Source organism: Aquabacterium sp. (assembly GCF_014378415.1).
In the GTDB taxonomy this organism is placed as follows: Bacteria; Pseudomonadota; Gammaproteobacteria; order Burkholderiales; family Burkholderiaceae_C; genus Aquabacterium.
The window spans coordinates 1-57671 of record NZ_JACMNS010000095.1 but is presented as its reverse complement, the minus strand read 5'-3'; the positions used below and the strand labels follow the sequence as shown (position 1 = coordinate 57671).

Below are 57671 nucleotides of genomic sequence, written 5' to 3'. Positions count from 1 at the left end.
AAGGCCGCCACCGACTTGCCCGACACGTTCATGTAGGTTTGCGGTTGCAGCAGCCACACCGGCCCGTCGGGCAAATTGGCGCGCGCCACGAAGCCGTGGTAACTGCGGTCGGCCACCAGATTGACGTTCAAGCGGCGCGCCAACGAGTCGATCCACCAGAACCCGGCGTTGTGGCGGGTGTCTTCGTATTCAGGGCCGGGGTTGCCCAGGCCAACAAACAGTCGAATCATGATGGGTTGCGATGATGAATGGTGCTGGTCCAAAAGAAAAGCCCCGCCAAAGCGGGGCTTGACGGGGCTGTTCGCTCAAGAAATCAAGAAGATTACTTCTTGCCCTTCTTGCCCTTGACGGGTTCAGCCGCGGCCACAGGGGCGACGATGACTTCTTCCGCGACGGGTTCGACCACGGTGGCGATCGCAGGGTTCTTGCGGCCATGGGTCAGCACCTTGATGCCAGCGCCGAAGTCGACGTCGTCCAGGTGCAGCGTTTGACCCTTGACCATGGCGGCCAGGTCGATGGTCAAGTGCTCAGGCAATTGCTCGGCCAGGCATTCCACTTCAAGCTCGCTCACCACGTGCGTGATGGTGCACTTGTCAATCTTGACCGCAGGTGCATCAGCTTCGTTGATGAAGTGCAGGGGGATCTTTTTGTGGATGCGCGTGGTGGCATCAACACGTTGGAAGTCCACGTGCAGCACTTGTTGCTTGTAGGGGTGCAGCTGGTAATCACGCAGCAAAACCTTTTGCACGTTGCCAGCCAGTTCCATCTCGAGGATGGACGAGTGGAAGGCTTCCTTGCGCATGGCGTGGTACAGCGCGTTGTGATCGACTTCGATCGTGGTGGCTTCGCCAGCACCGTAAACGATGCCAGGAACTTTGCCGACGAGACGCAGGCGGCGGCTCGCTCCGGTCCCCTGCAGACTGCGCTCAAAAGCGGTGAATTTCATGGATAACTCCAGTTTGGAATAAAGCGCCCGCGACCAGGCGCTTTTGGAAAAGACCGCCTCCGAGCTTGCGCCCTCAACGGTCAGGAAAATCGGATCAGAAGTTGTTGTTCTGCTCCGAGAAGAGCGAGGTGACGGAGTCACCGTCGGAGATGCGACGAATCGTTTCGGCGAACAGGAAGGCGGCCGACAGCTGGCGGATCTTCTTGCACTCCTTGCCGGCATCATTCAAAGGAATGGTGTTGGCAATGACGACTTCGTCGAGCTGCGAATTCTTGATGCGTTCGATGGCCTGGCCCGAGAACACGGGGTGCGTACAATACGCGTAGACGTTTTTGGCGCCGCGTTCTTTCAGCACTTCAGCCGCTTTGACCAGGGTGCCGGCGGTGTCGATCATGTCGTCCATGATCACGCAGTTGCGGCCATCGATTTCGCCGATGACATGCATCACTTCGGACACATTGGCCTTGGGACGGCGCTTGTCGATGATGGCCAGGTCGCAACCCAGTTGCTTGGCCAGCGCGCGGGCGCGGACCACGCCGCCCACGTCGGGCGACACCACGACCAGGTCTTCGTAACCCTTGGACTGCAGGTCGGACAGCAGCACAGGCGACGCGTAGATGTTGTCGACCGGGATGTTGAAGAAGCCCTGGATCTGGTCGGCGTGCAGGTCCATGGTCAACAGGCGGTTGACGCCGACGGCTTCCAGCATGTTGGCCACGACGCGGGCCGAGATGGCCACGCGGGTTGAGCGCGGGCGGCGGTCCTGGCGGGCGTAGCCGTAGTAAGGAATGACGGCGGTGATGCGCTGGGCCGAGGCGCGCTTGAGCGCGTCAACCATGATGCACAACTCCATCAGGTGGTCGTTGGTCGGGGCGCAGGTGGATTGCACCACGAAGACTTCGCGGCCACGCACATTTTGCTGGATCTCGACCGTGGTTTCACCATCCGAAAAACTGCCAACGGCGGCCTTGCCAAGTTCGGCACCGAGGTGCGAGGCGATTTCTTGGGCAAGCGCCGGATTAGAGTTGCCAGTGAACAGTACGGTGTCGGATAGCATGGGCGGCAGATGGCGGTGTAATTGCATCTTGCCCATACGCCTTGCCCTTGATCGGCGCCCCTGAACTGGTCAGTGGCAGGCGGCGGTGGCGGGCAATGTGCGTGCGTTACTGAGAACGTGCTTGAAAAACTTTGGCAGGGGAAGAAGGATTCGAACCTTCGCATGTCGGAATCAAAATCCGATGCCTTAACCAACTTGGCGACTCCCCTACACGGGATCCGGTGCTCAATGAGAACCGAAACCGGTAGCTTGTTCTCTCATTCGAGAAGCCTCAAATTATAGCCGGTTTTTTGCCACTGCTGCAAGTTCCTGGGTTCTTTTTCGCTGTTTGTGCATGACGTTGAAAAAATCAGGTCAAAACATCAAACAGCGGGTGACGACCCAGAACGCGACAGAGGCGTCCGGCCCATTTGGGATCATCCAAAGCGACATCGGCGGGTGCGAATGACTGGTTTGCGTCGGGCGCCTCCAACCAGGAGAACACCGCGCTGCCGGAACCCGTCATTCGGCTGTTGCCGAAGCGGCCTTGCATGATCTCAAGTGCTTGGCTGATCTGACTGCTGTAGTGCTCTGCGGGAGCTTGCAAGTCGTTGCGGCCAAAGCACTTAGGCGCTGCAAGAAAGAGCGGTATTGTAGCAGCTGCGGTGTGGCGGGAAAGGTGAGGGCTGGCAAAAATGGCCTGTGTTGGCACGGCCACAGGGGGTTTCAGGACCGCCAAAGGCGTATTGACCACCTCAGAGGGCAGGGCGATGGGCATGATCTGCTCGCCGATGCCTTCAACCCAGGCGTTGTGGCCGTGGATGAAAAAAGGCACGTCGGCGCCCAGTTGAACCGCCAGCTTGGCCAGGCGATCGCGGCTCCAGTTCAGGCCCCACAGTTGGTTCAATGCCAGCAGCACGGTGGCCGCGTCGGAGCTGCCGCCGCCCATGCCGGCGCCCCAGGGCACCTGCTTGTCGATGCGGATGTCGGCGCCTTGCGAGGTGCCGCTTTCCTTTCGGAGCAGGCGTGCGGCACGCAAGCAGAGGTCATCGGCAGGCAGGGCCGGGCCCAGGTCGTGCCGGTGCAATTGGCCATCGTCACGTGCATCGATGTGCAGGGTGTCGGCCCAGTCAATCAACACAAACACCGACTGCAGCAGGTGGTAGCCATCGTCACGCCGGCCCGTGATGTGCAGGAACAGGTTGAGTTTGGCGGGGGCGGCCAAGTTGTGCAGGCTGGGCATGGTGTGGTGTCAGCGGTCGAGCCTGATGCGAACCGTGATGCCGCGCAAGGCGATGCTGGCGGGGCGCTGGGCGACGAGCCGTCCGATGCCGATGTCGGTGGTGTCGATTTGCCAGCCGCTTTGTTCGAACGACTGGGGCAGGGTGTTGGTGGGGGCGGGCAGGTCGGGGGCCGGCTGGCCTTGCACCCATTGCATCAAGGCGGCCAAAGGCAGGGGTTCCCCCAGCACCTCCTGGCTGAGTTCGCCCAGGGTGTCGAAGTGCCGGTTGCCCTGGTCGGTCTGCAGCCAGGCTTCCGCGTCGGTCCAGTGCACGCGGGCCACCTGGCTGCCCAGGGGGGTCATCAGGTCCAGTTGGCCGCCTTGCGGTCCACCATTGAAGAAGAAGCCCATGCTGAGGCCTTTGGCGGCCTGGCCTTGAAATGCCTGCAGCTTGACGCTGAGTTGGCCTTGCAAGGCCAATTGGCCCGCTGCCGCCGTCTGTGGCTCGGCGTTGGACGGATGCCCTGGGAACTGTGAGCAAGCGCTCAGGCAGGCCAGCAGCGCAGCAGCGATCCAAGCGCGTGTTGGGATCACAGCTGAACTTGCAGGCGCCTGATGGTGTCGAGCAAGGATTCGTTCTTGACGTCGCGTGCCTGGGCCTTGCGCCAGACTTTGATGGCTTCGTCGCGTTCACCCTGCGCCCACATCACCTCGCCCAGGTGGGCGGCGATTTCAGCGTCGGGGCGCGCTTGATAGGCTTGGCGCAGCAGTATCAGGGCCTCGGCGATCCGGCCGCTGCGGAACTCCAGCCAGCCCAGGCTGTCGGTGATGAAGGGGTCGCCAGGGCGCAGTTCAAGTGCCTTGGTGATCAGGGCTCGGGCTTCATCCAGGCGCAGATTGCGGTCGGCCAGGCTGTAGCCCAGGGCGTTGTACGAGTTGGCATTGTCGGGTTTGAGCTCGATGGCGCGCCGCAACATTTTTTCCATCTCGTCGTACTTTTGCAGGTGCTCGGCCAGCATGGCCTGCTCGTAGATCAGGTCGGCATCGTCCGGGAAGCGCTGATTGGCTTCGGCCATCACGCTGTAAGCGGCGTCCCATTCATTGAGGTCGCGCAGCAGTTGCGTTTCGGCTTGCAATTTGGCCAGGGCATCGCGCGGTTCGCTTTCAGGCATGGCGCGGATCAAGGCGCGGCCCTCGGCCAATTTGCCTTGCCGGGCCATCAACTTGGCACGTTGGCTCTGGATGAGCAGGCTGTCTTCGGATTTTTCAACGCGTTGCAGCCATTCCAGGGCGGCTTGCCAGTTGCCGCGCTGCTCTTCAACCTGGGCCAGCAGGGTGAAGGCCTGCTCTTCGCTGGTGTCGGCGTCCACGGCCATCTGAACCTGGTCAAGCGCACCGATTTTGGACTCCACATTGGCCGGCTTGTCGGGCGCTTGTTTCTTCAGTGCCAGGAAATGCTGCAGGGCCACCTCGGCCTGGTCAGGCTGGCGTAGCTCCAGGCGCACCGCTGCCAGGGTCAACCAGGCACTGATCTGATCAGGCTGGGCCTGGACCACGGTGTCCAGTTGCTCGGCGGCCTCGTTCATGCGCTGCAATCCGGCCAACTTGCGAGCGTAGGCCAAGCGCAGCAGCTTGGGGGCATCGCTGCGCTCGAGTTGCTGGCGGATCAGGTCTTCGGCGCCAGGGGCTTCTTCCATCAGGTTGATGGCCAGCAAGCCGGCTCCCAGGCTTTGAGGCTGCAGCGCCTTGGCTTTTTTGGCGGCTTCCAGCGCTTTGGTGGTGTCCTTGGCGGCCAGCCAGCCTTCGCCACTGGCCACCCAGGCTTCGGCCAGCGCGGGCTGGCGCTGGCGCCATGGTTGGGTGACCTCGTCAATGACTTGCGCGGCTGCCTGGCGGTCGGGCAATCGGGCCAGCGAGCGGGGCAGCGAGGCAATCATCACTGGTTGCTGCGGGGTGGGGCTGAGCTGGATGAGTGATTTGAGCGGATCGACCAGCTCTTTGCTTCGGCCCAGCGCCAGCAAAATCTGCACGTTGAACTCGGCCGCCTCTTTGGATTGTGGTGAGGCCTGACGCCAGGCTTTGGCCGCGGTCAGGGCCTCTTCACCCGCGCGGGCTTGAAGGGCGATCTCGACCGCGCGTTTGAAGAGCTCCGGATTACGGTGTTTGCGCGCCAGTTCCAGGTAGATCTGATAGGCCGCCCCGACGTTGCCGCTGCGTGCCTGGACCTCGCTCACCAGCGTTTGGTAGAACAAGGCCCCGTCCATGCGCGAGTTCTGAAATGCGGGCGCGGGCTCGGCTTCTGCGGCGGCGGCGGCATCTGCCGCCCAGACTAGATTATGCCCGCCCAGCAACACCCCGCTCAAGGCCAGGGCCTGGCTGAGGGCTTTCAAAGAATGGGGGCGCTTGGGGGCAGTCAGTGCAGGCATGAACTCTCCGTGTTGGTGGCCATTCTATTGATACGGCACCGATAATGCGGCCCATGCCTGAATTGCCCGAGGTTGAAGTCACCCGCCAGAGTTTTGCGTCTCGAATTCTGGGTGCCCAGGTTTTGTCCTTGCGCATGGGCAAACCACTGCGTTGGCCCCTGGGCTGTGATCCCGGTCGATTGGACGGGGCCACTGTTGGGCCCGTGTTGCGCCGAGGTAAATATTTGTGGGTGCCGTTGAGCCTGGCCGGCGCTCCTGCCGAAAGCCCGCCCGAAGGCTTGCTGGTGCACCTGGGCATGTCGGGCGCCTTGACTTTTGCCAAGTCGCTGGCGCCATCGGGCCCCCATGATCACTTCGAGTTGGATACCACGGAGGGTTTGCTGCGGCTGACCGATCCGCGTCGGTTTGGGGCGGTGGTGTGGGGCGCTTCCATGAGCTCAGGGTTGCCTGCACGTCTGCTGGCCGGTCTGGGGCTGGAGCCTTTTGACGCGGCCATGACGGGGGCCTACCTGCACGAGCGCCTGAAAGGTCGCAAGGTGTCGATCAAGCAGGCTTTGCTGGCGGGCGACATCGTGGTGGGGGCGGGCAATATCTACGCTTGCGAGGCATTGTTCATGGCGGGCATTGCCCCTCAACTGGCGGCTGGTCGGCTCAGTCGGCCCCGCTGTGATCGGTTGGTGCTGGCAGTGCAGGAGGTGTTGCGTCAGGCGCTGGCGATGGGTGGCTCCAGCCTGCGCGACTTCAAGGATGCCTATGGCAGCCAAGGGCACTTTCAGCTTAGCACCCGTGTTTATGGCCGAGAAGGCGAGCCCTGCCGGACCTGTGCAACGCTGGTGCGCCGTCTGGTCCAGGGACAACGCTCCACGTTCTTTTGCCCGGTTTGCCAGAAAAAATAGTAAGGCGCGGTTACAGGCGTCCTTTTCACCACTTTACATTGCTGGCCTTGCGCTAGGATATCTTCCCATGATGCCTACCTTCGCCAGTAACCTGGATGCCCTGGGGCAGTGGCGCGTTGCCACTGACGCCAAGCTTGCTGACTTGGCGCGCTTTGCGCGTGAGCAGGATTTGCTCAATGAGGCGTCGGCGGAATGGTTCGAGGCCATGCGGCATCGCCTGTCCGGCGAGAAACTCATGGTGGCCTTCGTGGCCGAGTTCTCGCGCGGCAAATCCGAGCTGATCAACGCCATCTTCTTCTCTGACAAGGGGCGGCGCATGATGCCGGCTTCGGCTGGCCGCACCACCATGTGCCCGGTAGAACTGGGCTACGACGCGGCCGACCCGGTGGGCTTGTCCCTGCTGCCGATCGACACCCGCCTGCAAGCTGCTTCGCTGGCCGAGTTCCGGCTTCAGCCGCAAGCCTGGACCCACATCGCGCTGGATTTGAGCAACCCCGATGGCATGGCGCATGCCCTGGGCGAGGTTGTGCGCACGCGCCTGGTGAGCAAGGAAGAAGCCAGGCTGCTGGGCTTCTGGGACGACGAGCGCGTTGAAGACAATCCCCCTTTGCAAGACGGCGACAAGGTCGAGGTGCCGGTGTGGCGCCATGCCCGCATCAATTTGCCGCACCCTTTGCTCAAACGCGGGCTGGTGGTGCTGGACACGCCTGGCCTGAACGCCATCGGCACTGAACCTGAATTGACGCTGGGGCTGCTGCCGCAGGCGCATGCCACGGTCTTCATATTGGGTGCGGACACGGGAGTCACCAAATCCGACCTGAGCATCTGGCGCGACCACCTGTGTGGCCCGGCGCTGGCCCGCTTCGTGGCGCTGAACAAGATCGACTCGCTGTCTGATCCGCTGAGCACGCCTCAGCAGGTGGAAGACGTGATCACCCGCCAATGCGCCAGCGTGGCCCAGACGCTGGAAATCCCGCCCGAGCACGTGTTCCCGATTTCGGCCCGTCAAGCCTTGGCGGCCCGACTGGGTGGTGATGCCGCCGGCCTGCGCGCCAGCCGCCTGGAGTCGTTCGAGACCGCTTTGTCAGAAGGCCTGTTGCCCAAGCGCCGTCAGATGCTGGCCGATTCGGCCATCGATGGTGCGCGCCAGTTCCAATCGCAATTGGGGCGGCGGTTTGGCGAATTGCGCCGCCAGCATGCCGAGCAGTTGTTGGAGCTGCGCGGCCTGCGCGGCAAGAGCACCGGCAAGGTTCAGTTGATGCTGCAGCGAGTGCAGGCCGAAGCCACCGAATTTGAGCAATGCACCGCCCGTTTGTCGGCCATGCGCAGCGTGCATTCGCGCATGCTGAAGGCCGCCTTGCATGATTTGTCGTCCGACCGTTTGCGCAAGGAAGTCGATGTGCTGGGGCAGGTGCTGGGTGGCTCATGGCTGCCCTTGGGCGCCAAAAAGGCTTTTGTGGATTTGTGCGGGCGCTTGCGTTTGCTGATCGAGCAGGCCCAGCAGCGCAACGACGAAACCCATTCGATGCTGGTGGCCTCGTTCGCCAAGCTCAATGCCGAATTCGGCTTCAGCTTGCTGGCCGAACAACAGCTGGATGTTCGCAAGTACACCGACGACCTGACCCTGATCGAGCGCAATTACGTGCAGTACCTGGGTTTGAGTCAGGCCTTCCGCCTGGCCCAGCCGGGCTTCCAGGAGCAGTTCCGCCGCATGCTGATCTCGCGCCTGCGCGTGGTGTTCGAAACCGTCAGCAACGACATCGAACTGTGGAACAAGACGGCGTCGGCCCAGGTCGATAGCCAACTGCGCGAGCGCCGCCGCAATTTCAAGCGCCGCTATGAATCGCTCGACCGCATCCAGTCGGCGTCCAATGAGCTGGACACCCGCCTGCAAGAGGTGCAGGCGCAAGACGAGCGCGTGCTGCAGTTGCAGACGCGCCTGAACACGCTGATCGAGGAGCTGGTGGCGCAAGCGCAATCAGAGGTGCTGCTGGCTGGCCACGAGGGGCATGCCTCCGTGTCCGAGTATTTGAAAGCCGCGCACATCGAGCCTATTTCGCTGAATTTGTCTGGCGCTGACGAGGTCTCGCAAGGCGCATGACGCGGCAGGTTGCCCAAGCCGCCGCCTTGTTGATGGCCGATTCTTCACACGAGTTGCAGCAACGGGCCCAAGCGCTCACACCTGATCTGGCTGACCGCCTCGTGGCGTGGCAACGGCTTGAGGGGCGGCACCATCTGCCATGGCAGGGCGTGCGCGATCCCTACCGCGTCTGGCTCTCGGAGATCATGCTGCAGCAGACCCAGGTCAGCACCGTGCTGGTGTACTTTGACCGATTCCTGACGCGCTTTGCGGATGTGGCCGCGTTGGCCGCTGCACCTTTGGACGATGTGCTGACGCTGTGGGCTGGACTGGGTTACTACACCCGAGCCCGCAATCTGCACAAATGCGCGCAAGCCGTGATGAGCAAGCACGGCGGACAGTTTCCTGCCACGGCCGAGCTGCTGGAGACCTTGCCGGGCATTGGCCGCTCCACGGCGGCGGCCATCGCGTCGTTCTGTTTTGACGAGCGCGCCACCATCCTGGATGGCAACGTGAAGCGAGTGCTGACGCGGGTCATGGCCTGGGGGCAGGATCTGGCCATGTCGGTCCACGAAAAAGCGTTGTGGCAGGCGGCTGAGGTGGTCTTGCCGCTGCAGGGCAAGGACATGCCTTCGTACACCCAAGGGCTGATGGATTTGGGCGCGACGGTGTGCACACAGCGCAAGCCATCCTGCCTGATGTGTCCCTGGGTCGACCTGTGCCGGGCCCGCGTGCTGGGCGAACCGGAGGCCTATCCGGTCAAGACGCGCAAGCTCAAGCGCAGCAAGCGCGAGAGTTGGTGCCTGTGGGTGGAGCACCGTGGCGCGGTGTGGTTGGTGCAGCGCCCGGGCAAGGGCGTGTGGGCCAGCTTGTGGACCTTGCCTTTGTTTGACAGCGAGGCCGATTTGCTGGCGGCGGCTTTGGCTTTGGGCCTGCCCCCACCCGAAGCCCAACCCGTCGTCAACCATGTGCTGACCCACCTGGACTGGCGTTTGCACCCGCTGCGGTCGGTCAGCGCCAAGGCTTTGAAAGAGGCTGTGATGCCTCACGGCAGCGATGCTGACATCGACATCGCGGGCCGCTGGGTGCCCCTGACCGAATTGGCCTCGATCGGCTTGCCGACCCCCTTCAGGCGGATGCTGGAAGGCTGATCAGGCGAGCGTGACGATCACCGGTGCGTGGTCACTGGGGCGTTCGTTCTTGCGCGGTACCTTGTCGATCACGCAAGCGGTGACGCGTGACTTGAGCGCATCGCTGACCAGGATGTGGTCAATGCGCAAGCCTTGATTTTTTCGGAAGGCCAAGTTGCGGTAGTCCCACCAGCTCCAGGGCTTGGGCGCTTGGTCGAACAGCCTGAAAGCGTCAATCATGCCCAGGCCCACCAACCTTTGGAAGTGCTCGCGTTCTTGCGGCGTGCAATGGATCTGGCCGGCCCAGGCCACAGGGTCGTAGACATCGGCGTCGGTGGGCGCGATGTTGAAGTCGCCCATGAGGACCAAATGGGGGTGCTTGACCAGCTCCTGTTTGAGCCATTGGTTGAGCGCTTCCAGCCAGCGCATTTTGTAGACGAACTTGTCGCTGTCGGGCGCTTGGCCGTTGGGGAAGTAACCGCCCACCACGCGGACCGATCCCAAGGTGGCGTGGGCCACGGTGCCGACGATCACGCGGGCCTGTTCGTCATCGAAGCCGGGGATGTTCTTGAGCACCGTGGTGCTGTCGACGCTGTCGCGGGTCAACAGGGCCACGCCGTTGTAGGTTTTCTGGCCAAAGCAGTGGGCTTGGTAGCCGGCGGCTGCCAGTTCCGCCAAAGGGAACTTGTCATCGGTCTGCTTGGTCTCTTGCAGGACGATGACGTCCACGGGGTTGGCGGCCAGCCAGTCCAGCAATTGCGGCAGGCGCACGGTCAGGGAGTTGACGTTCCAGGTGGCGAGTTTCATGATTTCTTTAGCACGTTGAATTCATTGATGTTTTTGTATGAGTTTTGCTGATTTGTGCATCTGGCCACCCACTTGGCTACCCCAATAACCCGTGCTTCACGAAGTGCGCGTCTGGTCCCAACGCTGCATTATCTCGTCAGGACGTGCCGAATCAACTGGATGGCCCATGGCTGACCTGACAACTGAGTCAGTAGGCGCATGGCTGCGATCTTGAGCCGCCGAAATCTGCTCATTGGGCGCGTCATCAGCGCCTCGCGCGCCACGCCAAAAGAGTGTGTTCAGGACCAGGACGGATGGGTGCTCCTGGTTCAAGGCGAAGCCTGGATGGCGGTGGCCGAAAAATCCGTGACACTCAGGGCGGTTGATCGGTGCGCCCCTCGGAAGGTGCCCTGTGGTTGGCGGTGCACCTTTCGGCAGAGAATCCCGCTTGATTGGGCCGCGTGTCGATTTCGGGTGCGCTCATTCGTTGTGATTTCAGAGGGCCGTCCTCTGTTTTTAGGAAGGATCTTCAGCATGAGCACCACCCATACCGTGCGCCTCCATCGCGTCATCCGCACCACCCCGGAGCGCCTCTACCGTGCTTTCCTCAATGCCGACGCCATGGCCAAATGGCTGCCCCCACACGGCTTCACCGGCCATGTCCACCAGATGGACGCCAAGGTGGGGGGCAGCTACAAGATGTCGTTCACCAATTTCAGCACGGGCCACAGCCATTCATTTGGTGGCCAATACCTGGAGCTGGTGCCCCACGAACGCCTTCGCTACACGGCCGTGTTCGACGACCCGAACCTGCCCGGCGAAATGCAGACCACGGTCACTTTGAAACAAGTGTCTTGCGGCACCGAGTTGAGCGTGGTGCAGGAAGGCATCCCGGCGATCATCCCCACCGAAGGTTGCTACCTGGGCTGGCAAGAGTCGCTGACCTTGCTGATCCAATTGGTCGAGCCGGAGATTCCCGGTTGAGGACACTGATCGGAGAATCGATCCATGAAAACCGTGCAACTTGGTGAGCTACCCCCAGCGGCATTGCTCAACCAATACAAAGAGCAGGGCGTGTACACGGACTGCTATTTCGTGGATGTGCCAGGCCACGTCTCGCAGGCCGAGTTTGTCGAGACCTTCTACACCACCGGGTTGTTCAAGGTCGAGCGTTTCATATTGGCATCGCTCGTGTCAAAGCCCTCCACGGACCAGCAGGCCAGGCAGCTGGCGGCCGGGGACGTTGAAGCGTTCGCGGCCTGGCGCGTGGAGGCACGAAGCGCGAACCAATTGCTGCTCTGCGATTTCATGGGTCGCACCAGGTCATGGTTGATGAGCGTGGCGGACGAGGGCGGCAACCCTGGCAGCACACGCTTGTATTTCGGCTCGGCCTTCCTTCCCAAGGTAGACCGCGGTTCCGGGCAAGCCACTTATGGTTTGGAGTTCCAAGCCCTCAAAGGCTTCCACCGCCTGTACTCACGAGCCCTCTTGCGGTCGGCGCAATCGCGCTTGCTGCTCAAAAAGCATAGCTGAGGCAAAGCCATGGCCACCAGCCAAAGCTTCGTCGACTACCTCTGCGAGCAGTCCATCCTGGGCGGCCGCATTTCGCGCAAGAAGGTGGCCGTGCTGGGCACCGTGTCCGAGCACCCGCCTTACCCTGGCGCCAAGCTGTACTTCCGCATTGGCGACGAGATCGACGATCCACAGCTTTTGCAGCGCGTGTTCCAGGCCACCGCCGATGCCTTGCCGTTGCCCAAGTCCAAAGCCGTCAAGCGCAAACCCCCCAAAGCCAAGGCCCCATGAAAAAAGCCCGAGGGGCGAGGCGCACTCGGGCTTTTTGGGGGTGACTTGCGAAAGTCAACCGGGCGTCATCAATTCAATCAGATGCGCTCAATGATCATCGCAATGCCTTGGCCGCCGCCAATGCACATCGTGATCAGGGCATAGCGGCCCTTGATGCGTTGCAGCTCGTACAAAGCCTTGGTCACCAGGATGGCACCCGTGGCGCCCACCGGATGGCCCAGCGAGATGCCCGAGCCATTGGGGTTGGTCTTCTCGTTGGGGAAGCCCATTTCCTTGGACACGGCGCAGGCCTGGGCGGCAAAGGCTTCGTTGGACTCGATCACGTCCATGTCGGCCACGGTCAGGCCGGCCCGGGCCAGCGCAGCCTTGGACGCGGGCACAGGGCCAATGCCCATGTACTCGGGCTCGACACCTGCATGGCCGTAGGACACCAGGCGCGCCAGGGGCTTGAGGCCCAGTTCCTTGGCCTTCTCGGCGCTGGCCATGACCACGGCGGCGGCGCCATCGTTCAGGCCGGAGGCGTTGCCAGCGGTCACGGTGCCTTCTTCCTTCTTGAAGGCGGGCTTCATCTTGCCCAGGGTCTCAAGGGTGGTGTCGCCCTTCACGTGCTCGTCGGTGTCGAACAGCGTGGTGCCCTTGCGGGTTTGCAACTCAACCGCAACGATTTGTTCCTTGAAGTAGCCGGCTTCAATCGCGGCAGCAGCGCGCTGTTGGCTCTGGACGGAATAGGCGTCTTGCTGTTCGCGGGTGATGTCGTAGCGGGCGGCCACGTTCTCGGCGGTGATGCCCATGTGCATGTGCTTGCGCGGGTCGTGCAGGGCGCCGAGCACGAAGTCCAGCATCTTGACATCGCCCATGCGCGCGCCCCAGCGGTTGCTGGTGACCAGGTAGGCGCCGCGGCTCATCGATTCAGCACCGGCGCCGATGGCCACCTCGCAGTCCCCAAGCAGGATGGATTGGGCGGCGGATATCACGGCCTGCAAGCCCGATCCGCACAGGCGGTTCACGTTGAAGGCGGGGGTCTCTTGAGGCACGCCGGCGTTCAGCGCGGCCACGCGGCTGATGTAGGCGTCTTGCGGCACGGAGGGGATCACATTGCCCAGGACCACGTGGCCCACATCTTTGGGCTGCACGCCAGCGCGTTCCAGCGCGGTCTTGATGACCAAGGCGCCCAGGTCGGCCGGAGGCACTTCCTTGAGTGAACCGCCGAAGGTGCCGATGGCGGTGCGGGCGGCGCCCACAAAAACGACTTCACGAGTCATGGTTTTTCCTTCAAGAGAGGGGAGGGATGTGGCCGGAATGGTTGTCAGATTATGCCGCTTTGGTGCCCCAGCAAAGTCGAATCCTGCGCGCCCATGATGTTTTCCGCATGCTCCAGCACAAAGTAGCGGAACGCCTCGGCGGCCGGTGACAGCACCTTGGACACCTCGTGCACGATGTTCCAGGTGCGCATCAAGGGGGTGTCTTCAAAATCAACGATGTGCAGCAAGCCATTGCGCAGTTCGGGCGCCACCGCGTGCAGCGATAAGAAGCCGATGCCCAACCCCGCTGTGACGGCCGCCTTGATGGTCTCGTTGCTGGCGATTTCCATGCCGATGCGGGGCGCCATCTGGTGGTGCTTGAGGTAGTTGTCCAGCACCTCGCGGACCTCGGACCCGACCTCGCGCGCGATCAGCGAATGGTTCATCAGGGCATTGAGTGGCGGGTGGCCTACGCCGAGCAAGGGGTGGCCTGGTGGGCACACGAACACCATGGCATGCCCGGCGAAAGGTTCGGCGCGCATGGCGTATTCCTTGGGCGGGCGGCCCATCACAGCCAGGTCGATTTCGTTGCTGTGCATGCGCGCCATCAGCTTGGTGATGTCGCGGGTCACGTCCAGTTTCACGTCTACGCCCGGATGTTCTGCGTGAAATCGCGCCAGCAGTTGCGGCAGGAAATAACCCGCTGTACTGATCAGACCAATGGTTAACACCCCCGTCTGGACCCCCTTGAATCGGGCCATGACGTTGTTGGCATCCTTCAAAGTTGAAAGCAAACGTTTGGCGTAGACCAGGAAGTACTCGCCCCCCATGGTCAGTTGGATATGGCGGCCATGGCGCTCGAACAGGGGCATGCCGACATGGCCTTCCAGCTCCTTGACCTGCATGGTCACCGCAGGGGGCGAGAGGTGCAAAACCTCGGCCGCGCGGCTGAAGCTGAGCTGCCGGGCGACCTCGGTGAAGACCCTTAATTGCCTAAAAGTCACGCTTCTCATTAAGCAATGCCTTAAGTGAATATAAATATTAACTGAATTTACCTTATCTGTGGTGGGTCCTACATTGGGTTGGAACCCTTCGCTTCTTTCGCTTTTTCTCCATTCCCACAGAGGATTCAACATGAACAAACCAGTGGAAGCCGGCGTCGTGAACGCCGATCAGATCACCGACCAGAAAAAGCGCTACAGCGCCGGCGTGCTCAAGTACCGCCAGATGGGTTATTGGGATTCCGACTACCAGCCCAAGGACACCGACGTCCTCTGTCTGTTCCGCATCACCCCGCAAGACGGCGTTGACGCCATCGAAGCCGCTGCTGCCGTTGCTGGTGAGTCATCCACCGCCACCTGGACGGTGGTGTGGACCGACCGCCTGACCGCTTGCGACAGCTACCGCGCCAAGGCCTATAAGGTTGAGCCCGTGCCCAACAACCCGGGCCAGTACTTCGCCTACGTGGCCTACGACCTGATCTTGTTTGAAGAAGGCTCGATCGCCAATCTGACGGCCAGCCTGATCGGCAATGTGTTCAGCTTCAAGCCATTGAAGGCCGCGCGCTTGGAAGACATCCGCTTGCCGGTCGCCTACGTGAAGACCTTCAAGGGCCCGCCGACCGGCCTGGTGGTCGAGCGCGAGCGCCTGGACAAGTTCGGTCGCCCCTTGTTGGGCGCCACCACCAAGCCCAAGCTGGGCCTGTCTGGCCGCAACTATGGCCGCGTGGTGTACGAGGGCCTGAAGGGCGGCCTGGACTTCATGAAGGACGACGAGAACATCAACTCGCAACCCTTCATGCACTGGCGTGACCGCTTCCTCTTCGTGATGGACGCGGTCAACAAGGCCAGTGCCGCCACCGGCGAGGTCAAAGGCAGTTACCTGAACGTGACCGCTGGCACGATGGAAGACATGTACGAGCGCGCCGAGTTCGCCAAGAATCTGGGCTCGGTCATCGTCATGGTCGATCTGGTGATTGGCTACACGGCCATCCAGTCCATGTCGAACTGGTGCCGCAAGAACGACATGATCCTGCACATGCACCGCGCAGGGCATGGCACCTACACACGCCAAAAGAACCACGGCGTGAGCTTCCGCGTGATCGCCAAGTGGCTGCGCTTGGCCGGTTGCGACCACCTGCACACCGGCACCGCCGTGGGCAAGCTGGAAGGCGATCCGATGACCGTGCAGGGCTACTACAACGTCTGCCGCGACAGTTACACCCACACCGACCTGCCGCGCGGCCTGTTCTTTGACCAGGACTGGGCCGACCTGAAGAAGGTGATGCCTGTGGCCTCGGGCGGCATCCACGCTGGCCAGATGCACCAGTTGATTCACCTGTTCGGCGATGACGTGGTGCTGCAGTTCGGCGGCGGCACCATCGGCCACCCGGCCGGCATCCAGGCTGGCGCCGTGGCCAACCGCGTGGCGCTGGAATGCATGGTCAAAGCGCGCAACGAGGGCCGCGACATCCTCAACGAGGGCCCGGACATCTTGCGCAAGGCCGCTCAGTTCTGCACGCCCTTGAAGCAGGCGCTCGACACCTGGGGTGACATCACCTTCAACTACGCCTCGACCGACACGTCCGACTACGCCGTGACGCCTGGCGTCTCTAACTAAAGCAGGGCAAGGAGAACACCACCATGATGACCAACCCCACCGGCCGCCTCACGCAAGGCCAGTTCAGCTTTCTGCCCGACCTGAGCGACGAAGAGATCGCGCTGCAGATCGAATACGGCCTGCGCAAAGGCTACGCCTGGAGCGTGGAATACACCGACGACCCACACCCGCGCAACACCTATTGGGAGATGTATGGCAACCCCATGTTTGACCTGAAAGATGCCGCTGGTGTCATGACCGAATTGAAGGCCTGCCGCGATACCTTTGGCCGTGGCCACTACATCCGCCTGATGGCATTTGATTCCACCCGTGGCGTCGAAACCATCGTGATGTCCTTCATGGTCAACCGCCCCAAGAAGGAGCCTGGCTTCCGGCTGGAGCGGCATGAGGTGGATGGCCGTTCGGTGCGCTACACCATGAGCGCCTATGCTTTGGGCGAGCCCGAAGGCGAGCGCTACACAGCGCAAGGCGACTGACGTCTGACCAAGCCCATGAACGCGCCGCTCTACAACATCCCCGGCAGTACCGCCCACCGCGCCCAGGCCGATGCGCCTGTGGTGACCACGCCCGTGGCTGCAACGGCGCAGCCCGCCGAGGCGGCGTCCGTGCCGCGCACCGTGGCCGAGGTGCTTGCCCAAAGCCGCATCGACGATGTGATGGACGAGCTGGACCGCGACCTCGTGGGCCTGGCCCCGGTCAAGACCCGCATCCGCGACATCGCGGCCTTGCTGGTGATCGACAAGCTGCGTTCGGGCTTTGGCCTGACGGCGCAGAGCCCCTCGCTGCACATGTGCTTCACCGGCAACCCCGGTACCGGCAAGACCACGGTGGCCTTGCGCATGGCCGAGATCCTGCACCGCCTGGGCTATGTGCGCAAAGGCCACCTCGTGGCCGTGACGCGCGATGACTTGGTCGGCCAGTACATCGGCCACACGGCCCCCAAGACGAAGGAAGTGCTCAAGAAGGCGATGGGCGGCGTGCTCTTCATCGACGAGGCCTATTACCTCTACAAGCCCGAGAACGAGCGCGACTACGGGCAGGAGGCCATCGAGATCCTGCTGCAGGTGATGGAAAACCAGCGCGACGACCTGGTCGTGATCCTGGCGGGCTACAAGGACCGCATGGATCACTTCTTCCAGAGCAACCCGGGCATGTCATCGCGCATTGCGCACCACCTGGATTTTCCCGACTACGCCACGCCCGAGTTGCTCAGCATCGCCGACAAGATGCTCGGCCAGCAGCATTACACCTTTGGTGCTGGCGCCCGCGAAGCTTTCGACGATTACCTGGGGCGCCGCCTGGAGCAACCTCATTTTGCCAACGCGCGCAGCGTTCGCAATGCCCTGGACCGAGCCCGCTTGCGCCAGGCCAGCCGCCTGTTCGAAGACCGGCACCGCGTGCTGACCCGTGATGACTTGACCACCATCGAAGTGGCCGACATCCGATCCAGCCGCCTGTTCGCCGTGCCGACGACTTGATCGAACGATTCATCGTTCGAGCACCAACATAACAACTCAAAGAGGACCACCACCATGAACACCACGTCCACTGTGGAACTGACCGAAGCCTTGGCCTTGAACCTGTCGGGCATGCCTGCCGACGTGGCCCAGGCTTTGAGCGAAACCTTGCTGACCATCGCGCAAGCTTGTGCGGCCATCAGCGAGGTCGCGGCCCAAGGTGCATTGGCGGGGGCGCATGGCCTGGCGTCGTCCAGCAACTCGCAAGGCGAAGACCAGAAGAAGTTGGACGTGATGGCCGACGACGTGCTGTCGGCGGCCTTGGCCGCTTGCCCACACGTGGCTGGTTGGGCCAGTGAAGAGCACGAGATGCCTTTCGTGTCCGACGAGCATGGCAATCAAGGCCGCTACCTGGTGGTGTTTGATCCGCTTGACGGCTCGTCCAACATCGAAGCCAACATCTCGGTGGGCACGATCTTCTCGGTGTTGCCGCACCCTTACCGTGGCACCACCCCGGGCGAGATGGGGTTTTTGCAGCCCGGACAACAGCAGGTGGCGGCCGGTTATGTGCTGTACGGCCCCTGCACGGTGATGGTGCTGACCTGTCGCCAGGGCGTGCAGATGTTCACCCTGGACCGCACCACCTTGCACGGCGATGGCCCGGCCCGTTGGGTGCTGACCCAATCCGAGGTGCGCATCCCCGTGGCCACGCGCGAGTTCGCCATCAACGCGTCCAACCAGCGCTTCTGGGAAAAGCCCGTGCAGCGCTACGTGGCCGAATGCATCGCCGGTGAATCCGGCCCCCGCCACAAAGATTTCAACATGCGTTGGGTGGCCAGCATGGTGGCCGAAGTGCACCGCATCATGACGCGCGGCGGCGTGTTCATGTACCCGCGCGATGAGCGCGAGCCGCGCAAGGCGGGCCGCCTGCGCCACATGTACGAAGCTGCCCCGATGGCCTTGCTGGTGGAGCAGGCCGGTGGCCGCGCCGTCAACGGCACGCACGATCTGCTGGCGGTGGTGCCCGACACCTTGCACCAACGCGTGCCCGTCATCTTGGGTTCGAAGGAAGAAGTCGATCGCATCGTCAGCTACCACGCCGACCCGCACGAAAACGTGTCGTGGCAGTTGTTCAAGACGCGCTCACTGTTCGTTCAACCGCAAGCCTGATCGGGATCGACGCGCATGTCTCGCAAACACCCCATCATCGTGGTGACCGGCTCCAGCGGCGCTGGCACCAGCACGGTCAAGAGCACCTTTGACGCGATCTTTCGACGCGAAGGCATCACCCCGGCCGTGATTGAAGGCGATGCCTTTCACCGCTACTCGCGCACTGAAATGAAGGTGCGGGTGGCCGAGTACGAGCGCGAAGGCATCGCCCTGAGCCACTTCGGCCCCAAGGCCAACGAGTGGGAGATGCTGGGCAAGCAGTACGAGGCCTATGGCGAAACCGGCCGCTGCAAAACCCGCTACTACCTGCACAACGAAGCCGAGGCTTTGCCTTACCAGCAAGAGCCCGGCACCTTCACGCCCTGGTCGGACACCTCCGTGGACGCCGACGTGCTGTTCTACGAAGGCCTGCACGGCTGCGTCAAGACCGACGAGGTTGACCTGGTGCGTCACGTTGACCTGAAGATCGGTGTGGTACCCATCATCAACCTGGAGTGGATTCAAAAAATCCACCGCGACACCAAGTTCCGGGGCTACAGCAAAGACGCGGTGTCCGACACCATCCTGCGCCGCATGCACGATTACGTGCATTACGTGTGCCCGCAGTTTGGCGAGACCGACATCAACTTCCAGCGGGTGCCGGTGGTGGACACGTCCAACCCCTTCATCGCCCGCGACGTGCCCACGGCCGGTGAGAGCATGACGGTGATCCGCTTCCGCAATCCGCGTGGCATCGACTTCCCCTATCTGCTGTCGATGATGCCAGACTCGTTCATGTCGCGCGCCAACACCATTGTGGTGCCTGGCGGCAAGATGGACCTGGCCATGCAACTCATCCTCACCCCCATGATCCTGCGCCTGATGGAAATCCGCCGCGCACAGATGCGCTGACAGCGCCCCAACCATGACCATTCAACTCATCACCTTCGACCTGGACGGCACCATGGTCGATACCGCCTTTGAGATCGCCGAGGCCGCCAACCGCACGCTCGCTGAAATCGGCTTGCCACGGCGCCCGCTGGGCGATGTCACCAAGCTGATCGGCCACGGCACGCGCGAGCTGATGAAAGGCTTGCTCAAGCAAGCCAAGGAAGCGGGCGAGGCCAAGGTGGACACCCTCGACGTCGAAGCCGTCATGCATTGTTTTGAGGGCCATTACAACGACACCACGGGCACCAACAGCCAGCTGTACCCGGGTTGCCTGGACGGCCTGGAGCGGCTTCGCACCGCCGGGGTGCGCCTGGCCTGCGTCACCAACAAGGAACTGCGTTTTGCCCAGCGTGTGCTGGAGGTGACCGGCCTGGCGCCTTTCTTCCCCATCGTCCTGGGCGGGGACAGCCTGGCAGAAAAAAAACCCCATCCTTTGGTGATTGAGTATTGCCTTGCGGCGCTGAATGTGGATAAATCACGCTCAGCGCATGTGGGCGACTCCTCAATTGATGTTGAGACCGCTCAGCGTGCTGGCGTGGCTGCCTGGGCTGTTCCCTATGGCTACAACGGCGGACAACCCATTGAAGATTCCCACCCCGACGGCGTGTTTACCGACATCGCCCGAATCGCTGACCATGTGCTCAACCTGCGCATGGTCGCTTAATTGTCAACCGACGAGTTAAGGAGATATTCATGGCCGTGACAACCCCCATCGCTGACCTTGGCTGGCACGCTGCACCATTCCGCCTCAAGGGCGTGGACGGCAAGATGCACACGCTCAAGGAGTTGTCTGGCCGGCATGGCACGCTGGTCATCTTCATCTGCAACCACTGCCCTTATGTGAAGGCCGTGTTGCCACGCATCATCCGCGATGCCCGCGAGTTGCTGCCCCTGGGCGTGAACACCATTGCCATCAACTCGAACGACGACTCTACCTACCCGGAGGACAGCTTCGATAACATGCAGCGCCTTGCTGCCGAGATGGATTTCCCTTTCCACTACCTGCACGACGAAACGCAAGAAGTGGCGCGCGCCTATGGTGCCGTTTGCACCCCTGATTTTTACGCCTTCGACGCTGGGGGTTGCCTGCACTACCGTGGGCGCCTGGACGCTTCGGGGCGCGAACCCGCACCTGAAGACGCCCCTCGCGAATTGTTCGATGCCATGCGCCTGATTGCCTATTACGGCTATGGGCCCGGCGATCAATACCCCAGCATCGGGTGCTCGATCAAGTGGCGCGACACCGAACTGGCCGAAGCGCCTTCGGGCCAGAAGGCCCTGGCCGCCTGACCCTGCCTGGTCACTCCTCGACTGAGACGCCGCGCATGAAGGCAACCCGGCCTTTGATTTCTTGCGCGGCTTCTTTCGGCTCAGGGTAGTACCAGACCGCGTCCTGGTTGGCATCGCCATCCACGAACAAGGTGTAGTAACTGGCCTCGCCTTTCCACGAGCACATGGTACGTCGATTGCTGGACAGCACGTATTCGCGCTTGAGCGCGCTCTCGGGGAAGTAATGGTTGCCTTCAACCACCACGATGTCGTCACTTTCGGCGATGATCACGCCGTTCCAGATGGCTTTCATGTTGTCCTCCTGATGACCCCTGTCATCGACAATGCAACTGTACTTCGGTTATCGTGGGCGCCATCTGATTTTGCCCATGTGTCATGAACCGCGAAGAACTGATTGCCCTTGATCGTCCTGACGTTCGGCCGAAGCTTCTGGCGCGTTGGCACGAAGCCCGGTCCATTACCGATGCTTTATTCGACAGCCTCTCGCCCGACGTCTTGTACCAGCGGCCGATTGCCGAGCGGCACCGCGTCGTTTTTTACCTGGGGCACCTGGAAGCCTTTGACTGGAACCTGTTGACCACCAGGCGGGCGATCACGGCGTCTGTCAATGCCGGCTTCAACCAGTTGTTCGCCTTTGGCATTGACCCGGTGGGCAGTGGTTTTCCGCAAGATGTGCCGGGCGACTGGCCAAATCTGCAGGATATCCATGCTTACAGGCTCTCGGTTCGCGAAGCGCTGGACGAACTCATGGGCACCCTGCCGGTGAGCTGGCAAGGGCCGTGGGCCGGTGGCAGTGGACGGCATTTCGATGTCGCCTGCTTGCTCAACGTGGCCATCGAGCACCGTTTGATGCACGCCGAAACGCTGACCTACATGCTGCACCGCTTGCCGGTGGGCTCACCGCGAGACGCAGCAGAAGCGCCTTTGGCCGCCCAGGTGGCACCTGCCCGGTCAGCAATGCCAACAGCCATGGTTAGCATTCCGCCCGGGCGCGTGATGCTGGGTGAATCTCGCAGCAATGCGCAGGCGTTTGGCTGGGACAACGAGTTCCCCGCGCATGAGGTCGCGGTGCCGACCTTTGCCATCGACCAGTACATGGTCACCAATGGCCAGTACCTGGCCTTCATGACCGATGGCGGCTACGAGCGCTCTGAATTCTGGCAACCACAAGATTGGGCCTGGCGAGAAAGCCAAGGCATCAGGCAACCTGCGTTCTGGCGCTGTGAGCGCGACGGCTGGTGGCTGCGTGCCATGCACCAGGAGCTGCCTTTGCCCTTGGATTGGCCGGTGTACGTCAGTCATGCCGAAGCCAGTGCCTACGCGCGTTGGGCTGGCAAGGCCTTGCCCACGGAGGCGCAATGGATGCGGGCGGCCTTGGGGGCTCAGCCTGTGCAAGAAGGGCAGTGCAACGCCAACTTTCGCCGTTGGGATCCCGAGCCCGTTCAGGCCTGCCAACAGGTCAGCGCCTTTGGCGTGGTGGGCATGTTCGGCAATGGTTGGGAGTGGACCCGAAGTGCTTTCCAGCCCGCCGATGGCTTTGAAGCATTTCCGTTTTACCCCGGGTATTCCAAGGATTTTTTTGATGGACAGCACTTTGTCTTGAAGGGCGGATCGCCCAGGACCGCGGCCTGCATGCTCAGGCCCTCGTTTCGCAACTGGTTTCAGGCGCACTACCAGCACGTCTACGCAGGTTTGCGTTGCGTCAGTGCGGACTGATCTGACAACAGAAAGACAGGCATGACCCACCCCACCGCACCCACCGCTGCTCAGGCCGATGCGTTTGCCACCGATGTCTATGGTGGTTTGACGCAATCACCCCAGAAGACCCTGCCATCCAAATACCTGTACGACGCGGTTGGATCGGCCTTGTTTGAGGTCATCACGCATTTGCCAGAATACGGCCTGACCCGCGCTGACGAACGCCTGATCAAGGCGCATGCCCAAGACGTGTTGATCCGCTTGGGCCCCGTGAGCACGTTGGTGGAGTTGGGCAGCGGCAGTGGTCGCAAGACCCGTTGGGTCTTGGAGGCTTGCGCACTGCGCCAACCATGCACCTACTACCCCATCGAGATCTCGGCAACGGCCTTGGCGCATTGCAGCCGCGAGCTGAGCGACATCGTCGGGGTGAAGGTGTTGGGCATCGAGCGCGAATACCTGCCAGGCCTGCAAGAGGTCGCGGCCATGCGCCAGGGTGAATCGCCGATGCTGGTGCTGTTTCTGGGCAGCACCATTGGCAATTTTGCGCGGCCCGATGCGCAGCGATTTCTGTGTGAGGTGCGCAAGTTGATGCGCCCTGGTGATGCGCTACTGCTGGGCACTGACCTGGTCAAACCCCTGCAGCCATTGATCAAGGCTTACGACGATGCTTTAGGCGTCACGGCAGCATTCAACTTGAACCTGCTGGTGCGCATCAACCATGACCTGGGGGCCAATTTCGACATCAGCCAGTTCCAGCACGAGGCGCGCTTCAATCCAGAGACCAGCGCCATCGAGATGCACATCAGGTCTCGCATCAGGCAATCGGTGGACATCCCTGGTGCGGGCCTAACGATTGGCTTCGAGGCGGGCGAAACCATCTGGACCGAGATCAGCCGCAAGTACCTGGCGCCCGATGTGCTGGCCATGAGCGCGCAGGCCGGATTCACTTCGGCCGACCAATGGATTGACGAGGACTGGCCCTTTGCCGAGACCTTGCTGGTGGCGGCTTGATATCGCGGCCTAGCAGGTGAGTCGGCCCAGCCCGCTGGATGCGTGCGCCAGCACCTCGATGGCCGACCAGTCGCCCGCTGCCACCAATAACGCCGGGGCCAGCCACGAGCCGCCCACGCAGGCCACGTTGGGCAAGGCCAGAAAATGGGGTGCAGTCTCGACCGTGATGCCGCCGGTGGGGCAAAACAGCGCGTCGGCAAAAGGGCCGCCCAGGGCTTTGAGCATGGCGACGCCACCGGCTTGCTGAGCCGGGAAGAACTTGAAGCACTCAAAGCCCGCGTCCATTGCGGTCATCAACTCGCTGGCCGTGGCCACCCCTGGCAGCAGCGGAATGGCCGCTTTGTGGGCGAACTGGGCCAATGCCGGGGTCAGCCCCGGCGAGACCGCGAACTGGGCCCCCGCGCGCGCGACGTCATCCCATTGCTTGATGGTGGTCACGGTGCCTGCGGCGATCACCGCTTCAGGCACTTCTCTGGCCAGGGTTTCGATCACTTCCAGCGCGTTGGGGGTGCGCAAGGTGATCTCCAGCACCTTCAAGCCGCCCGCCAGCAAGGCGCGGGCGATGGGCACGGCGTCGGCGGTGCGGTTGATCACCAGCACGGGGATCACGGGACTCAGGCGCATCACGGCCGCCAGCATGTGGTTTTTGTTGCTCATGGATTGTCGGGGGGGAAGCCAAAAGACATGGCGCCTTGCTCGGCACCGGTGACGGCATGGCGGAAGGTGCCGAACAGCTCGCGGCCACTGCCGTGAGTGTTGGCGGACAGGTCAGCCGTGGGGGTTTCACGCAGTGCCCATTCCGCCTCGTCGACCAAGGCGGTCAGGGTGCCGGCTTCGGCATCCAGTCGGATGATGTCGCCATCGCGCACCTTGCCCAGCGGGCCACCGGCCAGCACTTCGGGCGTGATGTGGATGGCCGAAGGCACCTTGCCCGAGGCACCCGACATGCGGCCGTCGGTGACCAGGGCCACGTTGAAGCCCTTGTCCTGCAGATTGGCCAGGGTGGGCGTGAGCGAATGAAGCTCGGGCATGCCATTGGCGCGCGGCCCCTGAAAGCGCACCACGGCCACGAAGCTGCGCTCCAGCTCGCCGCGCTTGTAGGCTTCGATCAGGTCTTCCTGCTGGTCAAAGACCACGGCGGGGGCTTCGATCAAGCGGTGCTCTGGCTTGACGGCGGACACCTTGATCACCGATCGGCCCAGGTTGCCATTCAGCACCTTGAGCCCGCCGTCTCGCGAGAAGGGCGTGGAGAAGGGCACCAGCACGGTGGCATTGCCGCTGTCGGGTGGCACGGCCTGCCAATGAACCAGCTCGTTGTGCAGCATGGGCGTCTGCGTGTAGTGGTGCAGGCCCCGGCCCATGGCGGTCAGCACCTGAGAGTGCAGCAGCCCGGCGTCCAGCAATTCGCGGATCAGGAAGGCCATGCCGCCAGCGGTGTGGAACTCGTTGACGTCGGCGTTGCCGTTGGGGTAGATGCGGGCCAGCAGCGGCACCACGGACGACAGGCGGTCGAAGTCATCCCAATCGATGATGATGCCTGCCGCCCGCGCAATGGCCACCAGGTGCAAGGTGTGGTTGGTGGAGCCGCCCGTGGACAGCAGGCCGACGATGCCGTTGACGATGGCTTCTTCGTCGATGACCTTGCCCAGCGGGATGTGGTTGCCACCCAGGTGCGTGATGCTGGCGACGCGGCGCGCGGCCTCGCGCGTCAGGGCTTCGCGCAGCGGTGTGTTGGGCGAGACAAAGGCGGCACCGGGCAGGTGCAGTCCCATCACTTCCATCAACATTTGATTGCTGTTGGCTGTGCCGTAAAAAGTGCAGGTGCCCGCCGAGTGGTAGGACTTTTCCTCGGCCTCCAGCAAGGCCTCTTTGCCGATCTCGCCCGCCGCAAATTTCTGGCGGACTTTGGCTTTTTCGGCATTGGGCAAACCCGTGCCCATGGGGCCAGCGGGCACGAAGATGGTGGGCAGGTGGCCAAAGCTCAAGGCGCCGATCAACAGGCCTGGCACGATCTTGTCGCACACGCCCAGGCACAACACGGCATCGAACATGTTGTGCGACAAGGCCACGGCCGTGGACAGGGCGATCACGTCGCGCGAAAAAAGCGACAGCTCCATGCCGGGCCGGCCTTGCGTGACGCCATCGCACATGGCGGGCACGCCGCCGGCAAACTGTGCGGTGGCGCCGGCTTCGCGCGCGGCCTGCTTGATCCATTCAGGAAAGGCCTGTAGTGGTTGGTGGGCCGACAACATGTCGTTGTAGGACGAGACGATGGCGATGTTGGGCTTGCGCTGTTCGCGCAGCCAGATCTTGTCGGCGGGCTCGGCGGCGGCATAGCCATGGGCCAGGTTGGTACAGCCCAGCTGGGCTCGACCCGATTGATTGGACCTGCCGGCGTCTTCAATGCCCTGCAGATAACGCTGACGCGTGGCCGTGCTGCGCAGTCGGATGCGATCAGTGATGGCCAGAAGCTGAGGATGGGTGTTCACGGCTGGATCAGAGGGGTTATGGGGGCGAATGGCATGACTTAAGATGCCTTGTGCCTGATTCTGGCACCACATCCTCCACTGGAGAAATCTGCATCATGAATCCGGTCAAGGTCGTTGGCATTGTGTTGATCGTGGCGGGCACGCTGGGTTTGGTGTATGGCGGCGTCAGCTACACCAAAGAGCATCAGGCCGCCAAAATCGGCCCCATTGAGCTGTCCATGAGCCAGAAAGAAACCGTGGCCATTCCCACTTGGTTGAGCGTGGGCGCCATCGTGGTGGGCGCGGCTTCGCTGCTCTTGTCCAGCAAGCGGTGAGCCTGCGCCTGGGGGGATCTGGATTGGGCATGACGGGATCGCCTTCAAAAGCCATGGATGCCGCGCGCATCCTGTCTGCACGCCGTTTGTCCGGTGAGCAAGGGGCTCGCCTGCCAGAGGGTTGCCGCCCTCAATCCCTGGATGAGGCCTTTGACGTTCAGGCAGCGGTCACGCAACAACTTTCGGCGCGCATCGGCGCCTGGAAGTGCGCGTTGCCCCTGGAGGGCCGCTTGACGGCCGCCCCCATCTACGCCAACAAGGTTCACACGGGCAGCCCCTGCGCTGTCTTTGCCCAAGATGGTTGCGTGCGGGTGGAGCCCGAGTTGGCCTTCATCCTGCGCCAAGACTTGCCAGCACGCGCCTCGCCCTACAGCCAAGCAGAAGTGGACGACGCGATCGCGCGCACGCACATCGCCCTTGAATTGATCGATGGCCGCTACACACCTGCCGAGGCGGCCCAGGCCAGCTTTGCCGAGAAGCTGGCCGATGGTCTGGTCAACCAGGGCTTGTTCCTTGGCCCTGAGGTCGATGCCGTCTGGTCCAGCGCTGCCACTGACCTGGCGATCCGCGTGCGCCAGGCATCCGGCGCTGAGCGCCTGCACAAGGGGCGCCATCCCAACGTCCTGCCTCGGTCACCGCTGTACTGGTTGGTCGAATTTTTGCGCAGCCGCGGGCAGGGCTTGCATGCGGGCCAGGCCGTGATCACTGGTTCTTACGCGGGCAGTTTCACGCTGCCCTTGAACGAAGACATCGCCATCCAGTATGGCGATCTGGGCGGGTTGACCGTGCATTTCACGCGCCTGACCATGGGCCAGTTCAGTGAGCCGTCCTCGCAGCAGTGAGGCCGTGCGCGCCTGGGTAGACGCATTGCGCCGCCAGGCCGACAAGGCCACCTTGATGCAACTGCCGCCTTTGCTGGGTGAAGACGCTGCCCGCGTGATGGCCTTGCTGCGTGCCAGCGCCGACGAGCCGATTCCAGATGGTTTTCTTGACTCGGTCCAGGCTGCCGGCGGCGAAGTTCAAGGGCACTTTCGCCCCCGGCTGACCTTGCAGACTCTGAGCCGGGGTGATGGCCTGTTGGGCATGAAGCCCTCAGGCCTGTTTGGACCTCGCGGCGGCACGGTGACCGTGGCGCACATCGACTGGGCCTACGCCACCGACGAAGGCCTGCGCTGGGAAACGCACGCCCCCACCGCCTTGTTGAACAGCCGGCCCAAGGCCATGCAGCCCATGCTGGACGCGGGGGGCCAGTCGGTGACGTTGCGGCGCGATCTGGGCGCCGAGGCCGATGCGCTGGACACCATCCGCGCCTTGGGCTTTCACCCTTTGCCGCCCGATGCCTTGCAATGGCGCATGGCCAACGCGGAGGGTGAGCACGATCACCTGTGGTCCTTGCTGCAGGAGGAATTTTTTGGCGACTTCTGGGCCGACCAGGCACCGGGCCTGCAGGCCCAGGGTTGGACGGTCGTCGTGCGCCCCGGTTTTGCGCATGAAAGCGTGCCGGTCGAGGCCTGGCGTTTGATCGTCGATTCTGAAACCGGCGAGGTGCTGGGTAAGGAGGTGGCCTCGCGTCTTCGTGGGCGCGGTGCGCTGCCCGATGGTTTGGGCCTGGCTCGGCGCGAAGGCTCCTGGCTCTTGTCCCTGGGCGTTGAGATCGATGGGCAGACCCTGGACCTGTCGCCCTTGCTGGCCGACTTGTTGCGCCGCGATGCGCGCTGGCTGGATGCCGACAAGGTGGCCGCCATCGACGATCTGGCGCTGATCTCTCTGCGCGCGCCAGGCGGCAAGCGCATCCACGCTTTGGCCGCACCGCTCAAGGTCATTGTGGGCGCCATGCTGGATTTGTTGACCGATCCAAGGCGCGTCGATGGACCACTGCGCCTGTCGCCCTGGGATGCTCACCGCATCGATGATCTGCGCTTGAGTCTGCTCGACACGCAGGCCGAGCGCGCGGGTGTGCATGGCGCCTGGCAACTGCAGGGTGCCGCTGGCTTGCAGGCTTTGGCCCGGCGCTTGGAGGGTGCAGGCGAGCCGCGCCCGGTGGCGGCCCCATTGGGCTTGAACATCACCCTGCGGCCCTACCAGTTGCATGGCGTGGCCTGGCTGCAATACCTGCGCGAACACCACCTGGCGGGCATCCTGGCCGACGACATGGGCCTGGGCAAGACGGCGCAGGCCCTTGCCCACATCCTCATCGAGCAGCATGCCGGGCGGCTTGATCGGCCGGTGCTGGTGGTGCTGCCGACGTCGCTGGTGTTCAACTGGCAGGCTGAGATCAAACGAATGGCGCCCGGTTTGCGCGTGCTGACCTTGCAAGGCCCACAGCGTGCCGATGACTTTGCCCTGATGGCCGAGCACGACATCGTGCTGACCACCTACCCCCTGCTGTGGCGGGACATCCGGGTGCTGGAAGCCCAGCCCTTCCACCTGGTGATCCTGGATGAAGCGCAAATGGTGAAGAACGCGTCCAGCCACAGCGCGCGGGCCGTGCGGCGCCTGCACACCCGCCACCGCTTGTGCATGACTGGCACGCCGCTTGAAAATCACCTGGGCGAGTTGTGGGCGCAGTTCGATTTCCTGATGCCGGGCTTTCTGGGTGATTCGCGCAGCTTCCACCGCCTGTGGCGCAAGCCCATCGAAGTCGGCGGAGAAACCTTGCGGGCCGAGTTGTTGGCCAAGCGCGTGCGGCCGTTCATCCTGCGCCGACGCAAGCAGGACGTGGCCACCGAGCTGCCGCCCAAGACCGAAGTGATCAAGCGCTTGCAGTTGCAAGGCCGCCAGCGCGATCTGTATGAAAGCGTGCGCCTGGCGGCCGACGAGCAGGTGCGCCGCGTCCTGCTGCGCAAGGGCTTCGCGGGCGCACAGATCACCATCCTGGATGCCTTGCTCAAGCTGCGGCAGGTGTGTTGCGACCCCTACCTGCTCAAAGGCGAGCAAACACCCAAGACCATGGAGCGCGCCAAGCTGGAAGTTCTGTTGGACATGCTGCCCGAGTTGGTCGATGAGGGCCGGCGCGTGCTGGTGTTTTCGCAGTTCACCGAGATGCTGGGCCTGATCGAGCAGCAACTGGACATCTTGCAACTGCCCTGGCTGGCCTTGACCGGCCAGACGCCGCCCTCCAAGCGTGGCGAGGTGGTGGCGCGCTTTCAGAACAAGGAGGTGCCCATCCTCCTGGTCAGCCTGAAGGCTGGTGGTGTGGGCCTGAACCTCACCGCCGCCGACACCGTCATCCACGTTGACCCCTGGTGGAATCCGGCCGTGGAAGATCAGGCCACGGCCCGAGCACACCGCATCGGTCAGGACCAGCCCGTGTTTGTCTACAAGCTGGTGGTGGCGGGCAGCATCGAGGAGCGCATCCTTGAGCTGCAATCACGCAAGGCCGCTTTGGCCGAGGGCGTGCTGGGCAGCGATGGTGCCGCCACGCCCAAGTTCAGCGCCGCAGACCTGGACGCCTTGCTGGCGCCCTTGGGCCCGCCGCAGTGAACCGTGCGTGCAACACCAAGGCCGCCGCCACGGTCGCCAGCAGGTGCTTGAGCGTGTGCCCGCCCACCCCCAGGTGCTCGCGCCAGATGGCCGACAGCAGCCCGGCGAAGGCCAGTGCGATGGGCAAGCGGTCCCACACCAGCCGGGCGTTGTCCGGGGCCAGGTGATTTCAGCCCGCCGGTATCGACCGGCGATACCGCTGCGCTCATTTGTAAAAACGCATCGATTTCTGGCAGAGTCCGCAGCAGATCAACACAGGGGTGGGTATGCGCTTCATTTCCAGGCCAGCGATGGCTGTCATTGCTGGCTTTTTGAGCAGCGTGGCGATCGCGGCGCCTTTGGGCAAAAACGAAGTACCCGCCAGTCTGAAAGACTGGTTACCTTGGGCCATGCATGGCCATGAGGCCTTGCTGTGTCCGCCGCCGTACAACGGCGACCAGGCCAAGGCCTGTGTCTGGCCATCATCGTTGGTGCTGCGTGCGGGCGCGCAGGCCGCGAGCTTCCGCTTCGAAGTCCAGGTATATGGCTTGGCATCGCAGGTCGTGTTGCCAGGCGAGGCCACACGTTGGCCCAAGGACGTCAAGGCGAACGGGCGCGCTTTGCCGGTGTCCGAGGCGGATGGGCACCCGGTGACCTTGCTGGCGCCCGGCCGCCATGTGGTCGAAGGCAACATCCCCTGGAAAGACATGCCGCAAGACCTGCAGTTGCCCAAGGGCGTGGGCAGCGTCGTGTTGTGGGTGGATAGGGCGCAGGTCGCCCGTGCGCCTGACGCCGAAGGCCGCGTCTGGTTGAAGCAAGCCCCGCAAGTGGCCCAAAGCACCGATGCCCACACCGTGCACACCACGCGCCTGGTGGACGACCAAGTGCCCTTGCGCGTCACCACGCATTACGACATCGCCATCTCGGGCAGGGCCCGCGAGATCGAGCTGCCCCTGGCCTTGCTGCCGGGCCTGGTCGCCGAATCCATCGACAGCCCTTTGCCGGTGCGCCTGCACGACAACGGCAAGCTGGTGGTGCAAGGGCGCCCTGGCAACTGGTCGATCGAATTGCGGGCGCGGCTGATGTCGCCAGTGCAGGCTTTGACCTTGCCCAAAGGCGCGGCATCAGAGGATGAGATCTGGTCGTTTGCCGCGCACAACGATGTTCGGCTGGTGAGCGTGGAAGGCGTGGTGTCGGTGGACCCCAAACAGGTGGCCATGCCCGAGCCCTGGCGTGCCTACCCCGCCTACCGCCTGCGGCCCGGCGACACCTTGAAGCTGGTGCAGACGCGCCGTGGCAACCCCGTGCCCAACCCCGACAGCTTGCGCATCGCGCGCGAGCTCTGGCTTGATTTTGATGGACAGGGCTACACCTTCCACGACGAAATCACCGGCACCTTGTCGCGTTCGTCTCGCCTTGAGTTGGCCGCGCCTGGCGTGCTGGGCCGGGCCTCCTTGAACGACGATGACCAATCGATCACCCGCTTGAAGAACCCTGGGCCAGATGGCCTGGAAGTGCGCACCGGCGCCGCCCGTTTGAGTGCCGACAGCCGGGTGGTGGGCGGTGTGCGCACCTTGCCGGCATCAGGCTGGGCCGTTGATTTCAACAAGGCCTCGGCGATGCTGAACTTGCCGCCCGGTTGGCGTTTGCTGCACGCTGGCGGGGTGGACACTGCCGACGGTTCGTGGGTGTCACGCTGGACCTTGTGGGACTTTTTCTTCGTGCTCTTGAGCGCTTTGGCCGCTGGCAAACTGTTCGGCTGGAAGCGTGGGGCCTTGTTGGGGGCTGCGCTGGTCGTGTCCTGGCACATGCCTGGCGCGCCGCAATCGCTGTGGCTGATGATGTTGGCGTTTCATGCGCTGACCAAGGTCTTGCCTTCCGGCAGGCTCCTGGTCCTGTCCACGTGGGCCGAAAGGGCCTTGGCCTGCTTGATCGCCTTGGTGCTGTTGCCGTATGCCGTGCAGCAGGTCCGCTTGTCGATGTACCCGGCGCTGGAGCGCCCTTGGCAGACCATGGGCGAAGCGCAGCGAGAGCGCAATCAGGCGGCGTCCGAGGCGGTGGAGGCGACCCTGGCAGACGCGCCTTCGCCCGAGGCCGATGGCGCGCCACCAGCGTCCGTGAGCAGCCGGCAGTACAGCGTGAGCAAGTCGCAGGCGGTGCCCGCACCCGCGCCAAAGTTGGCGCAACGGCTGGACGAGCAGGATCCCGGTGCCAAGGTGCAAACGGGCCCGGGCTTGCCCAGTTGGCAATGGAACGCGCATCGCCTGGCTTGGCAAGGGCCGGTGCAGCAGTCTCAATCCTTGCGGCTGGTGCTGTTGCCGCCGGCTGGCACGGTGGCATGGCGCCTGGCCAGTCTGGCGCTGCTGGTGATGGCCCTGTTGAGCATGCTGGGCAAGATGCCCTGGTGGCCCTCTTGGCGCAGCAAGCCTGTCCCGGCAGAAGGTGCGGCCCTGGCCACCGTGCTGCCCTGGATCTGCGCGGCCTTGTTGATGGGTGCACAAGGTGATGCCCGGGCGGCCGAACCCACGCCCGCCGAACCCGTGACCCCACCCGCCAGCGCCTTGCTGGACGAATTGCGCAACAAGCTGACCGCGCCCCCCGATTGCATGCCACGTTGCGCCGATGTGCCACGCCTGTGGCTGGTGGCGACCGGCTCGCGCATTCAGCTGCGCATCGAGGCCCATGCCCTGGCCGATGTCACCATGCCTTTGCCAGGGCAGGGCGTGAACTGGCGGCCGGCTTCTGTCACCGTGGACGGCAAGCCGGCGGCCATCCGCCGAGACGATGCCGGCGCCTTGTGGATCGCCTTGAGCCAAGGCGTGAGCCAGGTTGTCCTGGAAGCCGATGTGGGCAATGCCTCGGCGGTGGACATCTCGCTGCCCATGCCGGTGCGCGAAGTCAAGTCGCAAACCCAGGGCTGGACCCTGGCCGGCCTGGACGCCCGTGGTTTGGCCTCGGGCGCCCTGAGCTTGTCGCGCGAGCAATCCTCGGTGCAATCCGAAGACCGAGGCACGCAGCGGGACGCCTTGCCGCCCTTTGTGCGTGTGGCGCGCACCTTCCACCTGGGCCTGCGCTGGACGGCCGAGACGCACATCCAGCGCATCACGCCCAGCCTGGCGCCGCTGCGGGTCAGGGTTCAATTGCTGAGTGGTGAATCGGTCAACGACGATGCCGTGCAAGTGCAGGATGGCGTGGCCACGGTGCAGCTGGGTGCGAACGAGTCGGTGGCTTTTGTCAGCACCTTGAAAGAGTCACCTAAGCTGTCCTTGAACAGCACCAAGGCGCTGAACCAGATTGAAGTGTGGAAGCTGGACACCTCCACGCAATGGCACGTGGCCTTGTCCGGCATCGCGCCCGTGGTGCACCAGGAGGCCGGGCGCTGGATGCCCACCTGGCAACCCTGGCCGGGCGAACAGGTGGTCATTGACGTGTCCAAGCCAAGCGGCGTGGCAGGCCAGACCTTCACGGTCGACCGGGTGGACACCAGCGTGAACCCCGGCGCGCGTGCCACGGACGTGTCCGCGCAAACCGCGCTGCGCTCCAGCCAGGGCGGCAACCACCGCTTTCAGTTGCCAGCCGGTGCCGAACTCCTGGCGGTGTCCGTGGATGGGCAGGTGCTGCCCGTGCAGCAGCAAGCCGCTGCCGTCATGGTGCCCATCACGCCCGGGGCCCATGTGGTCAAGCTGGATTGGCGCGAGCCGCGTGGCATGTCCTGGTGGTTCCAATCCCAAACCCTGAATGTGGGCGCGGCGGGTGTCAATGACCGCACTTCCATCAACGTGCCCGCCGACCGCGTGGTGCTGGCCGTGGGCGGGCCCAGCGTCGGCCCCGCTGTTCTTTTCTGGGGCGTGTTGATCGTCATCATCGCCGTGGCCTGGGGCTTGGGGCGCTCGCGGTTCACCCCGCTCAGCGCGGTGTCGTGGGTGCTGTTGGGCCTGGGCATCGCCCAGATGTCGCTGATCGGCATCGCGGTGGTGGTGGGCTGGTTCCTGGTGATGGAATCACGCCGCCGATTCGGGCCGGCCTTGAGCCGGCGCTGGTTCATCACCGCGCAGATTGCGGTGGCGCTGTGGGGCCTGCTGGCGGCGGGGGTCTTGCTGGAGACCGTGCGGATGGGTTTGTTGGGTTATCCGGACTTGATGGTGCTGGGCAACGGGTCAGATGCCTCGCACCTGCATTGGTACGCAGACCGCTTTGCTGCCACCACTGCCCAGGCCTGGCTTCTCTCGGCACCAGTGGTCGTTTACCGGGTGGTCATGCTGTTGTGGGCGCTTTGGTTGTCGGCCTCGCTGTTGCGCTGGGTGAAATGGGCGTGGGAGTGTTTCAGCGCGGGCGGCCATTGGCGGGATAATCCGCCACCCCCGCAAGCTCCCCCTGTTTGACATCAACCACAAGGACCCCTGTGTTCAAGAATTTGACGGTGTATCGCATTGGGCCGGACTGGTCCGCTTCAGTGGCTCAGATCGAAGAAAGCCTGTACAAGGCTAGGTTTGTGGAATGTGGCGCCACCCAGCAGCAATCGTCTGGTTGGGTGGAGCCTCGCGGCATCAAGCACGCGCCCCTGGTTGAAAAGGTGGGTGGCCAGTTGCTGCTCAAGCTCATGATCGAGCAGCGCGTGCTGCCCGGTGCCGTGATCAAGCGCCGCACCGAGGAGATCGCGGCCAAGATCGAGCAAGACACCGGCCGCAAGCCCGGCAAAAAACAAACCAAGGAGATCAAGGAACAGGCCATGCTGGAGTTGCTGCCCATGGCCTTCACCAAGCAGGCGTCCGTCAACGTCTGGATCGACCCCGAGCAGCGCCTGTTGCTGGTCGATTCAAGCAGCCAGGGCAAGGCCGACGAAGTGGCCAGCTTCCTGGTCAAGACGCTGGAGACCATCGCCGTCAGCCAGTTGCACACCAAGCAGTCATCGGCCGTGGCCATGTCGGAATGGCTGGTGAGCGGCGAACCGCCTGCCACCTTCACGGTTGACCGCGATTGCGAGCTGAAGTCGGCCGACGAGATGAAGTCGGTGGTGCGCTATTCAAGGCACCTTCTGGACATCGATGAAGTGCGCCAGCACATCACCAGCGGCAAGGTGCCCACCAAGCTGGGCATGAGCTGGGAGGGGCGCGTCTCCTTCATGCTGACCGACACCATGCAGATCAAGAAGTTGACCTTCCTGGACGTGGTGTTCGAAGGCCAGAAGGCGGCCAGCAAAGATGAGGCCTTTGACGCCGATGCCGCCATTGCCACGGGCGAGTTGAGCCAACTGATCCCCGATCTGGTGGATGCCCTGGGCGGCGAGCAGGTCATGGGGGCTTGATCGGGCGCGGGCTTGTCGGCGAAGTCTTACAAGGCAGCGCGCCATGCGCTGATGCCACCTTGCCCGGGCTGCGCTCAAAATCATTTCCAAACGGAGACCATCTCATGAACACCACGACCCCATCCCCCGCCCGTGGCCGCTTTGCTCAGCGCGCCGTCGCCCTCGCCATCGTCTCGGTGACCGCCTTGCTGGGCGCTTGCGCCGACATGACCGACACCCAGCGCCGCACCGGCACCGGGGCCGCCATTGGCGCTGCCACGGGTGCGGTGATCGGCTCCACCACGGGTGGCAAAGCCGGCACTGGTGCCTTGATCGGCGGCGCTTTGGGCGCCATTGCCGGCAACGTGTGGTCACGCCACATGGATGCGCAACAGCGCGCCATGGAGCAAGCCACCCAAGGCACGGGCGTTGAAGTAACCCGCACCAACGACAACCAGCTCAAGCTGAACGTGCCGGCCGACGTGTCGTTTGACGTGGGCCGCGCCGACATCAAGCCCGAGTTGCGCAGCGTGCTGGAGCAATTCGCCAGAGGCTTGAAGGCCCAGCCCAACACTTTGGTGAACATCGTGGGCCACACCGACAGCACCGGTTCTGATTCGGTGAACGAGCCCTTGTCGCGTGAACGTGCTCAAAGCGTCAAGGCTTTCCTTGTGGACCGTGGCGTGGGCAGCGCTCGCGTTGACACGCAAGGCCGTGGTGCCCGCGAGCCCATTGCCGACAACGGCAGTGCCGATGGCCGCTCGCGCAACCGCCGTGTCGAGATCTTCTTGCGCGAACCGGTCAGCGGCGGGGGCTGATCAAGCCGGCCTGGAACAAAGCGTCACCCGCCAGCATCGGGTCGTTCGTTTCTTCGTAGGCCTTGATCCAGACCGGGTAGCTGTGGATGACCGCGTGCTGCCAGGGGTGGAAGCCGGGCTTGAAATACGCCAGCAGCTTGAGCATGTTCTTGGAGAACAGGCCGTTGATGCCGTACAAAAAGTTCAGCCCTTTCAGCGTCATGAAAAAGCGTTGGGTGCGCGTGAAACCATCGTCGCGCAAGAAGCGGTTGGTCAGGCGCAGGCTGTCCTTGACGACCTTGTACATCGCGTGAACCAGCGCGGTGCAACGAAGGATGTAGCCGACCTTGGCCACCTTGGTCATCACGTCGTAGGCCACGGCTTTGTGCTCCATCTCTTCGATCGCATGCCAAGCCCACATGGCCCGCACCTTCTCGTGGGCCGGGGCCATCACGTCCCTTTCCGAGAACAGTGATTCGGCCATCATCGCGGTGAAGTGCTCGAAGGCGGCGGTCAGCGCCAGGTTGTACCCGGGCGAATACTTCTTCGTGTAGTCCTCGAACAAGTGCTTGACCTCAACCACCAAGTCATCCACCGTTAAACCTTGCTGGCGCAACACCGCGTTGTACCGCGTGTGGGCAATGCCATGCTGGCCTTCCTGGCGGGTGAAGTCCCTCACGTCCTGGGCCAGCTTGGGGTCGGTGATGAGGTGGCGAAAGGCGCGCACGCTGGTGATGAAATAACGTTCACCATCCGGAAAAGCGGCCTGCATGCCGTCGAACACGCGGGTCTTGAACGGGTCGCCGCCGAACCAGAATCGGGGCATCTTGTCGTCCAGCTGGAAGTCCAGCTTTTCACGGGGAACGATGTGTTCGGGCTTGCTGGAGTGTGGCGTCATGCTGTCGTCCTCTGGGGTAGCTACTACTGCCTTCAGTCTAAAAATGGCGCGACCCTGCCGCCATGGCATTCAGCGACAGCGCGGAACCGACAGCGACATGTCATGATGGCCAGGTGTTAGTACGTTCGGGTTATGCAAGGGTTAACTTTGAGATGAGCATGCAGCCATGAGCGGGGACGACTTCCTCAACTTCTACGTGATGTCCACCTTGTCCAAGGCGGGAGCGCGCTGCGGCTTCAACATGCAAGAAGCCGTCAGCCGCGCGCAGATCAACGTCGAGGTGTTCGACAACCATTTGTCCAAGCTCAGCCTGGCGGCCTTGCGCCGCCTTTTCGAGGTGTGCGAGGCCGCCACCGAAACCGCCTACTTCCCCCTGGTGCTGGGTGACACCTACGGCTTTGACGCCATCCCCGAGGTGGACACCTTCATCGCGACCTGTGCCACCTTGCGGGCCGGCATGATGGCGCTGGACTGGATGCCGCACATCGTGCACCCGGCCCTGCGCATCGCGACTTCGGACGACGCGTTCACCTTCAATGTGACCTTGCGGGTAGAGGGCGACGAGCCCGCGCATCCTGGCTTGGTCGAGGCGGCGCTCACTTGCATCGTCAAGTTCTCCCGCATGATCTCGCCGCGCGAAGATCCCTTGCGCGAGGTCTGGTTTCAGCACGGCCCGCAAGTTGATCCACGCGTGTACGGCTCTTACTTTGGCGTGCCAGTGCGTTTCAATCAAAGCGAGAACCGCCTGGTCAACGCGTCCAGCAGCCTGGACAAACCGCTCAAGGGCGGCTTCCCTTCGCTCAATGCGCAGGCGCAGTTGATGGTCGAGCAGCGCCTGAAAAAAATCAGCGAGCAAGGCACCCTGACCACCCGCATCGAGCAACTGCTGTCCTTGCGGACCGATCTGTTGGGCGCCAAGGTGGACGATGTCTCGGCCTTGTTGGACCTGCACCCGCGCACCCTGCAGCGCCGCTTGAAAGAAGAAGGCGAAGGCTTTGCCGAGGTGCAGACCCGCGTGCGTCACGACCGGGCGCGCAAGCTCCTGCACGAGACCGACCTGGACATCGAAGCCATCAGCATCAAACTGGGCTTTCAGGATCGGCACAGCTTCACGCGCGCTTTCACGCGCTGGGAGGGCGTGTCACCCGCCGTTTTTCGTCGGCCTCAGGCCCTGTCGCAGGTCACAGATACAAGGCCAGCACTTCGTTGACCTCGCCATCGGCCACGACCGGGATGGCAATCATGGATTCGCCAATCGCTGGCACACCTGTCAAGAAGGCGCTGGCCATGGGGTTCTCGGCAGAGGAGTTCAGGGCAATGGGGTCTGCTGGTGAAGACAAGCTGCCCTGTGTTTCGCAAAAGCCGAAACTGCGTTCAAGTTGCTGACGCGCCGCATCGGGCGCCCAGCTCTCCAGCTTCTGTGCAATGGGCGTGCCCAAGGCAGACAGCAAGGTCATGACATAGATTTCATCGGTTTTGGTGGGGCAGGGCAGGCCCAGCCCTCGGGTGATGCCGGCTTCGGCCGCGGTGGCGCCGCGCAAGAAGCGGGACGAGGCGCCCAGGTCTTCCATGAACACGGCGCCGCCGCGTTGCCATGCCAGGCCAGGCAGGCCGGTGCCACGCGGCAAAAAAGTATCCTTGGACAGGATCTCGAACGAGTCCGAGGCCGTGCCGTAGTAGCCGTCCACCAAGGTCATGTCCGTGGTCACGCGTGGGCTGTTGTGCCACAACTCGATCGCGCCGGCGCGGGCGTCGGCACTGCCGCCGAACAGCACCACGACCGCCTTCAAGGTGCTGCCCACAAAGATGGGCAGGGCGATGGCGCAACTCAATCCGGCCTCTTTGGCGGCGGCTGTGCGGCGAAAGTGCAGGCTGTCAAAGTCTTTCAGCAGGATGGGTCGGCCTTCTTCCCAGGCCTGGCCCGGCAGTCCTTCGCCCAAGCCAAAACACAGTGAGCGCGTGGCGGCAGCAAAACCTTTGGCGGGGCCGAACAGCCCACCTCCAAACTCCAGCAGGGTGTGGTCCTGGTTGGGCAACCAGATTTCGGCGATGCGGATGAATGATGCTTTCATGCTGTTGGATCGAGCAAGTTTCACGCCAAGTCAGGATTTTGGGCGGCCTTGGTGAGCTTTGCTAAAGTGAGTTCATGCCTGATGCAACTTGTCATTTCCATGAAGCCCCTGACGCCCAGACCTTGGCGCAGGACCTGGCCCGTTTCGTGGCTGCGCGTTTGCAAGAGGGCCTGAGCCAGCGTGGGCGGGCCTTGCTGGTGGTGTCGGGCGGTAGCACGCCGATTCCCTTCTTCCAGTCCTTGTCGCAGACCGCCCTGGATTGGCCCCAGGTGAGCATCACCCTGGCCGACGAGCGCTGGGTGCCTCCTGATCATGCCGACAGCAACGAACGCCTGGTCCGGGCGCACTTGCTCCGGGGCCTGGCCAGCCAAGCGCGTTTTGTGCCGTTCAAATCGGCCGATGCCCTGGCGGGGCAAGGCGTGCCCAAGCTGGAGTCCGCCCTGCAGGCATTGCCCTGGCCCGCCGATGTGGTGGTGCTGGGCATGGGGGCGGATGCGCACACCGCTTCTTTATTTCCGGGTTCTGCCCAGCTGGCCGAAGCACTGGATGACGCCCGGGCGGCGCGTTGCTTGGCCATCAGCGCACCGCCCCTGCCCAATGTGCCCGTGGACCGCGTCAGTTTGAGCAGGCGGGCCTTGCTGGACACGCGCCATGTGGTCATCCACATCACCGGCTTGCCCAAACGCCAATTGCTTGAGCAGGCCAGGCTTGCGGGCCCCATAGAGCGCATGCCCATCCGGTTGGCCTGGTGTCGGGCGAATATGCTATGCGATGTGTTTTATTCGAATTGATATTGCCGTGATTTGAATATTATTACGGGAAACTACTCTTTCAAACCAGGTTTGAATGTGCGACAATGCATTCGACGTTATGTATTAGGATATTAAAGATGTTTCCGATGGATGATTATTTCGCGCTCCCCTTTGTATCGCCATATGCATTTGCTTTCTGGGGCGTGCTCATCTGGGCTTATTACCTGGAGGGGGTTCAGCACAAGCGCAGCCAGCAAAGAATGGCCAAGCACGCCGGTGCCGACAAGTATTCTGGTTTGGTGATTTCCATCGGTTCCACCGTCTTGCAACTCGTGGCCTTTGGCCTGACCCTCTACGCCCCCTGGCGCGTCAGCGAGCCGCTGATCTACGTGTACTTTTGGGTTGGTCTGGCCCTGGTGGTGATGGGCATGTTGTTGCGCATGCACTGCTGGCGCGTGCTGGGCGAGTTTTTCACCCCCACGGTCACCATCGCCAAAGAGCACAAGGTGATCGACCAGGGCGCCTACAGGTGGGTGCGCCACCCTTCGTATTCCGGCGCCATCATGACCTTGATTGGCCTGGCCCTGGCATTGGGCAACTACGGCAGCATCGCGGTCATGGTGATCGGCACCATCGCTATTTATATCTACCGCATCGAAGCTGAAGAAACCGCGCTGGAAGGCGCTTTGGGCGAGGCCTACGCCAAGTTCAAAAGCAACCGTCGGCGCCTGATTCCATTCGTGTATTGATTGAGTCCGGCCCAGCAAATGGGCCGAGGTTCAAGCACCTTGCAAGGCGGGCTCCACCCCAGGAGTCCGCCTTATTTTTTGGGCGGCTCCATGGCGTGGAGCACTGCCTTGCCGACGTCGTAGGGCGCAATCTCTAACGATTGGCCAATGGCTGGCGGCTGCAGTTGGGCCACGCCGTCTTCCTTCCAGGCCAGGAAACGCCATGGGGCATTCTGAACGGACGTGGGGAAGCGGAACACGGCGGTCTTGGGGGCATGGTCCTCGGTGATCGCTTCGACCAAGACCGAGATGTCGCCCATCTTGACGGTGTCGCCCACCTTGAATGGCTGCTTCTGGATGTCGCGCGTGATGGTGCCCCGAAAGCCCGTGGGCACCGACAGCCTCAGCGAGTTTTCATCCACGCGCGTGAGGGTCATCGCCTGGTTGTTGGGCCCCAGGGCCCGCATGGTGGTCGGGTTGAGCAGGCCATGGTATTGGCGAATCAAGGGAATGTAGTAGATGCTTTCGGCCGAAGGCAGGTTCATCAGCAGGAAGTGTTCTGCTTGACCTGCGCGGGCGTTGGGCATGGCCAGCGGCGCTTGCGTCTCGCCGGCTTCGCCCAGCGTTTTCATCACGGCCGACGTGCCCAATTTGGCCACCGGAAAGATGACCAAGTGGATGAAGCCCAGCACCAGAACGAGGTTCTTGGCGGAGCCCAGACCCCAGCCAATCAATTGCTGACGATGGCGCCAGGCCATCAGCAAAATGATGGACAAGAGGCCACTGGCACCGACGTCGGAGTTGATGGTCAACCGGTCAAACGGGTAGCCCGCGCACGCTGGCGCCAAGGCCAGGAGCGAGCCTGCGGCATAGAAGCGGGCCAGTGACGAGCGAAAGCCGCCCATGGCGTGAATTGCCCAGGCCAAACCCAGCAAGGCCAAGGTGGCGGCGCCCGAGTACAGGTATTGCGTGCTGCGGCTGAGTTGCTCGAACATCACCGACGAGACGCCGAACCACTGGGCCACCATCAAGGCGGGCAGGCGCAAAGCCAGGCTCACAGCAAACCCACTGGCGTTGGACGCCGGGTCGACATAGCCCGGCGACCCGAAGCTGCCGTAACCCAAGTGGCTGTGCAGTGCCTTCCAGGCCAGCGCGATCAAGATGAAAGGCAGCAGGGCCTTGAACCTGACCGCCCGTGATTTGCCAGGCTCCAGGAACAGGGCGTAGGCCAGAAGATAGCCGGCGGTTTGGATGGAGGCCTCGGCGCTGAACAAGCCCAGCACAAAGCAGGCGGCTGCCAGCCAGCCATGAACGGCCGAACGGCCTTGGCGCCAATGGTGGTAGCCCAGCAGGGTCAGCACCATGAACAAGCCCGAGAGCATTTGATTTCTGCTGGCCAGCCATGCCACCGCGAAGACGTGCAGCATGTTGCCGGCGAACAGCCAGGTGGCCAGCCCGGCTTGCTGCCGATCGGGGTCCAGGTCTCGGAACAGCTTGCCGATCAGCAGGATCATCACGCCATACATCAGCAGGCTGTGCACGTGCATCAACAGGGGCGAATCGGGCCACCATCGGTAATCAAGCTGCTGGCTCAATTCCGCCAGGGGCCGCCAAAATGCAATGCGCAAATGATCGTTGGCCCACCAGACCAATTTGCCCGAATCAATCATGGCCTGATTGTTCAGCGCGTTGCCATCGGCAAAAGTGAACAGGCCGAAAAAGGAACCCGGTTGAGCATTGACCGACCGGCCTGTCAGCAAAGACCAGTGCAGGTAGTCATCACCCAGAAGCCCCATGTTCATCGCGGGCGCGATCAGTAGCATACCGACCAGGGCGGCAACAGGCACGCACCAGCGGCTAGAGAGAAATCTTCCCCACATGACCAAAATCCTTGGCAAATATTCTATTTTACCTTGATGATCCCCTGGGAAAGTCCCCCTCGGGGGCGGGTTTGTATTCTGGAAAAATCGGTTCTTTTGGTTGATTGATTTTCGGAAGTTTCATGGGCAAGCCGCGTCGTACCCTGTTTTTTGGCAAACGTCTTCATTCCGGAGGCACCGCGCCACGGCAATATCTCACTGGCATCGATATCCTGCACGGGCATGTGTGCGTTCCGCTGATATTCGTCTACAAAAAAGGTTTTGACATCGAGCTGGCCGAACGCGGTCTGACCGAGGCGCTGAAGCACTACCCCCAGGTGTCAGGCCGCTACCAGAAGGACAATGAGGGCCAGGTTTTCAGCGATGGGCAAGACCATGGCATCGACTTCCGGGTTCACCGTTGTGAAGGCGCCATGCCTTACGGCGAGCACCAGCCACTGCTCAAGGATTTAAAGCACTTCTACAAGGGCTTCATGCCCTGGCAAGTGGTGGGCAAGGACATGCCCCTGATCCAGGTTGACATCAGCCAGTTCGAAGACGGCGGCATCGTGATAGCGATCTGCATCGTGCATTCCACCTTCGACGGATCCAGCTTTTTCGGCTTCCTGCTGAACTGGTCGCGGGCCTGCCGTGGGTTGCCGCTGGAGCTGCCATCCTTCGACCGCAGCGTGATGATCAAGGCCGGCCAGACCGGACTGGACACGAGCGGCTTCGACCTGGTCCGCCAGCCCAGCATCCTGGATGGCGTGCTCACCATGTCGCGCCTGGGTTGGCGGGCGGCCACCGACATGCACAAAGAGATTTTCCGCATTCCCGCACCAGCCATTCAGGCGTGGAAGGACCAGGCTGACGCCGAGTTGCCCGATGCGAAGGGTGTGAACACTGGCAAGCTGGTCACGGCCTACGTGCTGCGGGCCCTGTCGCCCCTGATGCCGCCGGGTGCGCCGCGCCGGGTGGGCATGGCCCTGGACATGCGCTACGTGCGCGGCCTGACCTTGCCACGGGATTACTTCGGCAATGGCCTGTGTTACGCCCAGGCCCACTACACCGAGCAAGAGCTGGCCCAGCAAAGCCTGTCGGTGTTGGCCGAACGCTGCAAGCCCCCGGCCGACGAGGTCAGCGCCGAGACCGTGTCCAAGCTCTTGACCGTGGCCGAGCATCACCGGCAGCAGAAATCCATCTGGCGCCTGATCTTCAAGCCTGCGGTCGACACGCTGGCCGGCGGCATCGTGCAGAACAACCTGTCGCTGCTGCCCATCTACGATTTCGACCTGGGGCGCGGTACGCCTGATTGGTACGAAACCTTCGCCATGACCATCCGCATGATGGCCCTGGTGTCCACCCCGCAGAAAGACGGCGGCATCGACCTGCACATGGCCGCCAGCAAGGCCGAGTTGCAGGCCTTGCGTGAGCGCCTGCAGGCCGACGGCATCTCGGGCAAGGCTTGACGACCATGGCGAAACTGCGCACGCGACTGATCCTGGGCAAACGCCTTCACGCGGGCGTGACCGCGCCTAGGCAATACCTGTCGGGCCTGGACATCTTCCATGCGCATGCGGGCATCCCGGTCGTGCTGGTCTACAAAAATGGCTTTGACTTGGCCGTGGCCGAGCGTGCCCTGATCGAGACCTTGAAGCACTACCCCATCATGACCGGGCGCTACAAGAAGGACGAGCAAGGTCAGGTCTATGTGGACAGCAACGACGCGGGCATCGATTTCCGCGTGAGCCGCTGCGAGGGCGCGATGCCCTACGGCCCCGACAACCCGGCAGGCAAGGACGACATCAAGAAGTTCTTCAGGCTGGTGCTGCCCTGGCAGGTGGTCGACCAGGACGCTGCGCTGCTGCAGGTGAACATCTTCCAGTTTGACGACGATGGCATCGTGATGTGCTGCTACGCACCGCATTCGTTGCTCGATGGGTCGAGCTACTGGGGCTTCATGCAAAACTGGTCGAACGCCTGCCGTGGGCTGGAGGTCAAACCGCCATCCTTCGACCGGCAGGTGTTGATCGATGCGGGCCAGACCGAGGTCGATGCCACCAGCTACGACCTGATGGTGGCGCCCGGCTGGGTGGATTACATCCGCACCATGGTGGGCTTGGGCTGGCGCGCGGTGACTGGCTTGAAGAGCGAAGTGATGCGTGTGCCGGCCCAGACCATCCAGCAATGGAAGGTGCAGGCCAAGGCCGAGATGCCCGAGTCGGCAGGCGTGAGCACGGTTGAGCTGGTCACCACTTATGTGATGAAAGCGTTCTCGCCCGTCATGCCCGGCGGCGTAGAGCGCAGCGTGGGCCTGGTGCTGGACCTGCGCTACAAGCGCCGCCTCAAGCTGCCGCGCGATTTCTTTGGCAATGCCCTGTGCTACGCCGAGGCGCGCTACAGCGAGCAAGATCTGGCACAACAGAGCGTGCCGGTGCTGGCCGAACGCTGTCGCCCGGACAACGAACAAGTGAGCACCGCCAGCCTTTTTAAAATGCTGGCGCTGACCGAAACATACCGGCAAAAGAAGGCAGTGTGGAAGCTGATCTTCAAGCCCACCATCGAGACCTTGCGCGCCGGGTTGATCCTGAACAACGTGATCCAGCTGCCCATCTACGACATCGACCTGGGTCGAGGTACGCCCGACTGGTACGACATTTGCCCCATGACCATCCGCATGCTGATGGTGGTGAACACGCCGCAGAAAGATGGCGGCGTGGACCTGCACGTGACGGCCCGCAAGGCCGAGTTGAAGGCGCTGCGGGCCAGCCTGAAGGCCGACGGCATCTCGGGCTGAGGCTGAAGGCTGCGCAGCACCGACTCGGTCAGTGCGGCAGCTTCACCAACCGGGCTTGGTCCAGCAGCAGGGCATGGCCCGATGGGCGCAGGAAGCCGTCGCTCAAGAGCTTGTCCGCGTGCTGCTTGTACGCTTGCACATAGGCTTGGTCGCTGGCGTAACGTGAGCGCAGAATCCCTGCATCCAAAGGCTTGGCGGTGCCCCCGGCGATGCAGGCAAAGCCCACCCAGAAGCCCAGCGAATTGGTCGGCCCGTTGTTGAACATGTCATAGCGCGCGGTGGGCGCGTCGAGCTCAGGCAGGCGCAAGCCGCCCATCGCATTGCCCAGGTCGTCGTCTTTCACAAAGCCCAGGCCGGTGCGTTGCAGTCGGGGTGCTTTGGGTGGCGGCGTGCCGGTGGTGACCCAGTTGCGCAAGGCGTGCAAAGCGGCGTGGTCGAACACCTGAGTGGGCAAGGTGCTGGAAGGGTTGAAGCACTTGGGCGTGGTCAGCTTGGCATCGGCCTGGCTGGCGGCCAGTGACTCTTCGCGCATGTGCTGGTCAAAGTGGGTGCCGCCTGCGACTTCCCAATAACGCAGCTTGTCGGTATCCAGCGTCTTGGACAGCGGCCAGCTCACCGCCACTTCCATCTCGGTCTGCACCTGCATCAGGGGCACTTTGGTGTCGGTGCGCACTTTGGGCATCACGATGTTGATGTGCCAGCCGTTGACCTGCATGGCGGCCGGTGTGGCCCCCCGCATGTAGAAGCCGTCGTAGGCGTTGCTGCGCGGCTGAAAGGCGTTGATGAAAGTGAAGAGGAAAGAGGCCGATTTGGAATACCCCATGCCCAGCAGCTTGACCTGGGTGTTGGCGCGGCCCCATTGCCCGGCGGCCTGGCGGATGGCCACCGCAGCGTGGTCGTAGATGTCGAAGGAATAGTCGCTGTCGCTGACCACCGCTTGCGCATAGCGCTCGGGGTTGGCCTGTTTGAGCGATTTCACGCTGGCTTCTTCCGCGCTCACGCCAACCCAGGCATAGCCTTCGCGCTCGATCTCGTCGCGGGTCACCATCCAGCCGCCATCCAGCTCAAAGCCCAATGAAGTGTTCAGCCATTCGACCAAGACGATGCCGTTGAAGCGGGCCGGGTCTTTGGGGCGGCGCACCAGCACACGAGTTTCATAAGCTTGAGGTTGGCCGCGCGTCTTGAGCTTCCAGTGGCCATCGTCGTTCCAGTCGCCATCGGTGGAATAGGCCTGCGACTGGCCGCGCACGCGGAACTCTTCTTCCACGTAGCCCACGGTGGCCAGTTGAGCCTGGCGGCTGGAGACCGGCCGCCCGGCGGCAGAGGGCAGCAGTGTGTGTACCGTGGCGGCTTTGGCATTGTCGGGTGTTGCGGGTTCCTGGGCCAGTGCCGTGCAGGCCGTGTTGGCCAAGGCCACGCACAGTAGCAGCAAGCAGCGAAACAAGTGACTTAGCGTGTTCTGAGCCCGGTGGTGTCGAGAGGTGTGCATGTGGGCGTGTCCACCTTGGGGATCAGGCCTGACGCAAGCAGTCGATGATGCTCAGCTGGCCAGCGCGCCAGGCGGGCACGAAGCCGCCCAGGAAGCCCATCAACAAGGAGAAGGACATGGTCTGGATGGCGACATCCCAGGTGAACTTGAAGCGGAAAGCCATTTCGGCAAAGGTCTCGTAGTTCAGGGTCGAGATGTTGACGGTCTGCATCAGCGAGGCACCCATCAGGCCGACGATGCCGCCGACCATCGACAGTCCCAGGGACTCGCCCAGGAAGGCCATCAGCACAGCCTCGCGCCGGAAGCCCAAGGCACGCAGGGTGCCGATCTCGCCAATGCGCGAGGCCACGGCCGCGAACATGGTGATCATGGCGCCGACGATGGCGCCGATCGAGAAAATCACCGACAGCGACAAACCCAGCAGCTTGATGAACTTGGTCATGCTTTCGGACTGCTCAGCGTAGAAGCGGGCTTCCAGCTTGGCGTCGAGCTGCAACTGCGGGTCATCGGCAATGGCTTGGCGAATGCCGTTGAAGGCCTCGATGCTGGCCAGCTTGAAGACGATGCTGGCATAGACCGCGCGCCGGAAGGCCTGCATGACCTGGTCGACGTCGCCCCAGATTTCGGAGTCGAAACCGCTGCGCTCGGCGTCGAAAATGCCGACCACGGTCCATTCGCGGCCCGCCATCGTGACGGTGTGGCCCAGGCTCATGTTGGCGAAGCCCCGTGCCACGGCGCGCCCGGCCACGATCTCGGAGGTGCCTGGGCGGAACATGCGGCCTTCTACCAGCTTGACCTGCGGCCGGATGGCCAGGCCGATCTCCGAGGTGCCACGCAGGGTCACGTTGGCCATCTCCAGCGAATCACGCTTGGGCAGGTTGTTCAGCACGGCCACTTCGCGCGACACCAGCCGGCGCCCCTGGTTGTCGGTCGCGATGCCGGGCAGGGCGTCCAGGTTGCTGGCCTGCGAGCGGGTGATGGCGGAGTTGATCTCAGCGCCTGCGCCTTTGCGCAGGATGAGCACGTTGTCGGGCTGGCCAGTGGCCACCATGGTCTCGTTGATGCCTTCGCTCATCATGAGCACGGTGGCGAACACGAAGACCACCAGGGCCATGCCGCCGGCGGTCAGGATCGTGGTGACGCGGCGCACCCACAGGTTGCGCAACACATAGGAAAGGGGAATGGCTCTCATGTTGGGCGCCCCATCAGGCCACGTGGCGCAAGCCCTGAACGATGTCGATGTTCGACATCTTCCAGGCCGGCCAAGCTGCGGAGATCAGGCCCACAACCAGGGCAGCAACGCCTTGATAAATCATGGTCGTTTGGGACACCTCGAACACCTTGAAGAGGTTGTTCGTCTGGTGCAGGAAACCGATCGCCAGCGGGAAGGTCATGGCGATGCCGATGGCGCCACCAATGGTCGCGATCATCAGGCTTTCACCAAACAGCAGCTTCACCACAAAGGACGGCGAGAAGCCCAGCGCCTTGAGCGTGGCGTATTCGGACAGGCGCTCGCGCGCGGTCATGGTCATGGTGTTGGCCATCACGGCCATGATGATCAGGATCACCACGAAGCTCACGGCGCGCACGGCCATCAGGATGGCTTCGCTCATCGAGACGATGCCCAGCTGGAAGGCCTTTTCGGTCTCGGTGCGAGTCTCGGCCACCGAGTTGCGGAACAGCGTGTCGATCTCTTGCGAGACGGCCGAGGCGCGGCCCGGGTCCTTGATGTTGACCATGTAGATGCCGACCTGGTTGGCGGCGGCCGAGCCCAGGCGCTGGCGCACGCTTTCGGCCAGCAGGCCCCAGTGCATCATCATCAGGCTTTCGTCGGTGCGGGCGTCGGTGGCGTGGTAGATGCCGCGGACGTTGAAGCTCCAGTTGCCGGGGTAGACGGTGCCGCTCAGGGGGATGGAGTCGCCCACCTTCCAGCCAAAGCGCTGGGCCAGCTTGCGGCCGATGATGGCGCCCTGGCGATCGGCCATGAAGGCCGATTTTTCTTCCTCGCTGAGGATGTACTCGGGGTACATCTTGAAGTAGCTGTTGCCGTCCACCGCGAAGCGCGCGAAGAAGTTGCGCCGGTCGATGTAGATGCCGCCAAACCAGTTGACCCAGGTCACGCCGGTGACGCCTTCAACCTTCTTGATGCGGTCAGCGTAATACAGGGGCAGGGGGTAGCCCACCGAGATGGCGCTGCGGGTGATCAGGCGTGTGTTGGAGGTGCCGTCTACGCCGGCATACCAGGCGTCGACCACGGTGCGCAACAGGCCAAAGGCACTGATCGCCACGATCAGCCCGACCATGGTCAACATGGTGCGCAGCTTGTGCCGAAAGGCGTTTTTCAGCAGCAGTTTGAAGAGGAACATGGACTACTTGGCCTCTTGTGCTCAGTGCCCGCTGGCGCCAGGGTCGGACACCAGCACACCCTTTTCCAGGTGGATCATCCGGCTGGCGCGCGAGGCGGCCTTGGGGTCATGGGTCACCATGACGATGGTTTTGCCCAGGTCGCGGTGCAACTCATCCATCAGCTTGAGGACTTCTTCGCCGGTGGCGCGGTCCAGGTCACCGGTGGGTTCGTCGGCCACGATCAAAGTGGGGTCGGTCACCAGGGCGCGGGCAATGGCCACGCGCTGCTGCTGGCCACCAGACAACTCGTTGGGGTAGTGGTCCATGCGGTCGGACAGCTTCACCATGGCCAGGCAGGCCTCGACGTGGTGCTTGCGCTCGCGCCGACTCAGGTTGGTCAACAGCAGGGGCAGTTCGACGTTCTCGAAGGCCGACAGCACCGGCATGAGGTTGTAGAACTGGAAGATGAAACCCACGTTGGCGGCACGCCAGTCGGCCAGCTCGCTTTCGTCCAGGGTGGCAATGTCGACGCCGTTGATCTTGATGGTGCCCGAGCTGGGCTGGTCGATGCCGGCGATCAGGTTGAGCAAGGTGCTCTTGCCCGAACCGCTGGGGCCCATCAGCGAGACGAACTCGGCGCGTTCCACTTCCAGGTTGATGTCCATCAGGACGGGGATGGGCTGACCGCCACGCGTGTAAGTCTTGGTCAGGTTGTCGATGCGGATGACGGAATCGCGCTTGCCTGCGGTATCACTCATGATGGGGTATGGCTGCAGTTCAAGGTGTGCCGACGCTGACGCGGGAGCCGTCTTTCAGTCGGGCGGGCGGTGTGGTCACCAGCTTGTCGCCGGATTTGACGTCACCAGTGATTTCACGCAGGTCACCCAGCTTGCGGCCAGGGCGAACGACCAGCTCCTGGACGGTGGACGAGCCACCCTCGCCAACCTTGACACGGTAGACGACGCTGGCGCCATCCTTGCCCCCCAGTGCGGCGTTGGCCACGGCCAGCACGGGTTGTTGGTCGGCGTCGGTGATGTCCTGCGACAGGAAGCTCACCTTGGCGCTCATCTCTGGCAGGATGCGGCCGTCGAGCTTGTCAAAGCGGATCTTGGTCATGACCGTGGCCTTGGCGCGGTCCACCGTGGGCACGATGCCCGACACATGGCCACGGAAGCGCACGGAGGGCAGGGCGTCCAGCGTGATCTCGACGGGCTGGCCCACCTTGGTCTTGGACAAGTTGCCCTCGGACACGTCGGCCTCGACCTCCAACGTGCTCATGTCAGCCATGGTCACCACAGCGCCTTGGGCGCCAGCGGCGCTGGACATGGGGGTGATGATGTCGCCCACATTGGCGTTCTTGACCAGCACCACACCATCAAAGGGCGCTCGGATCTCGGTGTAGTCCAGGCCAACCGTCTGCATCTTGACTTGGGCCCGGGCTTGTTCCAGCGCGGCCTTGGCGGCGGACAATCCTGCAAAGGCAGCCTTGTTGCGGCTCACGGTGGTCTCAACCGATTGGGGCGAGAGGAAGCCTTGGGCTTCCAGGCCGCGGGCGCGGGCGGTTTCGGCGCGCGCATTGATCAGTTGGACGTTCGATTGCTCGACGTTGGCCTCAGCCTGGTGAACGGCGGCTTCAGCCCCCAGGATGCCAGCCTTGATGTCGCTGGCGTCCAGGCGGGCCAGCAAATCGCCCTTCTTGACGTGCGAACCCTCGCGCACAAGGAGTTCGATCAGGCGACCGGACGCCTTGGAGGCGACGGCAGAGCGGCGCTGGGCCACGACATAGCCGGAGGCGGTCAGCTGCACATATTGCTGCGAGGGGGTGCTCATCACCACGGTGGTGGTGGTGACTTCAGCGGTGCGGGGGACCAGGTAATAAGCGGCCACGCCGATCACGGCAGCGCCTACCAGCACCCAGGGCAGGATGCTTTTTTTCTTCTTTACCGAAGCTTGAACACCTCTGTCAATCTTGAGTTTGGACAGAGCCGAAGGGACGGGTACATCAGTCATGGTGTTGCAACGGGTAAAGAAGGCGATTTTGCACTGTCCTGTGATCCATAACGCTAATCGTTGTGCCGACCCTTGAATCGATGGGCCTGCGGGTTTCCTGGATGGACAAATGCTTGGGTATGTGTTTTCTTTGCTAGGCGTGCGCTGGTTCTGAGGTGTGATTTTCGATTCGGTGGGCGACAAAAGACGGGGTCTCGTCCGATGGCAGGTGGCGCGGCAGACTCAGGCGCAGGCGGACTTCAACCTCGGCGATGCACCCCTCTTCGGTGCCCCTGGCCAGGAATCCGGCGGCGATCAATGATCGGACGTAAAGTTTGTTGTAGAAAAAGGCCAGCAGCACGTTGCTGACACTGAACGTCAGCGCACCACCGACGATGACCAGCAGGCACAGTTTCCATTCGCGCTGGTACATCGGAAGCAGGGCACCAAACTGCAGCAGGCGCCAGTTGAACCCGATGGGCACCATGCGCGTGATGCCCGTTCGGGGGTGTTCAAAGGTGATGAAATTTTGCGTCATCGCTGGGTGCCGAAACCGTGTAGCGGGTCCGTTTCTGGGGCAGCTTTGAGTCTACGGCATGGGGGTCGGGCCAGCTCTAGGGGATTGCGTGGTCGCCTGTTCAAGGGATGGGCGTTCGGGCAGACTTCACGGGGAGCGAAGTGCCTCGTGGTGAATGGCGCACGATGTGCACCATCGTGGCCCACAACTTGCTGGTGTCACCAAGACGCCTGCACACTGGTGCAGGCCAGTCCTTTCCGGAGATCAGTGTGTCCATTCACGTCGCCCTTACTCACGTCACACATTACACCTACGACCGCCTGGTCGATCTGTCTCCTCAAGTGGTGCGTTTGCGCCCAGCGCCTCATTGCAGAACCAGGATCCTGTCCTACTCCTTGAAGGTGGAGCCGGCCCATCATTTCGTCAACTGGATGCAGGATCCGTTCTCCAACCATTTGGCCAGGTTGGTGTTCCCTGAGCAGACGCAAGAGTTCAAGATCACGGTGGACCTGGTCGCCGAGATGGCGGTCTACAACCCCTTCGACTTTTTCCTGGAGCCCGAGGCCGAGAACTACCCCTTCTCGTATGAAGCGGGCCTCAAGCACGACCTGGCGCCTTACCTGGTCAAGGATCCCGCCACGCCCTTGTTCCAGAAATTCGTGGACAGCATCGACCTCAAGGAGGTTCGCACCATCGATTTTCTGGTGGGTTTGAACCAGCGCCTGCAAGGCGACATCAGCTACACCATCCGCATGGAACCCGGCGTGCAGACGCCCGAGCAGACGCTGACCTTGAAATCCGGCTCCTGCCGTGACACGGGCTGGCTGCTGGTTCAAGCCTTGCGGCACCTGGGCCTGGCCGCGCGCTTTGTGTCCGGCTACCTGATCCAGCTCAAGGCCGACGTGGCGGCGCTGGATGGCCCTTCGGGCACCGATGTTGACTTCACCGACCTGCACGCCTGGTGCGAGGTCTTCTTGCCCGGCGCGGGCTGGATCGGACTTGATCCCACCTCGGGCCTGATGGCGGGCGAAGGCCACATCCCCGTGGCTTGCACGCCCGAGCCCACCACGGCCGCACCGGTCAGCGGCGCGGTGGACGAGTGCGAAGTGAGCTTCAGCCACGAGATGGGCGTCACGCGCATTTACGAATCACCACGGGTGACCAAGCCCTACTCACCCGAGCAATGGCAGGCCATCGATGCGTTGGGCCACGATGTCGATCAACAGCTCAAGAGCAGCGATGTGCGCCTGACCATGGGCGGCGAGCCCACCTTCGTGTCGGTCGATGACCGCGAGGGCGAGGAGTGGAACACCACCGCCATGGGCCCCACCAAGCGAGGCCTGGCCACGACCCTGGTGCACAAGCTGCGCGAGCGTTATGGCAAGGGCGGTTTCCTGCACTTTGGCCAGGGCAAGTGGTACCCGGGCGAGCAGTTGCCGCGCTGGGCCCTGTCCATCTTCTGGCGCACCGATGGGGAGCCCTGCTGGCACGACCCCAGCCTGTTCGCCGATGAGCAGAACGGTGTCAGCTACAACAGCGACGATGCCAAGCTGTTCGTTGAGACCTTGGCCACCAAACTGGGCGTGGGCACCAAGCACATCCTTCCGGGCTATGAAGATGCTTGGTACTACCTGTGGCGCGAGCGTCGCTTGCCCATCAATGTGGACCCTTTCGACACCCGCCTGGAAGACGAGATGGAGCGCCTGCGCTTGCGCCGCGTGTTCGACCATGGCCTGGACAAGACGGTGGGCTACGTGCTGCCGCTCAAGCGCGAGTCCGCCGCGATGCTGGACACCCCGCGCTGGATCAGCGGCGCCTGGTTCTTCCGCGATGGGCGCATGTACCTGGTCCCTGGCGATTCGCCCATGGGCTATCGCCTGCCGCTGGATTCGCTGCCCTGGGTGTCGGCCGAGCAATACCCGTATACCCACGAGCACGATCCCTATGCGCCTCAGCCCGCTTTGGCGCCCGCCGCGCAATTGAAGGCGCAGTACGCGCGCCATCAAATGCAAGTGGATGCCGGCCTGCCAACCAAGGGCGAGTTGGGCATAGGCGGGGGGGCTGCCTCGGGCGATGCGGGTCACGGTCTGACGATCACCGGGGATCCAGGCCGCGCGCCCAACCGTTTCGAGTCCGCCCACTGGGTCACACGCACGGCCTTGTGCGTGGAGGTGCGCAACCCCGACCGCAGCAATGGCCCCAAGGTGGAAGAGAAAGGCAAGGGCGGTGGCGTGATGTACGTCTTCATGCCGCCACTGACCGTTCTGGATGACTACCTGGACCTGCTGGGCGCGGTCGAGGCCACGGCCACCGACCTGGGTGTGCAGATCGTGCTGGAAGGCTACCCGCCACCGCGCGATGGCCGATTGAAGATGCTGCAAGTCACGCCTGATCCAGGGGTCATCGAGGTCAACATCCACCCGGCCTCCAGCTGGGCGCAGCTGGTTGATCACACCGAGTTTTTGTACCAGGCCGCACACGAAACGCGCTTGTCGACCGAGAAGTTCATGGTCGATGGACGCCACACCGGCACGGGGGGCGGCAACCACTTCGTGCTGGGCGGCGCCACGCCGTCCGACAGCCCTTTCCTGCGCCGCCCGGACCTGATCCCCAGCCTGCTGACCTTCTGGATCAACCACCCCTCGCTGTCCTACATGTTCTCGGGCATGTTCATCGGGCCGACCAGCCAGGCGCCACGCGTGGACGAGGCCCGCATGGATCAGGTCTACGAGCTCGAGATTGGCATGCGCGAGATCGAGCGGCAGGTCGAGGTCTGGGGCCATTGCCCGCCTTGGCTGATTGATCGCGCATTGCGCAACCTGCTGATCGACGCCACGGGCAATACCCACCGCAGCGAGTTCTGCATCGACAAGTTGTACTCGCCCGATGGCCCCACGGGTCGCCTGGGCCTGCTGGAGCTGCGCGCCTTTGAAATGCCGCCGCATGCCCACATGAGCCTGGTGCAGCAATTGTTGTTGCGCGCGCTGGTGGCCTGGTTCTGGCGCGAGCCGTACAAGGGGCATGGCTCGCAGCGCCTGACGCGTTGGGGCACGGGCTTGCACGATCGCTTCCTGTTGCCCAGCTTTGTCGAGCAAGACTTTGACGATGTGCTGACCGAACTGTCGCAGGCCGGCTTCAATTTTGATCCAGCCTGGTTTGCGCCGCACTTCGAGTTCCGCTTCCCCTACGTGGGCGAGGTGGCGGCCGGCGGCACGCACATGACGGTCCGCACGGCGCTGGAGCCCTGGCATGTGATGGGCGAAGAAGGCTCGCCAGGTGGCACGGTGCGTTATGTGGATTCGTCGCTGGAGCGCCTGGAAGTGCGCGTCACGGGCCTGAATGGCAACCGCCATGTCGTCACTGTCAACGGCCACATCCTGCCCTTGCACCCCACGGGGCGCGTGGGCGAATACGTGGCGGGGGTGCGTTACCGCGCCTGGCAGCCGCCATCGTGCCTGCACCCCACCATTGGCGCCGACGCCCCGCTGACCATCGACCTGGTCGACAGTTGGCAAAAGCGTTCACTGGGTGGGTGCCAGTACCACGTGGCGCACCCGGGCGGTCGCAACTACGACACCTTCCCGGTCAATGCCTACGAGGCGGAAAGTCGGCGTTTGTCGCGCTTCTTCCGCATGGGGCACACGCCGGGTGTGATGTCGGTCAAGCCGCTCAAGCCCGGCATTGAGCACCCGCTGACGCTGGACTTGCGCACCGCCAAGATGGGTGGCGTTTGACGGCAAAACCTGGCTGGGTGGCAGGCGACCTTTTGGCTAACCCTTGGTCAAAATCTTGCATGCCTCTTTGACAATATGGGCAGTTCGCGCGAAGCTGCCCTTTTCATTGCCCCCTCGATGCCATTCTCCTTGCCGTTGTTTGACGATGACCCGGATCAGTCGACTGCCGCTGAGGCCTTGCTGCGCCGAGCGCGGCCGGTGGAGGCCGGGCATTACGATGATCTGCGTGATGCCGAAGGCCAACTTCGGCCGGGCTGGGAGGCCTTTGCCGGGCACCTGGGTGGCTCCCTGGACGACCTGGGGCAGCGGCAAGCCTTGCTGGCGAAGCAAATCCAGGAAGACGGTGTCACCTACAACATTTATGGCGCGCAGGGGGCGGCATCGCGGCCCTGGTCGCTGGAGGTCTTGCCTCGGTTGATCGAACCGCAGGATTGGCGCTTGATCGAACAAGGCGCGGCCCAGCGCGCCAGCCTGCTCAACCAGATCGCAGCCGATGTGTATGGCGAGCAGAAGCTGCTCAAGGATGCCTACCTGCCCGCTGCCTTGGTGCTGGGTCACCCTGGCTACCTGCGCGGTCTGCATGGCGTCAAGCCACTGGGCGGCGTCTACTTGCACGTGGTGGCCTTTGACATGGTCCGGGCCCCCGATGGTGCCTGGTGGGTGGTGTCGCAGCGCACCGAGGCCCCATCCGGCCTGGGCTACGTCATGCAGAACCGCTTGATCGTCTCGCGCCTGTTTCCGGAGGCGTTCCGCGCCATGAGCGTGCAACACCTGGCCAGTGGTTTCCGCCGCTTGCTCGAGACCTTGCAGACCCTGGCCGAACCCTGCGCCAATGGCCAGTCGCCACGCCTGGCCCTGCTGACCCCAGGGCCTTACAACGAGACCTATTTCGAGCACGCTTACCTGGCGCGCTACCTGGGCCTGCCCTTGGTGGAGGGGGGCGACCTGACCGTGCGCGATGAGCGCCTGTACCTCAAGACGGTGCAGGGCCTGGAGCCCATCCATGGCCTGCTGCGCCGCCTGGACGACGACTACTGCGATCCCCTGGAACTTCGCAGTGATTCCACCCTGGGCGTGCCGGGCTTGATGCAGGCCGTGCGGGCCGGCAATGTGGTGATGGCCAATGCGCTGGGCACGGGCTTCCTGGAGTCGCCCGCCGTGCATGGCTTCCTGCCCGCCTTGTCGCGCCACCTGCTGGGCAAGGCGCTGATGCTGCCTTCGCTGCCCACCTGGTGGTGTGGTGAAAACGCGGCCTGGCAGGATGTGAAGTCCGACCTGGGCGAGCAAGTCATCCGGCCCACGTATCCCTTTGGCAGCGTGCCGTTCGAGGCGGTTGTCGGCCCCAGCCTGAATGCCCCGGCTTTGAAGGCCTGGAGCGCCCGCATCGAGCGGGACCGCGCCGCCTACACCTTGCAGAACTTCGTGCCTTATGCGCAGCTGCCGGTGTGGTCGGCAGGGCAGTGCAGCATGCGCGGCGCGTCATTGCGCGTCTACGCCCTGGCCGATGGCAAGGGCGGCTGGCAGGTACTGCCGGGCGGAATGACCCGCATCGCCACCCGCGACTCGGGGCCCGTGTCCATGCAATTGGGCGGCAGCAGCCTGGACACCTGGGTCATCACCGATGGCCCGGTGGACACCTTCTCGATGTTGCACCAAACGCTGCACGTTGAAGACCTGGTGCAGCGTCAGCGCCCTGTGGCCAGTCGCATGGGCGAAAGCATGTTCTGGATGGGCCGCTACACCGAGCGAGCCGAGTTCCAGCTTCGCCTGGTGCAAGGCTTGTCCAGTGTGCTGGCCGATGACGACGAGACCGACCCCGCTGTGCTGGAGGCCTTGTCCGACCTGGCCCGCATCAATGGCCTGGTGCCCGAGGGCACACCCAGCCTGACCAAGTCGCCGCGCGTGTTCGAGCGCGCCACCGTCGAGTCGCTGGGCGATGCCCACGCCGAGCAGGGCTCCCACAGCTTGGCCTACAACCTTGGTGCGCTTGAGCGCTCGGCACAGGCGCTGCGCGAGCGCTTGTCGCCCGAACATTGGCGGCTGCTGCGCGCATTGGGCGACAACTTTCGCCAACGTCTGCTGGGCCCCGAAAGCGGCGACCAGCCCGACCTTGAAGACGAGGACGATGCGGACAACCTGCCCGACCTGGTGAATGTCCGCGAGGCACTCGATCACCTGGCCATGCAGTTGGCGGCCGTCACCGGATCGCAAACCGACCGCATGACCCGCGATGCCGGCTGGCGCTTGCTCACCGTGGGCCGACTGCTGGAGCGCCTGGTCAGCTATGCCGGCATCCTGCAGGCTTTCTGGCAGCGTGAAGCCATGCACACGCCGCAAGGCTTTGACTTGTTGCTGATGCTGTTTGACAGCGCCATCACTTTCCGCGCGCGCTTCCAGCGTCGC

Annotated in this window: 49 protein-coding genes and 1 tRNA gene (1 of these 50 running past the window's edge); 28 read left to right on the top strand and 22 right to left on the bottom strand. The window is 63.0% G+C overall.

The features are described 5' to 3' along the window. The 7 genes from pth to H7225_RS08570 all read right to left on the bottom strand — a co-directional run. Positions 1–230 carry the 5' portion of an aminoacyl-tRNA hydrolase gene (pth, locus tag H7225_RS08600; RefSeq protein ID WP_290660821.1) on the bottom strand. 406 nt of this gene lie to the left of the window's left edge, so the window shows 230 of its 636 coding nt (coding positions 1–230); the start codon lies at positions 228–230; its stop codon lies off the left edge, out of view. Between the two features lie 92 nt (positions 231–322). Beyond that, a complete protein-coding gene (locus tag H7225_RS08595) occupies positions 323–946 on the bottom strand; it encodes a 50S ribosomal protein L25/general stress protein Ctc (protein WP_290660819.1) in 624 nt (207 codons plus the stop codon). 94 nt (positions 947–1040) lie between these two features. Continuing rightward, positions 1041–2003, bottom strand: a complete 963-nt coding sequence (locus H7225_RS08590; RefSeq protein ID WP_290660817.1) for a ribose-phosphate pyrophosphokinase — start codon at positions 2001–2003, stop codon at positions 1041–1043. A gap of 132 nt (positions 2004–2135) precedes the next feature. Further along, positions 2136–2212, bottom strand: a tRNA-Gln gene (locus tag H7225_RS08585). Between the two features lie 140 nt (positions 2213–2352). Continuing rightward, a complete protein-coding gene (ispE, locus tag H7225_RS08580; RefSeq protein WP_290660815.1) occupies positions 2353–3225 on the bottom strand; it encodes a 4-(cytidine 5'-diphospho)-2-C-methyl-D-erythritol kinase in 873 nt (290 codons plus the stop codon). A gap of 9 nt (positions 3226–3234) precedes the next feature. Continuing rightward, a complete protein-coding gene (locus tag H7225_RS08575; RefSeq protein ID WP_290660813.1) occupies positions 3235–3798 on the bottom strand; it encodes an outer membrane lipoprotein LolB in 564 nt (187 codons plus the stop codon). Next, positions 3795–5630: a tetratricopeptide repeat protein gene (locus H7225_RS08570; protein ID WP_290660811.1), complete on the bottom strand. Its 1836-nt coding sequence runs from the start codon at positions 5628–5630 to the stop codon at positions 3795–3797. The genes H7225_RS08575 and H7225_RS08570 overlap by 4 nt, the downstream gene beginning before the upstream one ends. A 53-nt stretch (positions 5631–5683) precedes the next feature. On the opposite strand from H7225_RS08570, the gene mutM reads away from it, so the two are divergent. From mutM to mutY, 3 genes are all read left to right on the top strand, one after another. Next, positions 5684–6526, top strand: a complete 843-nt coding sequence (gene mutM / locus H7225_RS08565) for a bifunctional DNA-formamidopyrimidine glycosylase/DNA-(apurinic or apyrimidinic site) lyase (RefSeq protein ID WP_290660809.1) — start codon at positions 5684–5686, stop codon at positions 6524–6526. Between the two features lie 67 nt (positions 6527–6593). Continuing rightward, positions 6594–8627 carry a dynamin family protein gene (locus tag H7225_RS08560; protein WP_290660807.1) on the top strand — a complete coding sequence of 678 codons (2034 nt, stop codon included), beginning with the start codon at positions 6594–6596 and terminating at the stop codon, positions 8625–8627. A 32-nt stretch (positions 8628–8659) separates the two neighbouring features. Beyond that, positions 8660–9757: an A/G-specific adenine glycosylase gene (gene mutY / locus H7225_RS08555; protein ID WP_290660837.1), complete on the top strand. Its 1098-nt coding sequence runs from the start codon at positions 8660–8662 to the stop codon at positions 9755–9757. On the opposite strand, the gene xth is transcribed toward mutY, so the two are convergent. Continuing rightward, positions 9758–10543, bottom strand: coding sequence for an exodeoxyribonuclease III (xth, locus tag H7225_RS08550; protein WP_290660805.1), 786 nt, complete (start codon positions 10541–10543; stop codon positions 9758–9760). A gap of 513 nt (positions 10544–11056) precedes the next feature. Here xth and H7225_RS08545 point away from each other — a divergent pair. From H7225_RS08545 to H7225_RS08535, 3 genes are read left to right on the top strand one after another with little or no spacing between them, the layout of a single operon-like run. Continuing rightward, positions 11057–11506: an SRPBCC family protein gene (locus H7225_RS08545; protein WP_290660800.1), complete on the top strand. Its 450-nt coding sequence runs from the start codon at positions 11057–11059 to the stop codon at positions 11504–11506. A 24-nt stretch (positions 11507–11530) separates the two neighbouring features. Next, positions 11531–12055 (top strand): hypothetical protein, encoded by a 525-nt coding sequence (locus H7225_RS08540; protein ID WP_290660798.1) that lies wholly within the window; start codon positions 11531–11533, stop codon positions 12053–12055. A 9-nt stretch (positions 12056–12064) separates the two neighbouring features. Continuing rightward, a complete protein-coding gene (locus H7225_RS08535; protein ID WP_290660796.1) occupies positions 12065–12325 on the top strand; it encodes a hypothetical protein in 261 nt (86 codons plus the stop codon). Between the two features lie 77 nt (positions 12326–12402). Here the strand turns inward: H7225_RS08535 and H7225_RS08530 are convergent, their stop codons facing one another. Next, positions 12403–13587: an acetyl-CoA C-acyltransferase family protein gene (locus tag H7225_RS08530; protein ID WP_290660795.1), complete on the bottom strand. Its 1185-nt coding sequence runs from the start codon at positions 13585–13587 to the stop codon at positions 12403–12405. Between the two features lie 44 nt (positions 13588–13631). Next, complete coding sequence (locus tag H7225_RS08525) at positions 13632–14579, bottom strand: LysR family transcriptional regulator (protein WP_290660793.1); 948 nt, start codon at positions 14577–14579, stop codon at positions 13632–13634. Positions 14580–14700: 121 nt separating this feature from the next. Between H7225_RS08525 and H7225_RS08520 the strand changes: the two genes are divergently transcribed. Genes H7225_RS08520 through H7225_RS08490 form a run of 7 tightly spaced genes read left to right on the top strand, consistent with a single transcriptional unit; the run spans position 14701 to position 21032 of the window. Continuing rightward, entirely contained in the window at positions 14701–16185 is a 1485-nt protein-coding gene (locus tag H7225_RS08520) for a form I ribulose bisphosphate carboxylase large subunit (protein WP_290660791.1), read from the top strand. 23 nt (positions 16186–16208) lie between these two features. Then, positions 16209–16661: a ribulose bisphosphate carboxylase small subunit gene (locus H7225_RS08515; RefSeq protein WP_290660789.1), complete on the top strand. Its 453-nt coding sequence runs from the start codon at positions 16209–16211 to the stop codon at positions 16659–16661. Positions 16662–16676: 15 nt separating this feature from the next. Continuing rightward, positions 16677–17663, top strand: coding sequence for a CbbX protein (gene cbbX / locus H7225_RS08510; RefSeq protein WP_290660787.1), 987 nt, complete (start codon positions 16677–16679; stop codon positions 17661–17663). A 54-nt stretch (positions 17664–17717) separates the two neighbouring features. Then, complete coding sequence (locus H7225_RS08505; RefSeq protein ID WP_290660785.1) at positions 17718–18812, top strand: class 1 fructose-bisphosphatase; 1095 nt, start codon at positions 17718–17720, stop codon at positions 18810–18812. Positions 18813–18827: 15 nt separating this feature from the next. Beyond that, complete coding sequence (locus H7225_RS08500) at positions 18828–19703, top strand: phosphoribulokinase (RefSeq protein WP_290660783.1); 876 nt, start codon at positions 18828–18830, stop codon at positions 19701–19703. 13 nt (positions 19704–19716) lie between these two features. After that, on the top strand, positions 19717–20406 hold the full coding sequence (gene gph / locus H7225_RS08495) for a phosphoglycolate phosphatase (protein WP_290660781.1): 690 nt from the start codon (positions 19717–19719) through the stop codon (positions 20404–20406). 29 nt (positions 20407–20435) lie between these two features. Then, positions 20436–21032, top strand: coding sequence for a thioredoxin family protein (locus H7225_RS08490; protein WP_290660779.1), 597 nt, complete (start codon positions 20436–20438; stop codon positions 21030–21032). Between the two features lie 10 nt (positions 21033–21042). Here the strand turns inward: H7225_RS08490 and H7225_RS08485 are convergent, their stop codons facing one another. Continuing rightward, positions 21043–21324 carry a DUF427 domain-containing protein gene (locus tag H7225_RS08485; protein WP_290660777.1) on the bottom strand — a complete coding sequence of 94 codons (282 nt, stop codon included), beginning with the start codon at positions 21322–21324 and terminating at the stop codon, positions 21043–21045. Between the two features lie 83 nt (positions 21325–21407). On the opposite strand from H7225_RS08485, the gene H7225_RS08480 reads away from it, so the two are divergent. Continuing rightward, positions 21408–22748 (top strand): SUMF1/EgtB/PvdO family nonheme iron enzyme, encoded by a 1341-nt coding sequence (locus tag H7225_RS08480; protein WP_290660775.1) that lies wholly within the window; start codon positions 21408–21410, stop codon positions 22746–22748. A gap of 21 nt (positions 22749–22769) precedes the next feature. Further along, entirely contained in the window at positions 22770–23741 is a 972-nt protein-coding gene (egtD, locus tag H7225_RS08475; protein WP_290660773.1) for an L-histidine N(alpha)-methyltransferase, read from the top strand. Positions 23742–23750: 9 nt separating this feature from the next. Here egtD and eda read toward each other — a convergent pair whose 3' ends face one another. Both eda and edd read right to left on the bottom strand, forming a co-directional pair. After that, on the bottom strand, positions 23751–24398 hold the full coding sequence (eda, locus tag H7225_RS08470) for a bifunctional 4-hydroxy-2-oxoglutarate aldolase/2-dehydro-3-deoxy-phosphogluconate aldolase (RefSeq protein ID WP_290660772.1): 648 nt from the start codon (positions 24396–24398) through the stop codon (positions 23751–23753). Beyond that, positions 24395–26230, bottom strand: a complete 1836-nt coding sequence (gene edd / locus H7225_RS08465) for a phosphogluconate dehydratase (protein WP_290660770.1) — start codon at positions 26228–26230, stop codon at positions 24395–24397. Before edd ends, eda begins: the two co-directional genes overlap by 4 nt. Before the next feature lie 95 nt (positions 26231–26325). On the opposite strand from edd, the gene H7225_RS08460 reads away from it, so the two are divergent. From H7225_RS08460 to H7225_RS08435, 6 genes are all read left to right on the top strand, one after another. Further along, positions 26326–26544 carry a hypothetical protein gene (locus H7225_RS08460; RefSeq protein ID WP_290660768.1) on the top strand — a complete coding sequence of 73 codons (219 nt, stop codon included), beginning with the start codon at positions 26326–26328 and terminating at the stop codon, positions 26542–26544. A 29-nt stretch (positions 26545–26573) separates the two neighbouring features. After that, complete coding sequence (locus H7225_RS08455) at positions 26574–27386, top strand: fumarylacetoacetate hydrolase family protein (protein WP_290660766.1); 813 nt, start codon at positions 26574–26576, stop codon at positions 27384–27386. Between the two features lie 55 nt (positions 27387–27441). Beyond that, complete coding sequence (locus H7225_RS08450; protein ID WP_290660835.1) at positions 27442–30027, top strand: DEAD/DEAH box helicase; 2586 nt, start codon at positions 27442–27444, stop codon at positions 30025–30027. Between the two features lie 290 nt (positions 30028–30317). Further along, on the top strand, positions 30318–34388 hold the full coding sequence (locus H7225_RS08445; RefSeq protein ID WP_290660764.1) for a hypothetical protein: 4071 nt from the start codon (positions 30318–30320) through the stop codon (positions 34386–34388). Positions 34389–34408: 20 nt separating this feature from the next. Further along, positions 34409–35311 carry a recombination-associated protein RdgC gene (locus H7225_RS08440; protein WP_290660762.1) on the top strand — a complete coding sequence of 301 codons (903 nt, stop codon included), beginning with the start codon at positions 34409–34411 and terminating at the stop codon, positions 35309–35311. Between the two features lie 104 nt (positions 35312–35415). Next, positions 35416–36108, top strand: a complete 693-nt coding sequence (locus H7225_RS08435) for an OmpA family protein (RefSeq protein WP_290660760.1) — start codon at positions 35416–35418, stop codon at positions 36106–36108. Here the strand turns inward: H7225_RS08435 and H7225_RS08430 are convergent. Further along, positions 36092–36985, bottom strand: a complete 894-nt coding sequence (locus H7225_RS08430; protein WP_290660758.1) for a metal-dependent hydrolase — start codon at positions 36983–36985, stop codon at positions 36092–36094. The two genes, H7225_RS08435 and H7225_RS08430, sit on opposite strands and share 17 nt — an antisense overlap. A gap of 166 nt (positions 36986–37151) precedes the next feature. On the opposite strand from H7225_RS08430, the gene H7225_RS08425 reads away from it, so the two are divergent. Further along, complete coding sequence (locus H7225_RS08425; protein ID WP_290660756.1) at positions 37152–38195, top strand: AraC family transcriptional regulator; 1044 nt, start codon at positions 37152–37154, stop codon at positions 38193–38195. Here H7225_RS08425 and H7225_RS08420 read toward each other — a convergent pair. After that, on the bottom strand, positions 38167–39057 hold the full coding sequence (locus tag H7225_RS08420) for a GAF domain-containing protein (protein ID WP_290660754.1): 891 nt from the start codon (positions 39055–39057) through the stop codon (positions 38167–38169). The genes H7225_RS08425 and H7225_RS08420 overlap by 29 nt on opposite strands. A 74-nt stretch (positions 39058–39131) precedes the next feature. Here H7225_RS08420 and pgl point away from each other — a divergent pair, with 74 nt between their 5' ends. Next, complete coding sequence (pgl, locus tag H7225_RS08415) at positions 39132–39848, top strand: 6-phosphogluconolactonase (RefSeq protein WP_290660752.1); 717 nt, start codon at positions 39132–39134, stop codon at positions 39846–39848. A gap of 107 nt (positions 39849–39955) precedes the next feature. Continuing rightward, a complete protein-coding gene (locus H7225_RS08410; RefSeq protein ID WP_290660750.1) occupies positions 39956–40558 on the top strand; it encodes an isoprenylcysteine carboxylmethyltransferase family protein in 603 nt (200 codons plus the stop codon). 71 nt (positions 40559–40629) lie between these two features. Here the strand turns inward: H7225_RS08410 and H7225_RS08405 are convergent, their stop codons facing one another. Further along, the gene (locus H7225_RS08405; RefSeq protein WP_290660748.1) at positions 40630–42339 is read right to left on the bottom strand and encodes a hypothetical protein; all 1710 of its coding nucleotides are present in this window, start codon (positions 42337–42339) and stop codon (positions 40630–40632) included. Between the two features lie 200 nt (positions 42340–42539). On the opposite strand from H7225_RS08405, the gene H7225_RS08400 reads away from it, so the two are divergent. Then, a complete protein-coding gene (locus H7225_RS08400) occupies positions 42540–43865 on the top strand; it encodes an acyltransferase (protein ID WP_290660746.1) in 1326 nt (441 codons plus the stop codon). Between the two features lie 5 nt (positions 43866–43870). Continuing rightward, a complete protein-coding gene (locus H7225_RS08395) occupies positions 43871–45193 on the top strand; it encodes an acyltransferase (RefSeq protein WP_290660744.1) in 1323 nt (440 codons plus the stop codon). Between the two features lie 28 nt (positions 45194–45221). On the opposite strand, the gene H7225_RS08390 is transcribed toward H7225_RS08395, so the two are convergent. From H7225_RS08390 to H7225_RS08365, 6 genes are all read right to left on the bottom strand, one after another. Further along, complete coding sequence (locus tag H7225_RS08390) at positions 45222–46682, bottom strand: alpha/beta hydrolase domain-containing protein (protein ID WP_290660742.1); 1461 nt, start codon at positions 46680–46682, stop codon at positions 45222–45224. Between the two features lie 22 nt (positions 46683–46704). Next, a complete protein-coding gene (locus H7225_RS08385) occupies positions 46705–47874 on the bottom strand; it encodes an ABC transporter permease (RefSeq protein ID WP_290660740.1) in 1170 nt (389 codons plus the stop codon). A gap of 13 nt (positions 47875–47887) precedes the next feature. Continuing rightward, a complete protein-coding gene (locus tag H7225_RS08380; protein WP_290660738.1) occupies positions 47888–49048 on the bottom strand; it encodes an FtsX-like permease family protein in 1161 nt (386 codons plus the stop codon). 21 nt (positions 49049–49069) lie between these two features. Then, a complete protein-coding gene (locus tag H7225_RS08375) occupies positions 49070–49786 on the bottom strand; it encodes an ABC transporter ATP-binding protein (protein ID WP_290660736.1) in 717 nt (238 codons plus the stop codon). Positions 49787–49805: 19 nt separating this feature from the next. Then, entirely contained in the window at positions 49806–51038 is a 1233-nt protein-coding gene (locus tag H7225_RS08370; RefSeq protein WP_290660734.1) for an efflux RND transporter periplasmic adaptor subunit, read from the bottom strand. 133 nt (positions 51039–51171) lie between these two features. Continuing rightward, positions 51172–51555 carry a hypothetical protein gene (locus tag H7225_RS08365; protein ID WP_290660732.1) on the bottom strand — a complete coding sequence of 128 codons (384 nt, stop codon included), beginning with the start codon at positions 51553–51555 and terminating at the stop codon, positions 51172–51174. 248 nt (positions 51556–51803) lie between these two features. Between H7225_RS08365 and H7225_RS08360 the strand changes: the two genes are divergently transcribed. Continuing rightward, a complete protein-coding gene (locus tag H7225_RS08360; protein ID WP_290660730.1) occupies positions 51804–55268 on the top strand; it encodes a transglutaminase family protein in 3465 nt (1154 codons plus the stop codon). A gap of 117 nt (positions 55269–55385) precedes the next feature. Then, positions 55386–57671, top strand: a 2286-nt coding sequence (locus H7225_RS08355) for a circularly permuted type 2 ATP-grasp protein (protein ID WP_290660728.1), incomplete at its 3' end; no start/stop codon positions are given.

Excerpts from the sequence above, each read along its gene's own strand:
- H7225_RS08395 (WP_290660744.1), top strand. The coding sequence starts at position 43,871 with ATGGCGAAACTGCGCACGCGACTGATCCTGGGCAAACGCCTTCACGCG.
- H7225_RS08390 (WP_290660742.1), bottom strand. The coding sequence starts at position 46,682 with ATGCACACCTCTCGACACCACCGGGCTCAGAACACGCTAAGTCACTTG.
- H7225_RS08410 (WP_290660750.1), top strand. The coding sequence starts at position 39,956 with ATGGATGATTATTTCGCGCTCCCCTTTGTATCGCCATATGCATTTGCT.
- H7225_RS08560 (WP_290660807.1), top strand. The coding sequence starts at position 6,594 with ATGATGCCTACCTTCGCCAGTAACCTGGATGCCCTGGGGCAGTGGCGC.
- eda (WP_290660772.1), bottom strand. The coding sequence starts at position 24,398 with ATGAGCAACAAAAACCACATGCTGGCGGCCGTGATGCGCCTGAGTCCC.
- mutY (WP_290660837.1), top strand. The coding sequence starts at position 8,660 with ATGGCCGATTCTTCACACGAGTTGCAGCAACGGGCCCAAGCGCTCACA.
- H7225_RS08460 (WP_290660768.1), top strand. The coding sequence starts at position 26,326 with ATGAATCCGGTCAAGGTCGTTGGCATTGTGTTGATCGTGGCGGGCACG.
- H7225_RS08445 (WP_290660764.1), top strand. The coding sequence starts at position 30,318 with ATGGCTGTCATTGCTGGCTTTTTGAGCAGCGTGGCGATCGCGGCGCCT.
- H7225_RS08385 (WP_290660740.1), bottom strand. The coding sequence starts at position 47,874 with ATGAGAGCCATTCCCCTTTCCTATGTGTTGCGCAACCTGTGGGTGCGC.
- H7225_RS08450 (WP_290660835.1), top strand. The coding sequence starts at position 27,442 with ATGCAACTGCCGCCTTTGCTGGGTGAAGACGCTGCCCGCGTGATGGCC.
- H7225_RS08590 (WP_290660817.1), bottom strand. The coding sequence starts at position 2,003 with ATGCTATCCGACACCGTACTGTTCACTGGCAACTCTAATCCGGCGCTT.
- mutM (WP_290660809.1), top strand. The coding sequence starts at position 5,684 with ATGCCTGAATTGCCCGAGGTTGAAGTCACCCGCCAGAGTTTTGCGTCT.
- pgl (WP_290660752.1), top strand. The coding sequence starts at position 39,132 with ATGCCTGATGCAACTTGTCATTTCCATGAAGCCCCTGACGCCCAGACC.
- H7225_RS08545 (WP_290660800.1), top strand. The coding sequence starts at position 11,057 with ATGAGCACCACCCATACCGTGCGCCTCCATCGCGTCATCCGCACCACC.
- H7225_RS08525 (WP_290660793.1), bottom strand. The coding sequence starts at position 14,579 with ATGAGAAGCGTGACTTTTAGGCAATTAAGGGTCTTCACCGAGGTCGCC.
- H7225_RS08425 (WP_290660756.1), top strand. The coding sequence starts at position 37,152 with ATGAGCGGGGACGACTTCCTCAACTTCTACGTGATGTCCACCTTGTCC.
- H7225_RS08370 (WP_290660734.1), bottom strand. The coding sequence starts at position 51,038 with ATGACTGATGTACCCGTCCCTTCGGCTCTGTCCAAACTCAAGATTGAC.
- egtD (WP_290660773.1), top strand. The coding sequence starts at position 22,770 with ATGACCCACCCCACCGCACCCACCGCTGCTCAGGCCGATGCGTTTGCC.
- H7225_RS08505 (WP_290660785.1), top strand. The coding sequence starts at position 17,718 with ATGAACACCACGTCCACTGTGGAACTGACCGAAGCCTTGGCCTTGAAC.
- cbbX (WP_290660787.1), top strand. The coding sequence starts at position 16,677 with ATGAACGCGCCGCTCTACAACATCCCCGGCAGTACCGCCCACCGCGCC.
- H7225_RS08480 (WP_290660775.1), top strand. The coding sequence starts at position 21,408 with ATGAACCGCGAAGAACTGATTGCCCTTGATCGTCCTGACGTTCGGCCG.
- H7225_RS08435 (WP_290660760.1), top strand. The coding sequence starts at position 35,416 with ATGAACACCACGACCCCATCCCCCGCCCGTGGCCGCTTTGCTCAGCGC.
- H7225_RS08530 (WP_290660795.1), bottom strand. The coding sequence starts at position 13,587 with ATGACTCGTGAAGTCGTTTTTGTGGGCGCCGCCCGCACCGCCATCGGC.
- H7225_RS08595 (WP_290660819.1), bottom strand. The coding sequence starts at position 946 with ATGAAATTCACCGCTTTTGAGCGCAGTCTGCAGGGGACCGGAGCGAGC.
- H7225_RS08430 (WP_290660758.1), bottom strand. The coding sequence starts at position 36,985 with ATGACGCCACACTCCAGCAAGCCCGAACACATCGTTCCCCGTGAAAAG.
- gph (WP_290660781.1), top strand. The coding sequence starts at position 19,717 with ATGACCATTCAACTCATCACCTTCGACCTGGACGGCACCATGGTCGAT.
- ispE (WP_290660815.1), bottom strand. The coding sequence starts at position 3,225 with ATGCCCAGCCTGCACAACTTGGCCGCCCCCGCCAAACTCAACCTGTTC.
- H7225_RS08520 (WP_290660791.1), top strand. The coding sequence starts at position 14,701 with ATGAACAAACCAGTGGAAGCCGGCGTCGTGAACGCCGATCAGATCACC.
- H7225_RS08535 (WP_290660796.1), top strand. The coding sequence starts at position 12,065 with ATGGCCACCAGCCAAAGCTTCGTCGACTACCTCTGCGAGCAGTCCATC.
- H7225_RS08570 (WP_290660811.1), bottom strand. The coding sequence starts at position 5,630 with ATGCCTGCACTGACTGCCCCCAAGCGCCCCCATTCTTTGAAAGCCCTC.
- H7225_RS08455 (WP_290660766.1), top strand. The coding sequence starts at position 26,574 with ATGACGGGATCGCCTTCAAAAGCCATGGATGCCGCGCGCATCCTGTCT.
- H7225_RS08365 (WP_290660732.1), bottom strand. The coding sequence starts at position 51,555 with ATGACGCAAAATTTCATCACCTTTGAACACCCCCGAACGGGCATCACG.
- H7225_RS08515 (WP_290660789.1), top strand. The coding sequence starts at position 16,209 with ATGATGACCAACCCCACCGGCCGCCTCACGCAAGGCCAGTTCAGCTTT.
- H7225_RS08400 (WP_290660746.1), top strand. The coding sequence starts at position 42,540 with ATGGGCAAGCCGCGTCGTACCCTGTTTTTTGGCAAACGTCTTCATTCC.
- H7225_RS08380 (WP_290660738.1), bottom strand. The coding sequence starts at position 49,048 with ATGTTCCTCTTCAAACTGCTGCTGAAAAACGCCTTTCGGCACAAGCTG.
- H7225_RS08490 (WP_290660779.1), top strand. The coding sequence starts at position 20,436 with ATGGCCGTGACAACCCCCATCGCTGACCTTGGCTGGCACGCTGCACCA.
- H7225_RS08485 (WP_290660777.1), bottom strand. The coding sequence starts at position 21,324 with ATGAAAGCCATCTGGAACGGCGTGATCATCGCCGAAAGTGACGACATC.
- H7225_RS08500 (WP_290660783.1), top strand. The coding sequence starts at position 18,828 with ATGTCTCGCAAACACCCCATCATCGTGGTGACCGGCTCCAGCGGCGCT.
- H7225_RS08420 (WP_290660754.1), bottom strand. The coding sequence starts at position 39,057 with ATGAAAGCATCATTCATCCGCATCGCCGAAATCTGGTTGCCCAACCAG.
- H7225_RS08540 (WP_290660798.1), top strand. The coding sequence starts at position 11,531 with ATGAAAACCGTGCAACTTGGTGAGCTACCCCCAGCGGCATTGCTCAAC.
- H7225_RS08405 (WP_290660748.1), bottom strand. The coding sequence starts at position 42,339 with ATGAACATGGGGCTTCTGGGTGATGACTACCTGCACTGGTCTTTGCTG.
- xth (WP_290660805.1), bottom strand. The coding sequence starts at position 10,543 with ATGAAACTCGCCACCTGGAACGTCAACTCCCTGACCGTGCGCCTGCCG.
- H7225_RS08375 (WP_290660736.1), bottom strand. The coding sequence starts at position 49,786 with ATGAGTGATACCGCAGGCAAGCGCGATTCCGTCATCCGCATCGACAAC.